Raw genomic sequence first — 55,862 nt, forward strand, 5'->3', positions numbered from 1 at the left:
GCGTACTCGCCCTATTTCAGGCTGGGCGGTGGACGGCGGTGAGCATGGATCGTCCGACGGAAAATCCTGCGGCAGGGACCCCGGAATGGGTCGACGACGTGTTGCTCGCAGGGCCTGCGAACGACATTTGTCTACGACTTCCGGAACCGGTGGAGCGGGGCACGTTGCGGCAATTGGTCGCCGATGCGCAGACCCGTCTCGCCGCCGCCGGACTGCGCCCGGGCGGGGCCGCCGCGCTCCGCCTGCCGCCGTCACTGGCGTACGTGGTGAACCTGCTGGCCACCTGGCGCACCGGGGCGCAGGCCGTCCTGCTCGACCACCGCCTCACCGACCACGAGGTGGACCGGGCGCTGGAGCGGCTCACCCCGCAGGTGGTCGTGGCCCCGGTGCGCGGCGGCGGCGGGGCGCTGCGCGTCTTCGTCGACGTCACCGAGGGCGTCACCCCGTACGCCGACCGCCCCGCGGTCAGCGGGCACGCGGTGATCCAGCTCAGCTCAGGCTCCACCGGACCGTCCAAGGTGATCGGTCGCACCGCCGACGACCTCGTCGCCGAGGTGCACCGCTACACCCGCATCGACGGGGTGGCGCTGCCCGGCGAACGGATCATCCTGCTGCCGTCGATGGTGCACGTGCTCGGCCTGGTCGGCGGCCTGCTCTACGGCCTGCACGCCGGCGTCGAGCTGGTGCCGCCGGAGCGGCTCAGCGGCGACGCCGTGCTGGCCGCCATCGCCGCCGACGACACGCCGGCCACCGTGCTCGGCGTGCCGTTCCACATCGGACTGCTCGCCTCCACCCGGCCCGCCGGGCCGCTGCCGCAGTTCAAGCGGATGACCACCGGCGGCGAGCTGGTCCCGGCCGCCGTCGCCCGCGCCTTCACCGACCGCCACGGCGTGCCGCTGGGCAACATGTACGGGATGACCGAGGTCGGCGTCATCGGCACCGACCTGTACGGGCGGCACCGCCCGTCGATCGCCCCCGCCCCCGGCGTCGAGGTCCGCGAGGTCGCCGGCGAACTCCAGGTCAGCTGCCCCGCGTCGCCGTACGTCGGGCTGAGCGACCCGACCCGCTGGGCCGACGGCTGGCTGCACACCCGCGACGCCGGCACCGTCGACCCCGGCACCGGGCTGGTCACCGTGCGCGGGCGGCTCGACTCGCAGGTCTCCGTCGGCGGCCTGAAGGTCGACCTCACCGAGGTGGAGACGACCGTCGCCGGGCTGCCCGGCGTCGCCGCCGCCGTGGTCGTCTGGGACAACGGCATCACCGCGTACGTGCAGCCGGACGGGCCGCTGTCGGAGGAGGTGCTGGACAAGCTGCTCGCCGAGCGGCTGGCCGGCTACAAGCGACCGCGCACCCTGCACCTGCTGGATCAGCTGCCCCGCACCACGACCGGCAAGCTGGTCCGCTCGGTCGACGCGCTCCGGGCGGCGGCGACGTGACCGGTCCGCCGCGCCGCCCCGACCGTCCCGTCCCCGTCCACCTGGACCTCCACCACCTCGACCGGCGGCGCGTCGGTGCCGACCACCGCGACCGCCACGACGAGGCCCCCGCCGACCGGCGGGTGCCCGACGCGCAGGCCCGCCACGCCGGGCACCGGCCGCAGCTCGCCGCCGCCCACCAGCCGTGCCGTGCCCCCGCGCCGGGGCGCGCCGGCAGCGGTGGGCACCGGCATCCGCCGGCGCAGGCCGCCGTCGCGCAGCCCCACCCCGAGCGCCTTGCCCACCGCCTCCTTCGCGGTCCACAACCGCAGGAAGTCCGCCGCCCGGCCGCCGGCGGGCCGCCCGGCCAGCCACGCCGCCTCGGCCGGGGCGTACCACCGCCGGGCCAGCGCCAGGGCGGGCAGCGGCCGGGACCGCTCCACGTCGACCCCGACCGGGCCGGCCACGCGGGCGGCGACCACGACCACCCGGTCGGCGCGGCTCACGCTGACCGGCAGCACCATCCGTGGGCCCCCGTCGGACGCGCCGACGAACGGCCGCCCGTCCGGGCCGTGGCCCACCACGATCTGCGCCTCCGCGCGGCCGAGCAGCGTGGCACCCGCCCGCCGCAGCAGTCGCCCGGCCGGGATCGGCCGACCGCCGTCCCCCCGGCCGACCCACACGTACACGGTGTCCCGACCGGGCACCGGTAACTGGCTCACGGAGAGAGGTTAACCATGCGAGCCGAGATCCGCGCCTTCGTCGTCGAGCAGCTCGAGGACATGAACTACGACGTCGAGGGCATCGACGACGAGACCACCCTCGGGCCGTCCGGGGTGGACCTGGAGTCGTTGGCCCTCGCCGACCTGGCCGTGCGGGTGGAGGACCGCTACGGCCTGAAGTTCGCCGACGACGAGTCGGAGAAGCTGGCCCTGATGACGGTCGGCGAGTTCACGACGATGGTCGCCGACCGGGTCGCCGGGGCGACGAGCGACAACTCCTGATGGCCGGTCAGCCCGACCTGGGGCGAGCTGACCTGGTGACCATGCTCGCCGAACTCACCGGGAAGCCGGCCGCCGAGGTCGGCGACCGGATCGGCTCGATGGAACTGGCCTGGCTGGTGCACCTCGTCGAGCAGCGCTACGACCGGCGGCTCGACCTCACCGACGACCAGCTCGCCGGCATCCGTACCGTCGACGACGCCCTGGCGGTCTTCCGGACCTCCCTGACCGCCCCCGCCGATGGCTGAACGGGCCGCCGTTCAGCTCACCGGCGTCCACGCGACCAGCGCGCTCGGCAGGGGACCCGACGCGCAGCTCACCGGCGTCCTGGCCGGAACGCCCGCGTTCCGGCCGGTGGAGCGCTTCGACACGGCGTCGCGTCGGGTCGACGCCGCCGCCACCCTGCCCGACGTCGGCGACCTGGCCGACGAGCTGGCCGAGGCGGTCGACGCCGCCTGCCGGGCCGCCGGGCTCGACGCCGGCCGCCGGGCCGGCACGGCGCTGCTGTTGGCCGTGCACGGCGGCGCGGGCGTGCCGGCGCTGACCACCGGCCTGGCCGCGCGGACCGGGCTCACGGGCCCGACCCGGGCGTACACCACCGCCTGCGTCTCGGCCAGCAGTGCGGTGGCCGACGCCGCGGCCCTGATCCGGCGGGGCGACGTCGAGCGGGCGGTGGTCGCGGCCGGCTACCTGGTCGAGCCGGACCAGTACGCGCTCTTCGACGCCGGCCGCGCCCTCGCCACCGACGGCGCGGTGCGCCCGTTCAGCGCCGGCCGCACCGGGCTGCTGCTCGGCGACGGGATCGCCGCGGTGGTGCTGGAGTCGACGGCCGTCGCCCGGGCGTCGGTGGCCGACCTGCTCGGATGGGGCCGGGCCGGGGACGCGTTCCACCCCTGCCAACCGGAGCCGGGCGGGCGCGGCCTGGCCCGCGCGGTCGCCGCGGCGCTGCGCCGCGCCGGGCTGGCGGCGGAGGCGATCGGGTACGTCAACGCCAACGCAACCGGCACCGGCTACAGCGACGCCTCCGAGGCGGCGGCGCTGCGCGTGGCGCTCGGCGCGGCGGCGGCGCGGACCCCGGTCAGCTCCACCAAGGCGCTGCACGGGCACGCCCTGGAGGCCTCCGGCCTGCTGGAACTGGTGGTCACCGTGCTCGCGCTGCGGCACGGGAAGCTGCCTGTCAACGCCGGCTGGCTCGCCCCCGACCCGGCCTGCCCGGTCGACGTCATCCGCGACGCGCCCCGGCCGGCCGCCACCGGGTACGCGCTGAGCCTCAACGCCGCCTTCGGCGGCGCGAACACCGCCCTGCTGGTGGGCGCCGCATGAACGCCGGAAGCGGGCCCGCCGGCACCGACGGCACGCGCCCGGACGACACGCGCTCCGACGGCATGCGCTCGGACGGCGGCCAGGCAGTCGCCACCGGTCGCCTCACCGTGCTGGCCGAGGCGGCCTGGCCCGAGCCGGGCGACGGCGCGCCGCCGCCGCTGCCCGGGTTCGTGCACTCCAGCTTCCCGCCCCTGGTCGCGGCGGTCGCCGAGCGCTGCCTGACCCGGGCGTACGACGGGCGACCCGCGCCCGACGGGGAGCGGACCGCGGTCGTGCTGGCCAGCGCGGCGGGGGACCGGGCCAGCGCGGCGCAGGTGCGCGCCACGGTCGCCGCCGGCGGCCGGCCCGGGCCGCTGTTCTTCTTCCAGTCGGTGCCCAACAGCGTGGCCGGGCACGTGGCCGCCCGCTGGGGGCTGGGCGGGCCCGTGGTCTGCCTCGCGCCGACCGGGGACCCGCGCGACGAGGGGATCGCCGAGGTCGACCTGCTGCTGCACGACGGTGACGCCGACCGGGCGTTGCTGGTCTTGATCGAACAGGCACCGGACGACGGCGGTGCGCGGGGCCCGGGCGGGGAGCCCGGCGCCCGGGCCGTCGCGGTGCTGCTGGGGGGAGGAGACAGCCCATGAGGACCAGGGGACTACGTGGGACGCTGGCCGCGGACGACGGGATCGGCGCCGGCAACGTGCTGGCCCGGGTGCTGGCGCACGGCGCCGACCCGCAGGGGCCGGGGCTCACCTTCGACACCGCCGTGGACGGCCACCCGGCCGAGCTGCCGCTCACGCTGGGCCGGCTCGACGAGCGGGTCGCCGCCCGCGCCGCGTGGCTGCACGAGCGGGGGATCACACCGCGCGACCCGGTGGCCGTCTGGGCCACCACCGCCGCCGACATGGTGCTCAGCTACCTCGCGCTGACCCGGCTCGGCGCGATCCCGGCGATGATGAACGGCAGGCTGCGCCCGGAGATCGCCGCCGAGTACATCCGCCGGCTGCGCGGCGTCGGGGTGCTCGCCGACGGCGCGCACACCGCGCTGCTGGCCGGGCACGACCTCGGCGTGCCGGTGATCGGCACCCCCGCCGAGGCGGGCACGGGCGACCCGGCCGCCGCGCCGGCGCACTACCGGCACCACGCCGACGACCCGGTCGTCATCACCCACACCTCCGGCACCACCGGGGTGCCGAAGGCGGTCCTGCACTCGCACGCGAGCCTCTTCGCCGCCACCCGGCACCTGCTCGCCATGCCGCAGGCGCAGGGCACCAGCCGCATCCTCAACGCGCTGCCCGCCCCGCACACCGCCACCGTGCTCATGGTCAACCAGGCCCTCGGCAACCGGGCGGAGATGTTCCTGCTGTCCGACCAGGGCGGCGAGCGGGTGCTGGACGCGATCCAGCGCTGGCGTCCCGACGGGGTGTTCGGCTTCTCCGTCACGTGGGCGGAACTGGCCCGCTTCGACCTGTCCGCGTACGACCTGGAGTCGGTGTCGCTGTGGTTCAACACCGGCGACTGCTCGCACGAGCCGCACGTGCGTCGGCTGGTCGCGGTCGGCTCCCGGGACGTGGTGACCCGCGACGGGATCACCCGGGTGCCCGGCTCGGTCTTCATCGACGGGCTCGGCTCCAGCGAGATGGGCCACTCGATGTTCCACATCACCCACCGCACCGACACCGACCGGTACGGCCGCTGCATCGGCCGCCCCTACCGGTTCGCCCGGGTCGCCGTGCTCGACGCCGCGGGCGAGCCGGTGCCGACCGGCGAGGTGGGCTGGCTCGGCATCGACTCGCCGTCGCTGTTCCGCGGCTACTGGAACGACTCGGTCACCACCCACCGCTCCCGCCGGCGCGGCTGGTACCTCACCGGCGACCTGGTGTACGCCGACGACGAGGGCCGCTACTACCACATGGACCGGGCCGTCGACTCGGTCGACGTGGGCGACGGCCGGCGGTTCTACACCGCGCTGTCGGAGGAGCGGATCCTCGCCGCCTGCCCAGACGTCACCGACTGCACGGTGGTGATCGTCGCCGAGGCCGGCCGGGTGGTCACCGACGTGCTGCTGGAACTCGCCGCCGGCGCCGACGACGCCGAGGACCGCACCGCGCGGGTCCGGGCGGCCCTCGGGCCGGACGTCGGCGCGACCCTACGCCGGGTGGTGCCGGTGCGGCCCGCCGACATCCCGGTCACCGTCACCGGCAAGGTGCGCAAGGTGGCCCTGCGGGAGCGCTATCTCACCGAGGCGTCGTCATGACCGCCGTCATCACCGGGATGGGACTGTTCACCCCCGTCGGCCGGGGCGTCGCGGCGACGTTCGACGCGCTCCGCACCGGGAGGTCCGGGCTGACCCGGCCGCCGGCCGGGCACCCCGCCGCCGGGTCGCTGGAGGTCGCCGGCCTGCTCCCGGAGATCGATCCGCGCACCGTCGCCTCCGGGCCGGAGACCCGGGTGCTGGACCGGATCGTCGTGCTCGCCCTGCTCGCCGCCGCCGACGCGCTCGCCGACGCCGGCATCGAGGTGGGCCGGGACGTGGACCCGGGCCGGATCGGGGTGATCGTCGGCGGGGTCGGCGGGATGTCCACCCTGGAGGCGCAGGTGCTGGCCCGGGCCGAGCGGGGCCGCGCCGCCGTCAGCCCGTACCTGCTCACCGGAATCCTGCCGAACATGCCGGCGGCGCGGATCGCCATCGCGTACGGCATCCGCGGCTACACCTCCTCGGTCGGCACCGCCTGCGCCTCCGGCGCCCAGTCGGTCGCCGACGCCGTCCGGCTGATCCGCGCCGGGGAGGCCGACGTGGTGCTGTGCGGGGCCAGCGAGGCGCCGCTGTTCCCGACGTTCGCCGACACCTTCGGCAACGCCCGGGCGCTGGCCCGGGGCTGGGCCGACCCGACGGCGGCGAGCCGGCCGTTCGACGCCCGGCGCAACGGGTTCGTCCTCGCCGAGGGCGCGGCCCTGCTGGTGCTGGAACGCGCCGAGCACGCCGCCGCCCGGGGCGTCACCGGCTACGCCGAGGTCGCCGGGTACGGGGCGACCACCGACGCGTACCACCCGACCGCCCCGCGGCCCGACGGCGCCGGCGCGGCGGAGTGCATGCGGCGCGCGCTGGCCAGCGGCGGCGTGCCCGCCGCGCGGGTCGGCTACGTCAACGCGCACGGCACCGGCACGAAGCTCGGCGACATCGCCGAGACCACCGCCCTGGCCGAGGTGTTCGGCGACGGCGGCGTCCCGGTCAGCTCCACCAAGGCGCTCACCGGCCACCTGCTCGGCGCCTCCGGGGTGCTGGAGACGGCGGCCACCGCGCTGGCACTCGGCCGGGGCCTGCTCCCGCCGACGCACAACCTCGACGACCCGGACCCGGCCTGCCCGGCGGACCACATCCGCAAGGAGCCGCGGACGACGGACACCGGGTATGCGCTGACCAACTCCTTCGGCTTCGGCGGCCAGAACGTGAGCCTGCTGCTCGCGCGGGCCGCCCGGCCGAGGGCCTGAGACAGGCTCCACCCCCGGGCGGGGCGCGCCCGGGCGGCAGACCACGGGGGACCCGTGGAAAGGGCTGAGGACATGGACATCCGTGGGATAGACCACATCGAACTCTACGTGGGGGACGCCCGGCAGGCGGCCTTCTACTTCGGCCGGGCGGTCGGCTTCCACCTCTGCGGCCAGGGCGGTCCCGAGACCGGGCTGGCCGACCAGCGGTCGCTGCTGCTGTGCCACGCCGACATCCGGATGGTGCTGACCTCCGGGCTCACCGCCGAGCACCCGGCGTCCCGGTACGTGCAGCGGCACGGCGACGGTATCGCCGTGGTCGCGCTGGAGGTCGACGACGCCGCCGGCGCGTACGCCGAGCTGGTGGGCCGTGGGGCGGCGGGGGTGACGCCGCCGACCACCTGGACCGGGCCGGCCGCCGAGGTGGTGACCGCCGAGGTGGGCGGCTTCGGCGACGTGCTGCACCGCCTGGTGTCGCGGCGCGGCGACCGGACCGAGTTCCTGCCCGGGGCGGTCGAGTCGACGCCCCCGGCCGGCGGCAGCGACGACAAGCTGCTCGCCGAGATCGACCACCTGGCGGTCTGTGTGCCGCCGGGTCGGCTCGACGAGACCGTCCGGCACTACCGGGAGGTGTTCGGGTTCGCGGAGATCTTCGAGGAGCACATCGAGGTCGCCGGGCAGGCGATGAACTCCAAGGTGGTGCAGAGCCCGTCGGGGCGGGTCACCCTGGTGCTGCTGGAGCCGGACCGCAGCCGCCGGCCGGGGCAGATCGACGCCTTCCTCGACCAGCACGCCGGCGCCGGGGTGCAGCACCTCGGGCTGCGCACCGACGACATCGTCACCGCCGTCGGCACCCTCGCCGACCGGGGGGTGCGCTTCGCCGGCACCCCCGGCAGCTACTACGACACCCTCGAGGCGCGGGTCGGCCGGGTGGACGCGCCGCTGGACCGGCTGCGCGACCTCGGTGTGCTGGTCGACCGCGACCACGGCGGGCAGCTGCTGCAGATCTTCACCGAATCCATGCACGTGCGCCGCACGCTCTTCCTGGAGCTGATCGAGCGGCGCGGGGCCCGGACGTTCGGCAGCGGCAACATCAAGGCGCTCTACGAGGCCAAGGAACGGGAACTGGCCGCGGCGGGGGCGACCCCCGCCGTCGCGGCCGTGACACCGCAGGAGGTGCGGGCGTGACCACGACCGAGTTCGAGCCGACACTCACCGCCGAGGAGGAGGCGCTGCTCCCGTCCGACGAGGACGTCGCCTTCTACGCCGAGCACGGCTGGTACCTGTCGAAGAAGCTGTTCACCGACGACGAGGTGGACGCCCTCACGGCGGCCGCCGACCGCTACTACGACGGCGAGCGGGACCGCCGCCTGCCGGTGCGCCCGCCGAAGCTCGCCTACTGGGAGCCGTCGAAGGGCGCGGTGCAGCGGCACAACGACTACGTCCACCACGAGCACGACGGGCTGGGGGCGATCCTGCGCAAGCCGCTCGTCGGCGCGGTCGCCGCCCGGCTCGCGCGGGCCACCGAGATCCGCGTCTTCCAGTCCACGCTGATCTACAAACCGCCGATCTCCGGCGAGCCGTCCAACATCGTGCCCTGGCACTTCGACAAGCACTACTGGGCGTCCTCGTCGTCGGAGAACATGCTCACCGCGTTCATCCCGTTCCACGACTGCGGGGAGGAGATGGGCACCATCACCATGGTCGACGGCTCGCACCGCTGGCAGGAGGTCGGCGCGGACGACACGGTGGTGCGCCACTTCGCCGACCGCGACCGCGACCAGCTGGAGGAGATGCTCGCCGCGAACGCCGCCCACAACGGCGCCGGGATCCGCAAGGTGCCGATGGTGATCCCCAAGGGACACGTGAGCTTCCACCACTGCCGCACCTACCACGGCAGCGGCGCCAACGTCAGCGGCCGCCCGCGTCGGGCGATCTCGCTGCACCTGCAGGACGGCGACAACGCCTGGCGGGAGTATCCGCTCTCCGACGGCACGCTCGCCGCGTACAACCACGACGTGCTGGTCCGCCGCACCCCCGACGGGCGGCCGGACTACGCGGACCCCGAATACTGCCCGGTCATCTGGCGCGACCGCGCCAAGCAAGGAGGCTGACATGTCACGGTACGACTGGGGAAAGACGCACCCGGGCATCGAGCGGCTGGAGAAGGCGGTGACCGACCGCCGCGACGTGGTGGTCCGGCACCCGCTCTACGCCAACCTCGACACCCACGAGGCGCTGGTCACCTTCATGGAGCACCACGTCTTCGCCGTGTGGGACTTCATGTCCCTGCTGAAGTCGTTGCAGCGGCAGCTCACCTGCGTCACCGTGCCGTGGATCCCGACCGGGCCGACCGGCAGCCGCCGCCTGATCAACGACATCGTGATGGTGGAGGAGAGCGACGAGCTGGGCGACGGCTACATCAGCCACTTCGAGCTGTACGTGCAGGGCATGCGGGAGGCCGGCGCCGACACCACGGCCGTGGAGAGGCTGATCGACCTGCTGCGGGCGGGCCGGCCGGTGGCCGAGGCGCTGGTCGACGCCGGCGTGCCCGCGCCGTCCACGGCGTTCGCCGGCACCACCTGGCGGATCATCGAGGACACCCCCGTGCACTGCCAGGCGGCGGCGTTCGCCTTCGGCCGGGAGGACCTCATCCCCGACATGTTCGCCCAGGTCGTCGCCGTCAACGAGCGCAGCCGCAAGCTGCACAAGTTCGTCGACTACCTGGAGCGGCACATCGAGGTCGACGGCGAGCAGCACACCCCGATGGCGATGCAGATGCTCGCCGACCTGTGCGGCGACGACGACACCAAGTGGCAGGAGTGCGCCGACACCGTCAACACCGCGCTCGCCGCCCGGGCGAAGCTCTGGGACGACATCCTCGCCGCCGTCAAGGAGGGGCGCGAGCGGTGACCGACGCCGACCCGGTCCGGCTCTACCGGACGGTACGGCTGATCCGCCGGTTCGAGGAGCGGGCCGTCGAGCTGGTCCGCTCCGGGCACGTCGTCGGCGGCATCCACCCGTACCTCGGGCAGGAGGGGATCGCCGCCGGGGTGTGCGCCGCCCTGGGTGCCGACGACGTCGTCGCCGGCACCCACCGGGGGCACGGGCACGTGCTCGCCAAGGGCGCCGACCCGGCCCGGATGCTCGCCGAGCTGTGCGGCCGGGTCACCGGCCTCAACGCCGGCCGGGGCGGCTCGATGCACGCCGCCGACTTCGGCGTCGGCGTGCTCGGCGCCAACGCCATCGTCGGCGCGTCCGGGGCGATCATCACCGGCGCCGTGTGGGCGCGCCGACGGCGCGGCGACGACGTCGTCGGGGTGAGCTTCTTCGGCGACGGCGCGGTCAACGAGGGGATGCTGCTGGAGGCGTTCAACCTGGCCGCGCTGTGGCGGGTGCCGGTGCTGTTCGTCTGCGAGAACAACGGCTATGCCACCACCATGCCCGTCGCGGGCGCGGTCGCCGGCAGCATCTCCGGCCGCGCCGCCGCGTTCGGCATCCCGGCCGCCGTCGTGGACGGCCAGGACCCCGAGGCGGTACGCGACGCCGCGGCCGCCGCCGTCGACCGGATGCGCGCCGGCGGCGGCCCCGAGCTGATCGAGGCCCGCACCTACCGGTTCGACGCCCACCACACCTTCGAGCACGCGGTACGCCTCGACTACCGCCCGCCCGACGAGGTGGCCCGGGGCCGGGCCCGGGACCCGGTGGACATCCAGGGCGGGCGGCTGCCCGCCGACGCGCGGGCCGAGGTCGACGCCGAGGTCGAAGCGACGCTGGACGCGGCCGTCGAGTTCGCCCTCGCCAGCGGAGAGCCGGACCCGGCCGACGCCCTGGCGCACCTGTACGCCAGCGGGCTGACCGCCCGCACCGGAGGTGGGTAGATGCCCAGGCTGTCCTACCGCAAGGCGCTCACCCGGGCCCTCGCCGACGAGTTGGCCCGCGACGAGTCGGTGTTCCTGCTCGGCGAGGACATCCGGGTGGCCGCCTCGAACGTCACGGCCGGGCTGTTCAAGCGGTTCGGCCCCGAGCGGGTGCTCGACACCCCGCTGTCGGAGCAGGCGTTCACCAGCTTCGCCACGGGGGCGGCCCTGGCCGGGATGCGGCCGGTCGTCGAGTTCCAGATCCCGTCGCTGCTGTTCCTGGTCTTCGAGCAGATCGTCAACCACGCGCACAAGTTCCCGCTGATGACCGGCGGGCAGTGCGCCGCACCGGTCACCTACCTGGTGCCCGGCTCCGGCTCCCGGACGGGCTGGGCGGGCCAGCACTCCGACCACCCGTACAGCCTCTTCGCCCACGTCGGGGTGACCACCGTGGTGCCGGCCACCCCGGCCGACGCGTACGGGCTGCTGGTGTCGGCGGTGCGGTGCGACGACCCGGTGGTGGTCTTCGCCCCGGCCGGGGCGCTCGACGTCCGCGACGACGTGGACCTCGCCGCGCTGGCGCCGGTGCCGCTCGGTCGGGGCCGGGTGCGCCGCTTCGGCGACGACGTGACCGTGGTCGCGGTCGGGCACCTGGTGCACGACGCCCTCGCGGTCGCCGACGAGCTGGCCGACCAGGTGTCGGTGGAGGTGTTCGACCCCCGCACGCTGTACCCGTTCGACTGGGACTCACTCGCCGAGTCGGTGTCGCGCACCGGGCGGCTGGTGGTGGTGGACGACTCCAACCGCTCCTGCGGTATCGCCGGGGAGATCATCGCGACCATGGTCGAGCGGGTGCGCCTGGTCGCCCCGCCGCGCCGGGTCACCCGCCCCGACGGCGCGGTGCTGCCGTTCGCCCCGGCGCTCGACCGGGCCGTGCAGCCCAGCCGCGAGCAACTCCTGGCCGCCATCCAACACGTGATGAAGGACTGATGTATGACCGACGCTGACTACCGCTGGCCCTCCGCCGCGCAGGCGTGGCTCGACCTGCCCGCACCGATCCGCGCCGAGATGGTGGCCGCCGGGGCGGAGTCCTGGCGGGAGATCTTCGACGGCCGGGCCACGTACAACAAGCAGTGGCGGCTGGCCCGGCCGCCGGTGATGGACGAGACCTCGCTCGGCGTGCTCAACGCCGTCTCCGACCGCCTCGCCCAGCTCGTCTTCGAGGCGTGCCGGCGGCGGGCCGGCACGGCGGGGGAGCTGCGCCGGCTGCTGAACGTGCCCGACGGCGAGACCCGGCTGCTCGACGACGACGAGCCGCTGACCGAGGCACTGCTGGACGCGTTCCGGCCGGACGTGCTGCTCTCCGACGGGGTGCCCCGGTTCGTGGAGTACAACATCGACAGCAGCCTCGGCGGGGCGTTCGACGCGGACACCACGGTGCGCCGCTTCGTCGACGTCTACCGGCGGCGCGGCCTCACCGAGCGGGTCCGCCTGACGGCGGCACCCTCGGCGGTGGACCAGCGGTTCGCGGCGATCCGCGCCGGGCTCGGCCTGCCCGAGGGCGCCCGGGTCGCCATGCTGATCGACTTCGACGCCGAGTACCCCGGCCTGGACGACCCGCAGCGGTTCTTCCGGCTGCTGTCGCCGGTCGTCGAGCGGGCCGCCGCGTCCGGCATGGACCTGGTCATCGCGCCGGTCTCCCAGGTGACCCTCGACGACGGGAAACGGCTGGTCGCCGACGGCGCCCCGGTCGACGGGGTGTTCCGCCTCTTCGTGCCCAACCGGGTCACCCCGAGCGCCGGGGTGGACGCCCTGGAGGCGGGGCTGGCGGCCGGAACGGTGCCGATGTGGGTGTCGGCGGCGGCCTGGCTGATCGCCAACAAGCGGGCCTTCGCCTGGCTCTGGGAGGACGCCGACGCGCTGGCGCCGGCGGACCGGGACCTGGTCCAGCGGTACGTGCCGCGGACCTGGTCGCTGACCGCCGACCTGCTCGACCGGGCGGTGGCCGACCGGCCCGGCCTGGTGGCGAAGCCGGCCGACGGCTCCGCCGGGGTGGACGTGCTGATCGGCCGGGAGACCGACGCCGACACGTGGCGGGACGGGCTGAACCGGGCCGTCGAGCGGGGCGGCTTTATCCTCCAGGAGTACGTGAAGGCCGACGACGTCCCGCTGGACTTCGTGCACATCGAGACCGGCGAGACGGTCAGCGCCGAGGTGCCGTACAGCATCGCCCCGTACCTGTTCGGCCGCCGGGCCGCCGGCGCCTGCATCCGCACCGGCTTCCCCGGCTGCGACGGGGTGCTCAACCTGGCCCGGGGCGTTCTCCTCTCCGGCCTTCTGGTGGTCGACTGACGCGCCACATCGGGCGGTGGGACGGCCTGCGCGGGTCGTCCCACCGTGCTCGGTCGCGCGGTGGTCACCGGGCGTCCGCCACGGGCGGTGCCACCGCGCTCGCCCGCGTCCGTCATCGGGCGTCCGCCGCCGGGTCACCGGCGAAACGCGCTTCCCAGCCGGGCAGGACCGGGGCAGCATCACCGGGGTGGGCGGGGTGCGGGCGGGGTTGACGGTCGACCAGTTGCGGGCGGCGTGCGGGCGCGGTCGGGAACCGTGGCGGTGGTGGAGGACGTCCGGGGCGGCACCCTGCAGGACCTGCGCCGGCGCGATCCGCGACGCGCCGGGTCGGTGCTGGCCCAGCTCGCCTGAGCCGTCGTGGCCGCCCGGGTTACGGGCCCGCGACCGGTCTACTCTCTCGGCATGTCCGTCGACCTGGAGGCCACCCTGCCGCGGCCACTCACACTCGCCACTGTGATGGACGCGGCGCAGGGCACGCTCGCCGAGCTTCTCGGGCTGGACGCGGCACCGCGGCTGCGCCTCATCGCTGACCGGCGTTACGAGCAGGGGCGACGCCTCTCCGAGGGCCGGCACGTGGATCGGGCGGAGCTGCGGTCCACCGTCATCGGTGAATCCGTAGACCACGAGGTCGACGGGATGCCGCACTCGGTCCACTACGAGGTCGACGTCGCCGGCGGAAACGACACGGTGTGGATGATGGTCATCCACCACCTGTCTGAGGCCGGCGGCGGAGTCGAAGCCGTCCTCAGCCCCAACCGCACCTGCGTCGGTGTCGTCACGGCGACGGCCCTGGCGTTGGCCGTCGCCCGCAGCGCCGGCGGGGAGTTCGTCGACGAACAGATCGGCATGCTGCGTCCCCGCTCGTCCGATCCCACCCACGTCATCGCCGCGACCCGCCTACCCCCTGGCAACGACGACTTCGTCAGCGCCTGCGAACGGTACCTCCGTCAGTTCTCCCACCTGAACGGCTGGCCCAGGAGCCTGTCGATGCCCTGACCGGTCGCCAGCCTCGATACGAGATCGAGGACCGGCGGGGCGTGGTCAGCGACGGAGGGTGGTGGAAGGCGACTCCCCGAATCGGGACCGGTACTCGCCGGCGAAGCGGCTGAGGTGGGCGAATCCGTGGTCGAGGGCGACGGTCGTGACGGACGTTCCGGGCCCGGCCGCGCGCAGCGCGGCGTGGACCGCGTCGAGCCGGCGGGCGCGCAGGTACGCCATCGGGGTGGTCTGCAGCTCGCGGCGGAAGCAGTCCTGCAGCGTCCGTACGCTCACCCGCAGTGCCTCCGCGACGTCGCCGACCGTCAGTGCCTCGCCGTGGTGCTCCGTCATCAGTGCGCACGCGCGTCGGACGAGGCGCCCGGGTGCCGGGTGCCTCGCCGGCTCGGCGAGCAGGTCGGTGTAGGTGTGGCGGTGGGTCAGCAACAGCTTGCCGATGAGCGCCTGCTCGAAGCGGTTGACGACCTGTGGGTGGTCGAGGAGGGAGGCGCCCTTCGGCTGGGACAGCTCCTCGGCGAGGAAGTCCACCCCGCGGGCCCAGGCCACCGCCGCGGGCGTGCTCATGGTCATGCCGACGTCGAAGTGGACCTGGCCGTCCACCGGTCGGCCCAGCAGTCGTGCGAGTTCCCGGTCGACCGTCTGCCGGTCGGCGTAGAAGATCCGGTGCGGGGACGCCTCCGACCAGTGCATGTCCGAGGCGTCGTAGGGAGAGAGGACGGAGGCGATGTCGGGCGTGGAGGTCACGGTACGTCCGGCGTGCCGGACCTCCGCCTTGCCGCCACGGGGAATCTGCACGAGGTAGAAGGTCTCCAGCGCGCCGGGCTGGATCCGCACCGCCCGCGCGTAGTCGAGGTCGACGACGCCCACGCCGCCCGACCGGCGGGCCGTCATCCGCAGTCGGACGGTGTGGACGCCCGGCTGGGGCGTGAGCCGGTGCGGACAGAAGACGCGACCGACCTCCGTGCGGGCGTGCTCGATGTCGTCCGTCCGGACCGTCGTGGCAGCCATCTGGCACCTCCTGATGGGGCCGGGGCGGCTGTGCATCGCCGGTGACGCGCGCGGAACCATCGGTTCGCCCGGACCGGCGGCCCTGCGCCGAGACGCCCTGCTGTGCCGAGATTAGGACCGGGGGCAGGGTGATCAGCAGAGGCGTGCTCCAAACCCGACACCCGGGTCGCCGGGGCGGGCTTCGCCCCGGTTGCGCGAAGCGGACGCCGCGCGCGTCCAGCGGATAGCAGCCCTGCCGTCGTGCTCGTTAGCGTGCGATCGCCGCCGGCGCCCCGCTGTCGCGGCTTTCGTCAACGGGTCGCGGAGTCTGTGGAGGTTCGCCATGAGGATCGCCGTCGTCGGTGCTGGATTCGCCGGCCTGAGCGCAGCGAAGGTGCTGCGGCAGAGTGGCTTCGAGGTCTCCGTGTTCGAGAAGGCGCCCGACGTCGGAGGCGTCTGGAGCAGCACCCGGAGATACCCCGGTCTCCGTACCCAGAACAACAAGGGCACCTACCACCTCTCCGACCTGCCGATGCCCGCGCACTACCCGCAGTGGCCGTCGGGCGAGCAGGTCCAGCAGTACGTCGAGAGCTACGTGGACCGGTTCGGGCTCCGCCCCGCCCTGCGCCTCGCCACGGAGGTCGTCGCCGCGAAACTCGTGGACGACGAGACCGCGTGGCTGATCGCGTCACGACCGACGGGTGGGCGGGACCCCGCGACCTGGGAGCGGTACGACCACCTCGTCGTCGCCAACGGCATCTTCTCCGAGCCGTTCATCCCGCCCTTCGAGGGGCGTGCGGACTTCGTGGCCGCGGGGGGACGTGTTCTGGCCTGCGGGGAGTTCCACGATCTCGAGGCGGCGCGGGGAAAGAACGTCCTCGTCGTCGGGTACGGCAAGTCGTCCTGCGACGTGGCGGTCCCGCTGAGCGACGTCGCCGCGCGGACCCACGTCGTCGCCCGCCAACTGCTGTGGAAGATGCCCAGGAAGCTCGGCGGAGCGGTCAACTACAAGTACCTTCTGCTCACCCGGATGGGTGAGGCGCTGTTCCGGTACATCCGCGTGAAGGGCCTCGAGCGGTTCCTGCACGGCCCGGGCAACGGTCTGCGGCGCGGCATGCTCGACGGCGTGGGGTCGGTCGCGACCCGGCAGCTCAAGCTGCGCGAGCTGGGTCTCGTGCCGAACGGGACCTTCGAGGACATCGCGCGGAGCACCGTCAGCCTCGCGACGGACGGCTTCTTCGAGCGGGTCGCCGACGGTCGGATCAGCGTCCACCGCGATCGTCAGATCAGCGAACTCCTGGTCGACGAGGGGCGGCCGGCCGCCCGGCTCGCGGACGGCACGGTGCTCCCCGCCGACCTGGTCATCTGCGGCACCGGGTTCCGGCAGCGCGTGCCCTTCTTCGACGCCGCCCTGCACGCCCGGCTCGAAGACGACGAGGGCAACTTCATGCTCCACCGCCAGATCCTGCCGGTCGACGTCCCGCACCTGACCTTCGCCGGCTACAACTCCTCGTTCTTCAGCCCGCTGAGTGCCGAGATGGCAGCGGTCTGGACGGCCGCGCACCTGCGGGGCGGGATCCCGCTGCCGTCCAGGGAGCGGATGCGGGAGCAGGTGCGGACGCGGCTGGCCTGGATGGCGGCGCGGACCAACGGGCAGCACGCCCGCGGCACGAGCATCATCCCGTTCTCGATGCACAACATCGACGAGGTGCTCGACGATCTCGGGCTCAACCTCGGCCCGCTGGCCCGCGCCCGCCAGTGGCTGCTGCCCGTCGACCCGCGCGCCTACCGGAGGGTCACGCCCCGCATGATCCGGCGTACCGCCGCGACGGCGACCCGGGAGTCGGTGAGCCAGCCCGCCTGACAGGGGCGAGGAACAGCAGCCGCGGGGACCCCTTACCGAGCTGCCCCGTCCGCGCTTCTGGCGGTCGTGAGGTGGGCGCCGAGGCGGCGGACGGTCTCGGCGGCGGCGATGGCGTCGCTGCGGGCGCTGCCGTGCCGGCCGTCGCTGCTGTAGATCGACGGGTCGGCGGTGAGCGGGTGGTCGGTGAGCCGCACGTGCAGGGTGCCGAGCCGCTCCGCGAGCGCGCCGGTGTGCGCGGAGAGCCGCCGCATCCGCTCGGCCAGGCCGGCCCGGTGCCGCTCGGGCACCGCCGGGCTGTGCGAGACGTCGAACATGCCGACGGTGATCACGTCGGCCCCCGCCGCCCGCAACGCCTCGATCATCGCCGTCAGCTCCGCGTCGACGGCGTCCGCGTCGTACGCCGGGTGGAAGGCGTCGTTGCCGCCGCACACGACCAGCGCCAGGTCGGGGCGGAACGCCAGCGCCGGGGCGAGCTGGGTGGCGCGCACCTCGTGCGCCCGCAGCCCGCGCAGCCCCAGGTTCAGGTACGCCAGCTCCGGCTGGACGGCCCGCAGCTCGGCGGCGACGCGGTCCGCCCACTGCACCTCGGGATAGCCGTCGACGGGCTCGCAGAGCCCTTCGGCCACGCTGTCGCCGAGCACCGCGAAGCGCCGCCACGGGTGCTCGCGCAGCAGGGCGGCGCTCTCCCCGTCGCGGAGGCACCACGGATCCGTCGATTCGGTCAGCGTCGATGACATGAGCGCACGCTAGTCGACCGGGTCGCCGCCGGCCAGCGGCCGACACGGCACGAGGCACCCCGGTCGACGCCCCGGCGCACCGCGGGCGGACAGCCGGCGAACAACCCCGCGCCACCCCCTTTACGTTGCCGTTGATCGATGTGAATATGTGCACATCGATCGGCAGCGAGCCGGTCCAGCCCTCCCCGGAGGTACGCGTGAGACTCACTCGACGTGGCGTGATGTCCGCCGTCGCCGTCGCCTGCCTCGGCGCCACCATGGCCGTGTCGCCGGCCCACGCCGCGCCCGCCGTCCTGACCGCCGACGGAGCGTCCGGCCTCGCCGCCGGCCTCGGTCCCGACCGCACCGCCGGCTCCTACGTGGACGCCGCCTCGGGGCGTACGGTCGTCGCCGTCACCGACGAGGCCGCCGCCGCCACGGTCCGCGCCGCCGGCGGCGTCGCCCGCCTGGTCACCCACAGCACCCGCGCCCTGGAAGCCGCGCAGACCCGGGTGGACCTGGGCGTCACCGGCACCGCCCTCTGGGTCGACCCGGTCAGCAACCAGGTGGTCGTCGGCGTGGACAGCACGGTCGGCGCCGCCCAGCTGGCCCGCATCCACGCCGCGGTGGCCGCCGCCGGCGGCACGGCCCGCGTCACCCCGCTCGCCGGCACGCTCAGCATGCGGATCTCCGGCGGCGACGCCATCTACGGCGGTGGCTACCGCTGCTCGCTCGGCTTCAACGTGCGCAGCGGCAGCACCTACTACTTCCTCACCGCCGGGCACTGCACCGACGTGGTCTCCGCCTGGTACGCCAACTCGGCCCAGAGCACCAAGCTCGGCGACCGCACCGGCACCAGCTTCCCGGGCAACGACTACGGCATCGTCCGCTACACCAACACCTCGATCGCGATCGACGGCTCGGTGGGCTCGCAGGACATCACCGCCGCCGGGAACGCGTCCGTCGGCCAGCAGGTGACCCGGCGGGGCAGCACCACCGGCACCCACAGCGGCACGGTCACCGGCCTCAACGCCACCGTCCGGTACGCCGAGGGCACCGTGCGGGGCATGATCGCCACCAACGTCTGCGCCGAGCCCGGCGACAGCGGCGGCCCGCTCTACTCCGGCAGCATCGCGCTCGGCCTGACCTCGGGCGGCAGCGGCAACTGCCGCACCGGCGGCACCACCTTCTTCCAGCCCGTCACCGAGGCGCTCAGCAAGTACGGCGTCTCCGTGTTCTGACCCGACCGACCGTGGCGCCCCGGCGGATCCCGCCGGGGCGCCACGTCGCGTCGGGCATCATGGCGGCATGGTGCAGGTGGCGGTGTGCGGGCCGGCGACCGCGTCGGGCGCCGAGCTGGCGTACGCCCGCCGGGTGGGCGAGCTGCTCGCCGAGCGCGGCGCCACCGTGCTCTGCGGGGGCGGTGGCGGGGTGATGTCCGCCGTCGCCGCCGGCGCCCGTTCCCGAGCCGGCCTGGTCGTCGGCGTACGCCCCGACGACGGCACCTCGCCCGGCCCCGTGGCGGACGTGTCGGCCACGGTCGTCACCAACGTGGGCCAGGCGCGCAACGCGATCCTGGTGTGGAGCGCGGACGCGGTGATCGCGGTCGGCGGCTCGTGGGGGACGCTGTCCGAGGTGGCGCTGGGCATGCGGCGCGGCGGCATCCCGGTGGTGGTGCTCGGCGGGTGGCGGATCGTCGACGCCGGCGGCGTGCCCGTCGACGGCCCGCTGCACGTGTCCACCCCGGAGGAGGCGGTCTCGGCGGCGCTGCCGCGGTGACGTCGCCGCGCCCGCTGGCGGCCGGCGCGCCGGGGCGGGTCAGCCGTGCTGCCCGGCCCGGTACGCCGCCGCGAGCCGCTTCGGCGCCCGGTCCTGCCACGCCTCGACGACCAGCTCGGTCAGCTCGTCGGGGTCGATCCGGTCGAGCCGGACCAGGACGACCGGGTAGCCGTCGAAGTGCGGGGTGGCGAAGTAGACGCCGGGGTCGTCGGCGAGCAGCGCCTCCTTCGCCCCCAGGTCCGGCATTCGCACGCCGAGCACCGGGCCGTCGGGCGCCGCCGCCCCGAGGGCGTCGAGGTCGGCGCGGCGCAGCGGGCGCTCCCAGACGAACGCCCGGTCCCGGACCTTCCACGCCGGCGCCCCCTGGTAGGAGGGGTGCTCGCTCGTCTCCGGCAGCCCCAGCGCGATCCGGCGTACGTCGTCCCACGTGGCCATGTCCCGACCCTACGCCTGACCGACGACGCGCGGTTCCCGCTCGGCCGGCGCGGGGGCCGGCCGGGGGCGGAGGCCGGGCAGCAGCGGCAGCAGGGTGACCACCAGGCAGAACGCGGTCATCACCGACAGGGCGGGGCGGAGGCCGAGCGCGGTCACCGACCAGCCGCCCAGCAGCGCGCCCAGCGGCAGGCCCGCGAACGCCAGCGATCCCGCCAGCCCGATCACCCGGGTCTGCAACTCGGGCGGCACCCGCTCGTAGATCGCCACGCCGAGCAGCGGGTTCACCGCCGCGATGCCGATGCCGGACGCGAACGTCACCGCCAGCACCACCGCCAGCTCCTCGCTCAGCGCCAGGACCAGCAGCCGCGGGGCGCCGCTGACCGCCGCCCCGACCACGAAGGTCAGGTACCGGGGCAGCCGCGGGCCGTACGCGGTGAACAGCAGGTTCCCCAGCAGGGCGCCCGCCGAGAACGCGCCCAGCACCAGGCCCAGCCCGGCCGGGCTGCGCAGCACGTCGGCCACCCAGAGCGGGATGTAGACGGCGACGCTGGCGTTGACCACCATGTTCAGCGCCGAGATCACCAGCAGCATGGTCAGCAGCATCCGGTCGCGGCCGAGGTAACGGAACCCGCCCGCCAGCGCGCGCAGGTAGCCCTCCGGCCGCGCCGGCGTCGTCGGGGGCGCCGGCGGTCGGACGAGGAGCCCGACCAGCAGCGCGCAGACGGCGAAGCTGGCGGCGTCGATGAGGATCGCCTGGGTCACGCCGAACCACCAGATGAGCAGCCCGCCCAGCCCCGCGCCGAGGAGGGTGACCACCCGACCGAGCCCGTCGTAGACGGAGGTCAGCCGGATCAGTCGCACCCCGGCGGCCTCGGCGGCCGGGCGGAACATGACGTGCTTGACCCGGTCGCCGACGCCCCGCAGCGTGCCCACGAGGGCGACCAGCGCGACCAGCGCGCCGAAGCCCAGCCACGGGGTGAGGGCCACCGCGACCATCAGCCCCGCGCTGCCCACGTCGGCCAGGATCGAGGTGCGGCGCAGCCCGATCCGGTCCGCCCAGGGGGTGCCCAGCGCGCCGGAGAGCAGGTAGGGCAGCGTCTCGGCGGCGGCCACCGCGCCCATCTTCGCGGGGCTGCCGGTGGTCTCCAGCACCAGCCACGGGATCGCCACCACGGAGACCCGGCTGCCCAGGTTCGAGATCAGGTCGGCGGCGACCAGGGTGGTCAGCTCCCGCCGGGGCGTCACGCCACGCTGCCGATCGACGCCTCCGGGTGCTCCACCGCGCTCGGGTGGGCCTCGGCGTGCCGGGCCCGCAACGCGCGCTTGTCCACCTTGTTCGAGCGGTTGAGCGGCAGCCGGTCGACGAACTCCACCCCGCCCGGCGCCCAGGTGTCGCTGAGCGCGGCGGTGACCAGGTCGATCAACTCCCGCGCGGTCACCGTCGCGTCGGGCGCCGGCACCACGTAGGCGTACGGCAGCTCGCCGGCGACCTCGTCGGGCACGCCGATCACGGCCGCCGCGCGGACCTGCGGGTGCCCGGCCAGGACGTCCTCGATCGGGCGGGAGTAGATCGGCCAGCTGCGCCGCCGGGTGAGGATCCGGTCCTGCAACCGGTCGACGAGGTAGAGGTAGCCGTCGGCGTCGACGTGCCCGATGTCGCGGGTGCGGACCCAGCCGTCGACCAGCGTCTCGGCGGTCAGCTCGGGCCGGCCGTGGTAGCCGGCGAAGCGCAGGTCGGTGTGCACCCACACCTCGCCGTTCTCGCCGGGCGGCAGCACGGTGCCGTCCTCGGCGCGGATCTCGACGCGCACGTCCCCGTACGGCCGACCGCAGGAGCGCAGCCGCTCCGGGTGCTCCGGGTCGTCGGTCAGCCCCGGCAGGGCGGTGATCACCACCGCCTCGCTGAGTCCGTACACGATGCGCAGCACCGGGCCGAAGCGGGCGATGGCCTGGCGCAGGCGGGCGGGTGCGGCGGGCCCGGCGCCCACGTTGAACATGAACATGGCGGAGAAGTCCGCGCCGTCCAGCGCCGGGTGGTCGAGCACCTCGTAGAGCATCGGCGGGGTGACGAAGGTGGAGTTGATCCGCTCCCGCCCCACGGTCTCGATGAACCGCGCCGGGTCCCAGCCGTCGCGGGAGAACAGCACCCCGCCGGTGAACAGGTTGAACAGCGTGGTGATCTGGCCGCTGGCCAGCCACATCGGCGAGTGCGACAGGTGCCGCAGCAGCGGGTACCCGGCCGTGCGGAAGTCGGCGGCCAGGGCGAGGATCTGCGCGTAGAAGCTCTCCCGGTGGTGCACCAGCTTGGGCGTGCCGGTGGTGCCGCTGGTCTGGAGGAAGGACTCCGGCGCGGGCGGCCGCGCCGGCAGGTCGTCCCCCGCCGTGGGGGGCCCGGCGGCGGTCAGGTCCGGGCCCGCGCCGCCCGGACCCAGGCAGAAGACCGGCACGCCGGGCAGCCCGGCGGCCAGCCCCGGACCCAGGCTCGCGGGGTCGCGGGCGTCGTAGACGAAGGCGTCGGGGCGGGCCAGCCGGACGAACTCGTCCACCTCGCGGCGGGAGGTGACCGGCGCGATCCACATCGTCCGGCAGCCCAGCAGGTGCAGGGCGAGCTGCACCAGCGGCCCCTCCACCGGGTTGCCGAGCGCGACCAGCACCCCGTCGCCCGGCCGTACGCCGTGCCCGCGCAGCGTCGCGGCCAGCCGGCGCACCTCGGCGGCGACGTCGGCGTAGCTGAGCCGGCGCCCGCCGCCGACCAGCGCCTCCCGGTCACCGAAGTCGGCGAACAGCTCCAGTGCCCGGTGTGCGTAGCTGTCCCGTCGCTCCGGTCCGTCAGTCATCCCGCAGCCCCCATCGGCGAAAAGGAGTGGCCGTCCGCCGGCCGACCCGGGGACGTGTACACCGCGTCGGCGGGCCAGCTCGCCGGCGCGGCGGGTGGGCGCGCCTCGGCGACCGCACCGCCGCCGTCCGTGAGCGTAGGCACCACCGCCTGTCACGGGACAGAGACCGAACGGCGTTCCGGCCGGACCGGAGGACATTTGATCACGTCGATCAGGTTGATTGACGCCCGTAAAACGGGGCGGCTAGGTTTCTGGACCATCGTCCAGGCGGTGCCGTCAGCGGACGGCCCTGGGCTGCCAACGATGGAGGTTCAATGTCGACCCCGAAGAGATGGCCTGTCATCGCGTCCGCGGCCACGCTGTTGATCGCGGGAACCCCGGCGGTGGTGGCCAGCGCCGGCCCGCCGGACGCCGAGGCGGCCCGCCAGCAGCGGACGGTCTGGGCGGGCAGTTGGGCGGCCGCGGTCACCCGGGGCAACGCGACCGGCCTGACCAACAACGGCCTCAACAACCAGAGCGTCCGGATGGTCGTGCACACCAGCGTGGGCGGACCGCAGTTCCGGGTGCGACTGAGCAACATGTACGGCGAGCAGGCCGTCAAGGTCGGCCGCGCCACCGTGGCGAAGCCGAACACCGCGACCCCCGACGACCTGTCCGACATCGACACCTCGACCCTGCGGGAGCTGACCTTCGACGGGGCCACCTCCGCCACCATGAACCGCGGCGCCGAGCTGCTCAGCGACCCGGTCGCCCTGCCCGTCGGCGACCAGCAGGACCTGGTGGTGACCCTGCACTTCCCGACGCCGACCGGGCCGGTGACCTTCCACGGCCAGTCCCGGCAGACCAACTTCATCGGCGCCACGGACCTCACCTCCGCCGCCGACGGCGCCGGGTTCACCATCCGGCCGAACTGCTGCTGGTTCTTCCTGTCCGGCATCGACGTGCAGCGCCGGCACAGCCCCGGGTCGGTGGTGGTCTTCGGCGACTCGATCGCCGACGGCAACGGCAGCACCGTCAACGCCAACAAGCGCTGGCCGGACCTGCTCGCCGACCGCCTCGTCGACGCCCGCCCCGACGTACGCACCCCGGGCGTGCTCAACCTGAGCCTGGCCGGCAACCGGCTCAACCACGAGGGCACCGAGCCCGGCGCGGGCGGCTTCCCCGGCTATTACGAGCTGGGCCCCAACGCCCTGGCCCGGCTCGACGAGGACGTCTTCGCCCAGACCGACGCCCGGACCGTCATCACCCACCTGGGCATCAACGACATCTGGATGTCGGGCGACTCCGCCGAGAGCATCATCGCCTCGCTGCGGCAGGTCAACCAGCAGGTGAAGGCGCGCGGCCTGCGCAGCCTGGTGTCGACGCTCACCCCGTACGAGGGGCACGGCAACCCGGGGGTGTGGACGCCCGAGAAGGAGGCCACCCGGCAGGCGGTGAACGCGTGGCTGCGCGGCAGCGACGAGTTCGACGGGCTGCTCGACTTCGACCGGGTGCTGCGCGATCCCGCCCAGCCCAGCCGGCTGCTGCCCGCGTACGACTCGGGTGACCACATCCACCCGAACGACGCCGGCAACCAGGCGATGGCCGACGCCGTGCCGCTGCGACTGCTCGGCCTTTGACATCCGGCGCGGGCGGCGGGCAACCCCCGCCGCCCGCGCCACCGTTCCTGGGGGAGACCGATCGACCGTGGACGTCACGCAACTGCTGACCCGTCTCTACAGCGACGAGGGCCGGCAGGACCCGTATCCCTGCTACGCGGGGCTGCACGAGCTGGGGCCGGTCAGCCCGGTTCCGGCGCGCGCCGAGCACCGGTCGGTCGCCGCCGTCGCCGTCGGCTACGACCTGGTCAGTCAGGTGCTGCGCGACCCGGAGTGGTACAAGCAGCCGCCGCCGGGCTGGCAGGAGCAGGAGGTGCTGCGCACCCTCCAGACCTCGATGATGTTCGTCAACCCGCCCGACCACACCCGGATGCGGGCGGTCTTCGCGAAGACCTTCACGCCGCGCCGGCTGGGCGCGCTGGAACCGGCCGTGCACCGGGTCGTGGACGGACTGCTGGACCGGATGGCCGACGCCGGGGAGACCGGGTTCGACTTCGTGGCGGAGTTCGCGTACCCGATGCCGGCCCTGGTGATGGCCGAGTTCATCGGCATCCCCGCCGGTGAGCTGGACTTCTACCGGCAGCGGGTGGAGCGGATCGACGAGTTCCTGGACGTGGCGGGCAAGACCCCGCAGCGGCTCGCCGCCGCCAACACCGCCGCCGCCGAGCTGCGCGACTTCTACGCCGACCTGATCGCCCACCGGCGCCGCCAGCCGGGCGAGGACCTGATCAGCGGGCTGGTGGAGGCGGTCGACTCCGGCGACGTGGGGCTCAGCGCCGACGAGCTGGTCAGCAACCTGATCGTGCTGTTCAACGCCGCCTTCGTCACCACCGTCTACATGTTCAGCAACGGCCTGCCGCTGCTGCTGGCGCACCCCGACGTGGCCGCCGCGCTGCCCGGCGACGACACGCTGGCCCGGGGCGCCGTCGACGAGATCCTGCGGCTGGAGGCCCCGGTGCACTTCCTGGCCCGGGCCGCGCCCCGGGACACCGAGCTGGGCGGGGTGCCGGTCGCGGGGGACGAGAACGTCCTGCTGATCATCGCCGCCGCCAACCGCGACCCGGCCCGGTTCCCCGAGCCGGACCGCTTCGACCCGCGCCGGCCCGGCCCGCCGTCGCTCGCCTTCGGCGTCGGCCTGCACTTCTGCCTCGGCGCGGCGGTGTCCCGGCTGGAGGGTCGGCTCGCGCTGCCGAAGCTGCTGGCCCGCTTCCCCCGGCTCGCGGTCGCCGAGCCGCCCACGTACAGCGGCAGCCTGTTCCTGCGCGGCATCGACAAACTGCTGGTCCACCCCGGAGGGGAGGCCGCGTGAGCGTCCACCCGCAGGTCGCGGCGTACCGGGCCGCCCGCGAGTCGGCCGGCATCCCGCCGCTGTACACGCAGACCCTCGCCGAGGCCCGCGCCGCCGACCTCGCCGCGATCCGCGCCGGCGGCGGCGCGGTCGAGCCGGTGCACGACGTACGCGACACGCACGTGCCCGGCCCGGCCGGCGACCTGCCGGTGCGTATCCACCGGCCGGCGGGGGAGGGTCCCCTGCCCACCCTGGTCTACTTCTTCGGCGGCGGCTGGACGCTGGGCAGCGTCGACACCGCCGACGGCATCTGCCGGCGGCTGGCCAACGCGGTGCCCTGTCAGGTGGTCACCGTCGGCTACCGGCTGGCCCCGGAGCACCCGTTCCCGGCCGCCGTGCACGACTGCCACGCGGCGGCCCGGTGGATCGCCACGCATCCCGAGGAGTTCGGCGTCGACCCGCGGCGGCTGGCGGTCGGCGGGGACAGCGCCGGGGGCAACCTCGCGGCGGCCGTCACCCTGCTGGCCCGCGACGGCGGCGGGCCCGCGCTCGCCGCCCAACTGCTGGTGTACCCGAACACCGACCAGACCGGGGAGCCCGGCGGCGACGGCGAGGACCCGCTGCTGTTCAACCGCCACTCGGTCGCCTGGTACCGCGGCCACTACTTCGCCGACCCCGCCGACGCGCGGCACCCGCTGGCCTCGCCGCTGCTCGCCGAGGACCTGAGCGGCCTGCCACCGGCGCTGGTGGTCACCGCCGAGCACGACCCGCTGCGCGAGGAGGGGGAGCGGTACGCCCACCGGCTGCGCGACGCGGGCGTGCCCACCACCCTCGCCCGGTACGCCGGCATGATCCACGGCTTCTTCGCCATGCCCGGCGCGTTCGACGACGGCCGCCGCGCCCAGGACCGGGCTGCCGCCTTCCTGCGGGAGCGGTTCGGTCTCCCGACCGGCGCTGCCGGCCCGGGAACGGTGGCGGCGGCTGCGGCTTCCCGGCCGGCGGCGGGGACGGGGGCGAACGATGGCTGAGACGGTGCTGCCCCGGCAGGACGTGCCGGCCGGCGAGCCGCCCGCGCCCGCCGGCCTGGCCGACTTCGCCGAGCGGGCCCGGGCGGTGCTCCCGCCCGAGGTGTGGGACTTCGTCGACGGCGGCAGCGGCACGGAGACCACCCTCGCCGCCAACCGGCGCGCCCTCGACCGGGTGGCCGTGCTGCCCCGCGTGCTGCGCGGCGTGGCCGCCCCGCGTACCGACGCGCGGCTGCTCGGCGCCTCCTGCGCCCTGCCGGTGGCGGTGGCGCCGATGGCGTACCAGCGGCTGGTGCACCCCGACGGGGAGACGGCGCTCGCGGCGGCGGCCGGCGCGGCCGGCGTGCCGTACGCGGCCAGCACGCTGAGCAGCGTGCCGATCGAGGAGATCGCGGCGACCGGCGCGGCCGTCTGGTTCCAGCTCTACTGGCTGCGGGACCGGGCCCTCGTCGCGGAGCTGCTGGACCGGGCGCACGCGGCCGGGTGCAGGGCGCTGATGGTCACCGTGGACGTGCCGATCCTGGGCCGACGGCTGCGCGACGTCCGCAACTCCTTCGCCATTCCGCCGCACGTCGTCGCCGCCAACCTGCCGGCCGGGCGGGACGCGCTCGCGCACGCCGCCACCCCGGGCGTCTCGGCCGTCGCGGCGCACACCGGCGAGGTCTTCGCGCCCGCGCTGAGCTGGGCCGACCTGGACTGGCTGCGGGGCCGTACCGCCCTGCCGCTGGTGGTGAAGGGCATCCTGGACCCGCGCGACGCGGAGCTGGCGGCGGCCGCCGGGGCGGACGCGGTGGTGGTCTCCAACCACGGCGGCCGTCAGCTCGACGGCGCACCGGCCACCGCCACCGTGCTGCCCGAGGTGGTGACGGCGGTGGCCGACCGGTGCGAGGTGCTGCTGGACAGCGGTGTGCGCGGCGGCGTTGACGTGCTGCGCGCGCTCGCCCTCGGCGCGCGGGGGGTGCTGGTCGGCCGGCCGTTGCTGTGGGCGCTCGCCGCCGGGGGCCGGTCGGGGGCGGAGACGGCGCTGGAGTTGCTGGCCGGCGAGTTCCGCGACGCGCTGGCGTTGGCCGGCTGTGCCGACCCGGCGGCCGTCCGCGAGTTGCGCGTGCTGAGGGAGGGCTGAGCGGTGGCCGAACCGGTGGACCTGCACGTCGCCGACCTGCATCCGGCGGTCGACGACCCGGCGCTGAACTCGATGAACTTCCTCAACGAGGTGGCCCAGCACTATCCCGACGCGGTGTCGCTGGCGGCCGGCCGGCCGTACGAGGAGTTCTTCGACGTCGCCGCGCCGCACCGGCACCTGGAGACGTTCCGCCGGCACCTGGCCGACGACCTCGGGCAGAGCCCCGAGCAGGTGCACCGGACCCTGTTCCAGTACGGCCGCACCAAGGGCATCGTGCACCACCTCGTCGCCCGCAACCTCGCCGTCGACGAGAACATCACGGTCGACCCGGAGGCGGTCGTGGTGACCGTCGGCTGCCAGGAGGCGATGTTCCTGGTGCTGCGGGCGCTGCGGGCCGACCCCCGCGACGTGCTGCTCGCCGTCGCCCCGACGTACGTCGGGCTGACCGGTGCCGCGCGGCTGCTGGACCTGCCGGTGCGGCCGGTGGCCGGCGGCCCGGCCGGGGTGGACCTGGCCGACCTGCGGGAGAAGGTGCGCCGGGCCAGGGCGGCGGGGCTGCGCCCACGCGCCTGTTACGTGATGCCGGACTTCGCCAACCCGTCGGGCACGAGCATCGGGCTGGCCGACCGGCGGCGGCTGCTCGACCTCGCCGCCGAGGAGGACCTGCTGCTGCTGGAGGACAACCCGTACGGCCTCTTCCCGGCCGGGGACGCGGGGCGGCTGCCGACGCTCAAGGCGCTGGACACCGCGCGGCGGGTGGTCTACCTGGGTTCGTTCGCCAAGACGGTGCTGCCCGGCGCGCGGGTGGGCTACGTGGTCGCCGACCAGCGCGTCGCCGGCTCCGACGGCTCGGTGGGCCTGTTCGCCGACCAGCTTGCCAAGATCAAGAGCATGGTCACGGTGAACACCTCGGCGATCGCCCAGGCGGTGGTCGGCGGCGCGCTGCTGGAGCACGGGTGCAGCCTGGTGGCCGCCACCGCCCGGGAGCGGGCCGCGTACGGCCGGAACCTGGGCCACCTCGTCGACGGCCTGGCCCGGCGCTTCCCGCCGGGCGCGTCGCCGGTGCGCTGGAACGTGCCGGCCGGCGGGTTCTTCGTGGTGGTCACGGTGCCGTTCGCGGTCGACGACGCGTTGCTGCACCGCTCCGCCCGCGAGTACGGGCTGCTCTGGACGCCGATGGCGCACTTCTACGACGACGGCGCCCCGGTCGACGCGCTGCGCCTGTCGGTCAGCGCGGTCACCCCGGAGCAGATCGACCTGGGCCTGGACCGGCTGGCGGCGCTGGTCGCCGACGAGACGACCGAGCGGTCGCGGGCGCTCGCCGTCACCCCGCAACCGGCCCGGTGATCTCGCCGGAGCCGCGCGGGGTCAACCGGCTCGCGACCAGGTGACCGATGGGCGGCGATGCCCGTCGGTGGGTGACGGTGTCCACAGTCGGCGGTAAGGCCCTGCCGTCTCGGCGTTGACACACCGCGTTCACCGCATGGCAAAGCGCGACTGCCGGTGTTCCGCCGTCCTTCGTGGACACCCATAATGGACGTCATGATCGCTTGGGAGTACGCGTTGCTGGTCCGCCGCTATCAGGGGCAGGGCCGCAATTTCCATGTCAGCTTCATCTGGTACGGCCCGGACGGGTCGCGCCGGGACATCACCGCGTACGGCGACACCGCGATCGCGCACCTCAACCGGGCCGGCCGGGAGGGCTGGGAGCTGGTCTCCGCCGCCGAGGACGTGAACAACATCCAGGGCAGCACCGAGGTGCACCGCTACCACCTGAAGCGGCCCATCGCCTGATCCGGGGAGGGACGGACGGTCCGTCCCAGCGGTCCTGGTCCAGGACCGGTTCTCGCTCATCTGTCGGCTCCTCATCCGCGGGGTGACGCGGGTGTGGAGGGGGCGCCGAGACCACGCGTATCGACGCATCGGGATCAACGACTGCGGTAGCGTTGCCTCCCGCCGCCGCTGACCGGCCGCCCCGCCCGGGCGCCGGAGCGGCGCGGCGGGAGGGGGAGCGGTGACGCAGCCGGCAGCCGGTGTACCCCGGCACGTCGTCGTCGGGGTCGACTTCGGCACCCTCTCCGGCCGGGCGGTCGTGGTGGACGTCGCCGACGGCGCCGTGCGCGGCGAGGCCGTGCACGCGTACCGGCACGGGGTGATCACGGAGCGGCTGCCCGACGGGACGCCGCTGCCGCCGGACTGGGCGTTGCAGCACCCCGACGACCACCGCGAGGTGCTCCGGGTCGCGGTGCCCGCCGCGCTGCGGGCCGCCGGCGTACGCGCCGAGGACGTGCGCGGCATCGGCGTCGACGCCACCTCCTGCACGATGCTGCCCACCCGCGCCGACGGCACCCCGCTCTGCGAGCTGCCCGAGCTGGCGGGCCGGCCGCACGCGTACCCGAAGCTGTGGCGGCACCACGCGGCCCAGCGGCAGGCCGCCCGGATCAACGACGTCGCCGCCGCGCGCGGCGAGACCTGGCTGCCCCGCTACGGCGGCCGGGTCTCCGCCGAGTGGCAGCTCGCCAAGGCGCTGGAGGTGCTGGAGGAGGATCCGGCGGTCTTCGACCGCGCGGAGCGTTTCATCGAGGCCGCGGACTGGCTGGTCTGGCAGCTCTGCGGCCGGGAGACCCGCAACGTCTCCGCCGCCGGCTTCAAGGGGCTGCGGCAGGACGGGCGGTACCCGTCGGCGGAGTTCCTGCGCGCCGTGCACCCCCGCCTCGACGGGCTGCTGCCCCGGATCGACGGCCCGCTGGCGCCGCTGGGCGCCCGGGCGGGCGGGCTGACCGCCGAGGCGGCCCGGTGGACCGGGCTGCCGGTGGGCACGGCCGTCGCGGTCGGATCCATCGACGCGCACGTCACCGCCGCGGCGGCCCGCGCGGTCGAGCCGGGCCGGATGCTCGCCGTCCTCGGCACCTCCACCTGCCTGATCATGAACGCGGCGGCGTACCACGAGGTGCCCGGGGTCTGCGGCGTGGTCGACGGCGGCGTCACCACCGGTTCCTGGGGCTACGAGGCGGGGCAGAGCGGCGTCGGGGACATCTTCGCCTGGTACGTCCGCACCGGCCTGCCGGCCGACTACGCGGACGAGGCGCGCCGCCGCGGGCTGAGCCCGTACGAGCTGCTGGACGCCCTCGCCGCCGAGCAGCCGGTGGGCGGGCACGGGCTGCTGGCGCTGGACTGGCACAGCGGCAACCGGTCGGTGCTCATGGACCACGAGCTGAGCGGGGTGCTGGTGGGGCTGACCCTGGCCACCCGGCCGGAGGAGATCTGGCGGGCGCTGCTGGAGGCCACCGCGTTCGGCGCCCGGACGGTGGTCGACGCGTTCACCGCCGCCGGGGTGGCCGTCGACGAGCTGACCGTGGCCGGCGGGCTGACCCGCAACCGGCTGCTGCTGCGGATCTACGCCGACGTCATCGGCCGGCCGCTGCACGTGGTCGACTCCGCGCACCCGGCGGCGCTGGGCGCGGCGATCCACGCGGCGGTCGCCGCCGGGGCGTACCCGGACGTGCCGGCCGCCTCGGCGGCGATGGGCGCCGCCCGCCGCGAGACCTGGCACCCCGACCCGGCCCGGGCAGCCGCCTACGGCGAGCTGTACGCGGACTACCGCGCGCTGCACGACCACTTCGGCCGGGGCGGCACCGATGTCCTGCACCGCCTCCGCGCCCGCCGCCACCGCACCCACCGCCCCTGACGAGCCCACCCCGCGCCGCTGGACGGGGGCGGGACGGGGACGCCCCCGCGCGGCCGGGCCGGGCGGGGGCGTCGGGGCGGATGCCCGGGTCAGCCGAGGTCGACGGCCGGGTAGAGCGGGAAGCCCGTGAGCAGGTCGCTGGCCTGCTTGCCGACCCGGTCGGCGACGGCCGGGTCGAGGACGTACTTGGCCTTCGACGGGGTGCCGTCCGGGTTCGCGCCCGGCCGGGTCTGGCTGAGCACGGTGTGGATCAGCTCGGCCGTCTCGTCCATCTGCGCCGGGCCCAGCCCCCGGGTGGTCAGCGCCGGGGTGCCGACGCGGATGCCGGAGGTGTACCAGGCGCCGTTCGGGTCCTGCGGGACGGAGTTGCGGTTGGTGACGATGCCCGAGTCGAGCAGGGCCTGCTCGGCCTGCCGGCCGGTCAGCCCGTAGCCGGTGACGTCGATGAGCACCAGGTGGTTGTCGGTGCCGCCGGTGACCAGCTTGCCGCCCCGGCGCAGCAGCCCCTCGGCGAGGGCCTGGGCGTTGGCGACGATCCGCTGGGCGTAGTCGGCGAAGTCGGGGCGGCGGGCCTCGGCCAGGGCGACGGCCTTGGCGGCCATCACGTGCGGCAGCGGGCCGCCGAGCACCATCGGGCAGCCCCGGTCGACCTGGTCGGCCAGCTCGGGCTGGCAGAGCACCATGCCGCCGCGCGGGCCGCGCAGCGACTTGTGCGTGGTGGTGGTGACGATGTGCGCGTGCGGCACCGGGTCGAAGTCGCCGGTGAAGACCTTGCCGGCGACCAGGCCGGCGAAGTGCGCCATGTCGACCATGAAGGTGGCGCCGACCGAGTCGGCGATCTCCCGCATGATCCGGAAGTTGACCTTCCGGGGGTACGCCGAGTAGCCGGCGACCAGGATCAGCGGCTTGAACTCGCGGGCCGCCTCGGCGACCTTGTCGTAGTCGACCAGCCCGGTGGCCGGGTCGGTGCCGTAGCTGCGCTGGTCGAACATCTTGCCGGAGATGTTCGGGCGGAAACCGTGGGTGAGGTGGCCGCCGGCGTCCAGGGACATGCCGAGCATCCGCTGGTTGCCCAGCTCCCGGCGCAGCGCGAACCAGTCCGCCTCGGTGAGGTCGTTGACGTGGCGTGCCTGGGCCTTCTTCAGCGCCGGGGACTCCACCCGGTCGGCCAGGATCGCCCAGAACGCGACCAGGTTGGCGTCGATGCCGGAGTGCGGCTGCACGTACGCGTGGGCCGCGCCGAACAGCTCCCGGGCGTGCTCGGCGGCGAGCGCCTCGACGGTGTCCACGTTCTGGCAGCCGGCGTAGAAGCGGCGGCCGACGGTGCCCTCGGCGTACTTGTCGCTGAACCAGTTGCCCATGGCCAGCAGGGTGGCCGGGGAGGCGTAGTTCTCGCTGGCGATGAGCTTGAGCGACTCGCGCTGGTCGGCGAGCTCGGCGCCGATGGCGTCGGCCACCCGAGGCTCGACGGCGCGGATCACCTCGAGGGCGCTGCGGAAGGCGGTGGATTCGGCGTTCGGCGACGACATGCGACCTCCAGTGACGTGCGGAAGGCCCAGGCGCTCGGCATGCGTCCTCATGACGGGACCGCTTCCCGATGGTTCTCCATCCCCACGCGCCAGTCACGGCCCACCGCCGATCCTACCGGGTCGGCCGGGCGCGCCCCGGCCCACCTGGGGACCGCCGCACCCGCGGTGTGGTGCATCGACGGGCCCGCGCCCCGCGCGGTTCGCGGTCGTCCCCGGCCGCGCATAGGATCGCGGTCATGGCAGGGGAGGACGGCGGGGGTGGCAGCCTGCTCGCCATCAGCGACCTGCACGTGGGGCACCCGGGCAACCGGGCGGTGGTGGAGGGGCTGCGCCCGGGGTCGCCGGACGACTGGCTGATCGTCGCCGGGGACGTCGGCGACACCGTGGCCGACGTCGAGTGGGCCCTCGGGCTGCTCGGCGACCGCTTCGCGCGGGTGGTCTGGGCGCCGGGCAACCACGAGCTGTGGACCCCGCCGGCCGACCCGGTGGCGCTGCGCGGGGTGGCGCGCTACCAGCACCTCGTCGACCTGTGCCGGCGCCTCGGCGTGCTGACCCCCGAGGATCCGTACCCGGTGTGGCGGGGGTCGGGCGGGCCGGTGCTGGTGGCGCCGCTGTTCCTGCTCTACGACCACAGCTGGCGCCCGGAGGGGTTCGACAGCCCGGAGGCGGCGCTGGCCGAGGCGTACCGGACGGGGATCGTCTGCACCGACGAGTTCCTGCTGCACCCCGACCCGTACCCGAGCCGGTCGGCGTGGTCCGCCGCCCGGGTCGCCGAGACCGCCCGCCGGCTCGCCGCGCGGGAGCCGGGGCTGCCGACCGTGCTGGTCAACCACTGGCCGCTGCTGCGCGAGCCGACCCGGATCCTGCGCTATCCGATCTTCGCCCAGTGGTGCGGCACCGAGGCCACCGCCGACTGGCACCTGCGCTTCGACGCCGCCGCGGTGGTCTACGGCCACCTGCACATCCCCCGCACCACCTGGCACGACGGGGTGCGGTTCGAGGAGGTGTCGGTGGGCTACCCGAGGGAGTGGCGGTCCCGGGCCGTACCGCCGGCGCTGCGGCGGATCCTGCCCGCGCCCCCGGCGTGACGGCGGGCCCCGGCGCACCGGGGCCCGCCGGAGTCGGTCGGCTCAGGCCGTCACGGCGTCCAGCGACTTCTTGATCGCCTTCGGGTCGGTCGGCCTGCGCGGCGCGTCCGCGCGCAGCTCGATCATCCGCTCGCCGATCTCCTGGAGCTGCTTACGGCCGAGCGCCTCGCGCACCTTCGGGAACCACTCCTGCTCCTCTTCCTCGACGTGGTGCAGGACGCTCTCGATCAGCACCGTGGTCTTGGCGTTGAAGCGCTCGTCGTCGGCGTCCATGGCGAACAGTTCGGCGCAGAGCACGTCGGCGACGTGGTGCTCCTCGTACGACTCGAGGATGTCGTCCTCCAGGTCGGGCAGGAGCTTGCGGACCTCCGGGTACATCACCTCGTTCTCCAGGTAGGTGTGCACCGTGAGGGCCTCCAGGATCTGGCTCACCAGCTTCTGCCGCCGCGCGGCCGGTCCATCCTCGGCATCCTGGAACGCCTTGAACAGGCGGCGCATCTCCTTGTGGTCCTCTTTCAATAGGACGATGGCATCGGTGGACACCGTTGACCTCCTCGGCTCGTCGGACGCCTCCTCCCGTACCCCGGCCGTGAGCAGCGAAAACGGGTGGGGCCCGGCGGATCACCGCCGGGCCCCACCACGGGTCGTGCCGTGCTGCTACTTCACCACGTTGTACGCGTTGACCATGCCGGCGCCGTAGAAGCCGTTGCGCTGCCCGCCGGAGCAGGTGGCGTCGTAGGCGTTCGGGCCGGCCGCCATCAGCGGCACCGGGTTGTAGACACCGGCGGGGCAGGAGATCGCCTCGGCGGTGTTGCCCAGGAAGGCCGACAGCTGGCCGGGGGTCATGCCCGGGTGCGCCGACAGGGCCAGGGCGGCCACGCCGGTCGCGTGCGGCGAGGACATCGAGGTGCCCTGCTTGTAACCCCAGCCGTTGGTCTTCGTGGTGGTGTTGTAGGTGGTGGACAGGATGCCGTCGGCGGGGGTCGAGCGGACACCCTGGGTACGGAAGCGGGTGTCGCCACCCGGCGCCGTCACGTCGACCGTGCCCTGGCCGTACGAGGAGTAGTAGCTCTTCTCCCCGGTCGGGCCGACCGCCGACACCGTCACCACGCCCGGCGCCTCGGCCGGCAGGTCGAGGCAGGCGTTGGTGAGGTCCTCGCGGACCTCCGGCGTCCCGTTGTTCGGGCTGCCCTCGTCGGTGATCTTGTGGGCGAGGTCGAAGTTCGAGTTACCCGCGGACGCCACGTGCAGCACGCCCTTGCTCTGCGAGTAACGGATCGCCCGCTGGACGGCCTTCCACACCGGACGCTGGCGCGCGTCGTTGCGGCAGTTGAGCTCCCACGGGTCGATGTAGTAGCTGTTGTTGGTCAGCTGCATGCCCTGCTCGGCGGCCCACATGAATCCGCAGACCGCAGCCTCCGGGAGGATGTAGCCGTCGTTGTTGACCACCTTGACGGCGGCCACCTTGACGCCCGGGGCGACGCCGGTCACCCCCTTGCCGTTGACGGCGGCGGCGATGGTGCCGGCCACGTGGGTGCCGTGGTCGGAGTTGGTCGGGTTCCAGGCGGATTCGGTGGTGTCGGAGACCCCACCGATGCAGGACGTGCTCTTGTCCTTCGCGATCTGGTCCTTCAGGTCATCGTGGCTGGAGGAGATGCCGCTGTCCAGCACGCCCACCACCACGCTGGCGCTGCCGGCGTTGACGGCGTGGGCCTGCGGGACGTCGATCATCGGCATGTCCCACTGCTGACCGAACATGGGTTCCTTGGTCGGGTCGGCGGTGGTGTTCGCCACCTCGGCGGCGGAGACCTCGATGGTCTCGCCCTCGTCGAGGGCGGTGCCCAGGCCGGCGGTGGACGCCACCGAGTCGACGCCCGCGCCCGCCACGTCCGTGACGAAGTCGGGGTTGGTCGACCGGACGACGAGCACGCCGATCTGGTCGTAGCTGGCCACCACGGTGCCCTTGGCGGCGGCCACGCGGGCAGCCGCCTTGTCGGTCTTCGCGCCCTGCGGGGCGAGCACCAGGAACGTGGTGTCCGGGCCGGCGGCCGACGCCGCCGGGGCCACCCCGCCGGCGACGGCGAGGCCGACACCGAGCGTCACGGCGGACGCGGCAGCCAGTGTCTTGCGACGGAGGTTCTTCACACAGACTCCCAGGGGATGTTTCCAGCCGGGCACGCCCCCTGGCAGGGAGCGGCCGGCGGGAGGCGGGCGGGGGTGCCCTCCTCCGACCCACAGCGTAGGAGCCGGATGTGGCGTTACACACAGCCGTTCGGTCAGACAAGGAAGTGTCAGACGGTGGCGAGGGTGTGGGGAATCTCGTCGAGCAGCTCCCGGGCGAGGAACCCGATCCGGCCGAACCGCGGCACCAGCCGCTGGCCGCTCACCGCGTGGGCGAACGCCGCCCAGCACGCGGCCTGCGCCGGCTCGGCGCCCCGGGACAGCAGCCCGGCCAGCAGTCCGGCGCGGACGTCCCCGCTGCCGGACGTGCCGAGCCCCGCGTCGCCGCTCTCCTCCCGCCAGCTCCGCCCGTCGGGTGTGGAGACATGGCCGTAGAGCGAGACCACGGCGTCGTACCGGCCGGCCAGCTCGATGGCCTCGGCGTCCAGGTCGTCGCCGGGGTCCCGGCCCAGCAGGTGCCGCGCCTCGGTGAGGTTGGGGGTGAGCACCACCGGCCGTCCGGACCCGACCAGCGGGTCCGGGGCGTGGCTGAGCGCACCCAGGGCGTACGCGTCGAGCACCAGCGCCGTCTCCCGGGCGGCCGCGTCGAGCACCAGGCGCAGCAGCGCCGCCGTCTCGTCGATGTCCTTCAGGCCGGGGCCGAGGGCGACCACGTCCGCCTCGGCCACCAGGTCGCCCAGCAGCTCGCCGGGCCCGCCCGCCACCGCGCCGTCGGCGGTCTCGGGCAGGCCCACCACCAGCGCCTCGGGCACCTGGATGCTCAGCGCGGCGGCGGTGGACTCGGCGGCGGCGAGTTGGAGCACCCCGGCCCCGGCCCGCAGCGCGGCCACGCCGGCGAGCAGCACCGCCCCGGGGGTGAACCGGGAGCCGCCGACCACCAGCACCGTGCCCCGGGCCTCCTTGCCCCCGGTCGGCATCGGCAGCGCCCAGTCCCGTAGCAGCCTGGGGGTGATCACCAGGGTCTCAGACCGGTTCGGCATGGACCTCGTCCTCCCTGGTCGGCCGGGCGCCCTGGGCCCGCAGGTGGCCGACGTCGTTGAACACGTCCGGGCTCAGCCGGCCGTGAGCCCCGGCGGACCAGCCGGTGATCGAGCAGTTGGCGATGACGTGCTCCCGGGTCAGCGCCATCAGCTCCGCCTCGGTGAGCCCCTCCACCAGGTACCGGGTCAGGAAGACCAGGGCGTCGTGGCCGAACAGCAGCGCCCGCCGGCCCTCGTGGTCGCGGCGCAGGTCGCCGAGGAGGGCGCGCAGGCGCAGCGCCACGTCCGTCCAGGACTCGCCGCCCGGCGGCCGGTAGTAGAACTTGCCGAGCCGGTCCCGGCGCGCCGCCTCCTCCGGGTGGCGCCGGCGCGCCCCGTACCCGGTCAGCCCGTCCAGGATGCCGAGTTCCCGGTCGCGCAGCCGCTCGTCGCGGGTGAGCGGGATCCCGGTGCCGGCCAGGGCCAACTCGGCGGTCTGCACGGCCCGCAGGTACGGCGACACCACCGCGACGTCGGGCCGGCGGGCCTCGGGCAGCCCGGCCAACCAGCGCGCGGTGGCTCGGGCCTGCTCCTCCCCGGTCGGGCTCAGCGGCACGTCCGCGTCCCGGTGGGTCAGGTCGATCAGCTCGGCGCCGGACGCCTCGGCCGCGGTGGCTGCCACGTTCGCCGTGCTCTCGCCGTGCCGGACGATCCAGAGCGCTGCCAGTTCCGCCATGCGGCACCCCCTACCCGAGGCCCGCCCCGGATAACCGCCCCCCGCCGCCCGCCGTGGCGGCGGGCGGCGGGACGTTCAGGCCGCTGGGCAGCGGGAGAAGAGGGTGGTGAAGCCCGACTCGACGCGCTCGATGCCGAGCACCAGGCCCGCGCCCTCCCCGGCGAGCGTCAGCTCCAGCTCCTCGTCCACCTTGATCGACTCGAAGGTCGCCCAGTCGAGCACGACGTGGTCGCGCCGGGCCTGGAACATGTCGCCGCGGTCCACGAAGACGCGCCACCGGCCGGCGCCGTGCCGCGGCACCGCGCCCGCGTGCTCGGTCTCCCGCCGGTAGCCCGGCACGAAGTCCTCGTCGTGCAAGACCTCGTCGATCAGCGAGGCGGAGACGTCGGTGACGGTGAACCCGCCGGCCGCATCGAGGGTGAGCACGTCCCGTTCCGGGCCGCACCAGACACCGGTGACGTCGGCGGCGGCGGCGGTGGGCGGTGGCTCGCCCCCGCAGCCGGCGGCGACGAGCACCAGCGCCAGCACCAGCGACGCGTACCCCGTCCGTCCGCGCACGAACGCCCCCCTCCGCCCGGCATCGTAGCCCCGCCGCCGGGCGTGAACGGGACCAGGCCGGGTAAGCGCTGCTGCCACCGAACAGCGAGAGCGAGATGGGGAGGTACGTCCGTGGCGACCATGACCAAGGAAATGATCAGCCCGGTCAAGGACCAGAACTACGACCTGATCCACGTCCTGCAGATGTCGTTGCAGCACATCTGGAAACTGGACACCTACATCGCCGACGCGGATTCGCGGGGCGACACGGAACTGGCCACCTGGTTCCGGAAGATGCAGGAGAACAACCGCAAGGCGGGTGAGCAGGGCAAGAAGATGCTCATGTCACGCCTCCAGGAGGAGATGAGCTGAGTTCGGCCCGAGGTGGCCGGGCGGCCGGAGACGGGCCGCCCGGCCACCTCGCGTACGCCCGGCGCACGGGGCAGCGCGGACGGCCGCCGACCGGCAGAATGTCCATCCGGGTCGCACGGGATGGAGCCGCGATGACGGTTGTCAGGGGTCTGCGGGAAGCACTGGTGCTGTTCGTGATCGCGCTCGTCGTGGTCGCGGCCGCCGCCGGGGTCTGGGTCGCCCTGGGCGGCGGCGACTTCGTCTACCGCTTCGGCATCGCCCTCGTGGTGGTCGGTGGGCTGCTCGGGATCACCGGCGACCTCACCCTGAGCCGGATCGGCATGATGGGGGCGCGCGCCACCTTCGGCGTGGCGCCCGAGCGCGAGGCCGCCGGCGAGGGGCGGGTGCTCACCGGGATCGGGATCTTCCTGTTCGTCGGTCTGCCGCTCATGGCCGTGGGCATCATGCTGATCGCCTGAGACCGGGCCCGACGGCCGCCGGCCGTGTCGGAGGCGCTTCGCCGGGGGCCGCGACGGGCCGTGCCGACCGGCCCGCCGGGTTACGGTGTGGGGCGTGGCGACGCCGGCCGAGGAGATCAAGGTGGGGGAGCGGCTGGTCCGCGTCTCCAGCCCCGACAAGCCGTACTTCCCCGAGCTGGGGCTGACCAAGCTGGACGTGGTGCGGTATTTCCTGGCCGTCGGCGACGGCGTTCTGCGCGCCCTGCGGGACCGGCCGACCATGTTGGAGCGGTGGCCGCGCGGCGTCTTCCCGGGGGCGAAGATCGCCACCCGGCAGGACAACCGGGGCGACGCCTTCTACCAGAAGCGGCTCCCGGCGGGGGCGCCCGAGTGGGTGCGCACCGCCCACATCACCTTCCCGAGCGGGCGTACGGCCGACGAGGTCGCGCCGAGCGAGCTGGCCGTGGTGATCTGGGCGGCGAACCTCGGCACGCTGCGGTTCCACCCGTGGCCGGTCTCCGCCGCCGACGTCGAGCGGCCCGACCAGCTCCGCATCGACCTCGACCCGATGCCGGGGGTGGGCTTCGACCAGGTGGTGCCGGTGGCCCACGAGGTGCGCGCGTTCCTCGACGAGTTGGGGCTGACGGGCTATCCGAAGACCACCGGCGGGCGGGGCCTGCACGTCTACCTGTCGATCGAGCCCCGGTGGAGCTTCGGCGAGTGCCGGCGGGCGGTGCTGGCGCTGGGCCGGGAGATGCAGCGCCGGCTGCCGGAGCTGGTCACCACCACCTGGTGGCGGGAGCAGCGGGACCGCCCGGTCTTCGTCGACTACAACCAGATGTCCCGGGACCACACGATGGCCTCGGCGTACTCCATCCGCCCCACCCCGCAGGCGCTGGTCTCCGCGCCCCTGGACTGGTCGGAGCTGGACGACGCGCGGCCGGAGGACTTCGACGTCACCACGATGCCGGCCCGGTTCGCCGAGCGTGGCGACCCGCACGCGGGCCTCGACGACCGGCGCTTCTCGCTCGAACCGCTGCTGGAGTTGGCCGACCGGGAGGGGCTGGAGGCCCCGCCGGAGCGCTGAGCCCGCCGGCCACGGCGGACCGCGGCCGGAGTGCCGGGCCTGCGGGCCGCCGCGGGCCCGGCCGGCGGGCCCCGGAGCGGTGCGCCTGCCGGCCGCCCCGGCGCGGCTCACTCCCACGGGCTGCGGTCGCCGTCGAACTCGTCGAAGACCAGCCAGGTGCGGGTGGACAGCACCCCGGCGATGCTCTGCACCCGGCCCAGCACCACGTCCCGCAGCGTGGCGTTGTCCGGCGCCCGGACCAGGGCCAGCACGTCGTGGTCGCCACCGAGCAGCGCGGCGTGCTCGATGTAGCGCACCCGGGCCAGCTCCGCCGACACCTCCCGCCAGGTGTTCTGCTCGATCTTGAGCGCGACGTACGCCGAGGTGCCCAGCCCCGCCGCCTCGGGCGCGACCTGGGCCCGGAAACCGGTGATCACCCCGTCGCGCAGCAGCCGCTCCACCCGCGCGTACGCGTTGGTGCGGGAGATGTGGATCCGCTCGGCGAGGGTGCGCACGGAGGTGCGGCCGTCGCGGACCAGTTCGTCGAGGATCCGCCGGTCGACCTCGTCCAGGGGCCGGGCCGAACGTCCCGTTCCGGCGGCCCACTCCGCACTCGGCCCGGACTCCTGGCTCATGTTGATGCCTCCCGTATGCCATCCGTCCCGCGTTTGTCATGGATCTTGAGTCAATCATCCGACGGCAGGAGCATAGGCCCACCACACGTCCCAGGAGGTCCCGCCGTGACGACCACACCCGAGGCGGTCCGCAGGGCATCCCCGCGCAGGCGTCGGGCGGCCACCCCGCCCGACCCGGCCAAGCCGCTGCTGCCGGCCACCGAGCCGGTCCGTCTGCTCGATCCCGCCGGCACGCCGCTGCCCGCCCACGCCGACTACCCCGAGCCGCCCGTCGAGGCGCTCGCCGACATGTACCGGCGGATGGTCATCGGCCGCCGCTTCGACATCCAGGCCACCGCCCTGACCAAGCAGGGCCGGCTGGCGGTCTACCCGTCCTCGCGCGGCCAGGAGGCCTGCCAGGTCGGCGCGATCCTCGCCCTGCGCGAGGACGACTGGGTCTTCCCGACCTACCGCGAGTCGATGGCGCTGGTCTCCCGGGGCATCGACCCGGTCGAGGTGCTGACCCTGCTGCGCGGCGACTGGCACTGCGGGTACGACCCCGCCGCCCGCCGTACCGCCCCGCAGTGCACCCCGCTGGCGACCCAGTGCGTGCACGCCGCCGGGCTGGCCTACGGCGAGGCGTACCAGGGGCGGGACACCGTCGCGCTGGCCTTCATCGGCGACGGGGCCACCAGCGAGGGCGACTTCCACGAGGGCGTGAACTTCGCCGCCGTGTTCAAGGCGCCGGTCGTCTACTTCGTGCAGAACAACAAGTACGCCATCAGCGTCCCGCTGTCCCGGCAGACCGCCGCCCCGTCGCTGGCGTACAAGGGCGTCGGCTACGGCGTGCCCAGCGAGCAGGTCGACGGCAACGACCCGGTGGCCGTCCTCGCGGTGCTCACCCGCGCGGTCGCGCACGCCCGCTCCGGCAAGGGGCCGTTCCTCGTCGAGGCGCACACCTACCGGATGGAGCCGCACACCAACGCCGACGACGCCACCCGCTACCGCGACGGCGCCGAGGTCGACGCCTGGCGGGACCGGGACCCGGTCGCCCGCCTGGAGACGTACCTGCGGGCGCGGGACGTGCTCGACGACGCGCGCGTCGCCGCGATCGCCGAGGAGGCCGAGGCGTACGCCGCCGACCTGCGCACCCGGATGAACGCGCAGCCGACGGTCGACCCGATGAGCCTCTTCGCGCACGTCTACGCCGAGCCCACCCCGCAGTTGGTCGAGCAGCGCGAGCAGGTCCGCGCCGAGCTGGCCGCCGCCGCAGACGAGGAGGGTGAGCGCTGATGGCCACCCTGACCATGGCGAAGGCGCTCAACGCCGCGCTCGCCGACGCGATGCTCGACGACGACCGGGTGGTCGTCTTCGGCGAGGACGTCGGCGCGCTCGGCGGCGTCTTCCGGATCACCGACGGCCTCCAGGCCCGGTTCGGCGACAAGCGCTGCTTCGACACCCCGCTCGCCGAGGCCGGCATCGTCGGCTTCGCCGTCGGGCTGGCCATGTCCGGGCTGCGCCCGGTGGTCGAGATGCAGTTCGACGCGTTCGCGTACCCGGCGTTCGAGCAGATCGCCTCGCACGTGGCGAAGCTGCGCAACCGCACCCGTGGCGCGCTCAGCGTGCCGATCGTCATCCGGGTGCCGTACGCCGGAGGCATCGGCGGGGTCGAGCACCACTGCGACTCCAGCGAGGCGTACTACGCCCACACCCCCGGCCTGAAGGTGGTCACCCCGGCGACGGTCGAGGACGCGTACTCGTTGCTGCGTCAGGCGATCGACGACCCCGACCCGGTCGTGTTCATGGAGCCGAAGAAGCTCTACTTCTCCAGCGCCGACGCGGAGCTACCCGCGACCACCGCGCCGATCGGCCGCGCGGTCGTGCGCCGCCCGGGCCGCGACGCCACCCTCGTCGCGTACGGGCCGGCGGTGCCGGTCGCGCTGGAGGCCGCCGAGGCCGCCCGCGAGGAGGGCTGGGACCTGGAGGTGGTGGACGTGCGCAGCATCGTGCCGTTCGACGACGAGACCGTCACCGCCTCGGTCCGCCGCACCGGCCGGTGCGTGGTGATCCAGGAGGCGCAGGGCTTCGCCGGGGTCGGCGCCGAGATCGCCGCCCGGGTGCAGGAACGCTGCTTCCACGCCCTGCACGCTCCGGTGCTGCGGGTGTCCGGCCTGGACATCCCGTACCCGGCGCCGATGCTGGAGCACACCCACCTGCCGTCGGTGGACCGGATCCTCGACACGGTGGCCCGACTCCAGTGGGACGACCAGCCGGACGGGCGCTGGCTGACCCGGGGGAGCGCGGCGTGACCACCGTGGACGGGGCGCAGGTCTTCCTCCTGCCCGACCTGGGGGAGGGGCTGAGCGAGGCCGAGATCGTCGAGTGGCGGGTCGCCGTGGGCGACGTGGTCACGGTGGACCAGACCGTCGTCGAGGTGGAGACCGCCAAGGCCGTCGTCGACGTGCCCTGCCCGTACGCCGGGCGGGTCGTCGCGCTGCACGGCGCGGCGGGTGAGGTCCGCCCGGTCGGCCAGCCGCTGGTCACCATCGCGCCGGTGGACGGCGACGGCGGGGCCGGCGACGAGCCCGCCGGGCACGCCACCTACCGCGAGGAGGAGCGCGCCGGCTCCGGCAACGTCCTGATCGGGTACGGCACCGGCCACGGCGGCTCGGGGCGGCGGCGTCGCCGGCCCCGCCCCGCGGTCGCCCCCGACCACCGCCCGGCCGAGCCGCTGGCGGCGCCCGCCGCCCCGGCGGTGGCGGCGGACCGCCCACGCGACGCGGCGCCCCTGGTCATCTCGCCGATCGTGCGCCGGCTGGCCCGCGAGCACGGCCTCGACCTGGCCGCGCTGCGCGGCACCGGCCCCGGCGGGGTGGTGCGCCGCGCCGACGTGGAGGCCGCCGTGGCCGAGGCCGCCTCGCCGGCCGCCCGGCTCGCCGCGGTGCCGGACCAGCCGGACGCGCCGGACGCGGCGGACGTGGTCGTCCCGCTGACCGGCATCCGCAAGGCGATCGCCGACAAGCTCTCCCGCAGCCGGCGGGAGATCCCCGAGGTGACCATCTGGGTGGACGTCGACGCCACCGGGCTCCTGGCGACCCGGGCCGCGATCAACGCGGCGACCCCGGACGCGCCGGTGAGCATCCTGGCCCTGCTCGCCCGGATCTGCCTGTCCGGGCTGCGCCGGTTCCCGCAGCTCAACGCCCGCGTCGACACCGAGGGCCAGCGCATCGTCCAGTCCGCCGGGGTGCACCTGGGCATCGCCGCCCAGACCGACCGGGGGCTGGTCGTGCCGGTGCTGCGGGACGCGCAGCGGCTCACCACCGCCGAGCTGGCCGCCGAGCTGACCGCGACCACCGCGGCGGCCCGGGCCGGCACGCTGCCCCCGGCCCGGCTCACCGGCGGCACGTTCACGCTGAACAACTACGGCGTCTTCGGCGTCGACGGCTCCACGCCGATCATCAACCACCCCGAGGCGGCGCTGCTCGGGGTGGGGCGGATCGTGGACAAGCCGTGGGTGGTGGACGGGCAGCTCGCGGTGCGGAAGGTGACCCAGCTCAGCCTGACCTTCGACCACCGGGTCTGCGACGGCGGGGTGGCGGGGGGTTTCCTGCGGCACGTCGCCGACTGCGTCGAGCAGCCGGCGCTGCTGATCGCCAACGTCTGACCCGCCGCGACGGCCCCGGTTCCGCCTCCGGCGGTGCCGGGGCCGTCGCCGTCGCGGCGGGCGTTTCCCCGAAAGCGGGCCGGGAATACGGGCCTGGCTGTCCCGCCGAGGGGAGGACGAGGTGGCGTACCCGGACATGTCCTCCGCCGGCGGCGTGCGCCGCTACGCGGTCGCCGGCGCCCCGCTGCTCTGCGACGCCCGGGAGCACGGCCTGGTGGGCGACGGCGCGACCAACGACCAGCCGGCCCTGGCGGCGCTGGTGGACCGCCTCGGCGACGCGCACGCCGCCGACGGCCGGGTCCGGATCATCTACTGCCCGCCCGGGGTGTACTCGATGCGGGACTCGGGCACGGTCTGGCGCTCCGGGGTGTCGCTGATCGGCGCCGGCCCGGGGGCGACCCGCTTCGTGCTCAGCAACGCCGGCAACCGGGCCGACCCGGCCCCGCTGGCCTTCCACACCGTGCAGCAGCACGGGGCCGGCCCTGACCGCCACCTGGCCGACTGCACCTTCGCCGACTTCGAGATCGACGGCTCGGGCGTGGCGTCGGCGGACTACAACCCGCTGGCCAAGGGTCTCGGCCTGCAGTACGTCGTCCGGGGTGTGTTCCGCAACCTGTACATCCACCACACCGCCGCCACGGGCCTGGGCTGCGACTTCCTCCAGGACTGCCTGATCGACGGGGTGCTGGTGGTCGGCTGCGGGCGGCTGGACAACGGCACCCAGATGGGCGGCGCGGGCGTCGGCGTCGGCATCGGCGGCTGGGGCAGCGTCGAACGGTTCAACATCGTCAACTGCAGCGCGGTGGACAACGCGACCAACGGGATCTTCCTGGAGTTGCAGGAGGCGAGCCACCTGCGCCCGCGCGGGGTGCGGATCATCGGCTGCCACGCCCAGGGCAACCGGTTCGGCATCTCTGACTGGGGCGCGAACGGCCTGATCGTCTCCGCCTGCACGATGACCGGCAACCTGGAGGCGGGCTTCCACGTCTCGGCGAAGGGCACCACGCACACCGCCGGGCGGGCCGGCATCCTCACGGACTGCGTGATCGACGGCAACCTGGGCGACGGGGTCAGCATCGGCAACACCCCCGGGCCGTACACGATCCGCGGCAACCGGATCAGCGGCAACGGCCGGTACGGCTACCACCAGCGCAACCTCGGCGGCGCGGAGGAGCAGATCGCCGAGGAGATCGTCATCGAGAGCAACGACTTCTACGGCAACAGTGCCGACGCCATCCGCATCGACCGCCCGCTCCGCGACATGATCGTGGTGGGCAACCGGATCCGCAACAACGGGCGGCAGTGCGCGCCGGCGATGAGTGGGCGCGGCGACTCGGTGCGCTACAGCGAGCGGAAGGTGGTGGACCGGCGGGCGACCTGGCCGAACGACGGTCACCGGGGCAAGGTGGTGCGCGTCGGCGACGGGATCGCCACGGTTGCCGCCAACGACGACAACGAGCTGACGCTCGCGCCGATCCGCCCCGACGCCTCCAGCGGGTGGAGCGGGGGCACGCCGCTGCCGGGAACGCCGTACGAGCTGCCGGCCGGCCCGCCGGTGCGGGCCGGCATCACGATCAACGCGGCGGTCGACTCGGCCACCATCCGGGGCAACCGGATCTGGGACAACAAGAACCCGAGCACCCAGAACCACGGCCTCTGGATCACCGACGAGGGCAGTTGCGTGGACTGCCGGGTGGAGGACAACGACCTCGCCGGCAACGCCGACTCCGCCATCCGCATGGATACCCCGCCCGTCGGCGGCCGGTGGGAACGCAACCACGGCGACGACGACTGGACCTGAGCCGGCGCCACGCGGGTGGCCGGGGCCCGCCCGGCCGTTGCCGTCGCCGCCGCCACGAGGCCGGGGCGGGGCACCGGGGGCGGGTCGGGCGGGAACGGCGCGGGGCGGCGCAACCGGGACACGGCGGCATGGCCGGGCTCCGGCGGTGCCGGTCCGGGCGATCCCGGACGGACCCGGAAACGGGGGCACCCGGACCCATTCCGCGCAGTCCGGCAAATGCGCCCCATAATTGCTTTTCCCTTTTCGTCGAAAATTGCGCGCCCGTCCGGGCGGTATGGAGAGAATGTGGCGGAGGACGCCAATTAACGGGGGGACGCATCATGAAGTTGAGGCGGCGACTGACGGTTCTGGCCGTGACCATCGCGGCCACGCCGTTGGCCCTCGGCGGGTGCACCGCCGACCGCAAGCCGGGTGCCGGGTCGGCCGAGGGCCGGGCGACGGCCCCGGAGCTGGCCGTGACGCCCGCCGACCGCGCCCGCGAGGTGCCGGTCAGCGCCGAGGTGGGGACCGTCGTCAAGGGTGGACGGGTCACGTCGGTCCGGATCACCGACGACAAGGGCGCGGAGATCAAGGCGGAGCCCCGGGAGGACGGCTCGGGCTGGGTGCCGAGCAAGCCGTTGCAGCCGCGGCGCACCTACACCGCGGAGGTGACCGCCACGGGTGACTCGGGGAAGACCACCACCCGGAAGACCACCTTCACCACGATGCCGAAATCGTCGAAGCCGGAAATCACCAGCACGTTGTATTTCGCCGGCAACCGGACGTACGGCACCGCCATGCCGGTGACCGTCGCCTTCGACCCGCCCATTCCGAAAGAGGCCAGGGCGGACGTGCAGCGCCGATTGTTCGTGAAGACCGACCCGCCGCAGCCGGGCACCTGGTCGTGGGTGTCCGACGGCAGCCAGGTCTATTACCGGGCCCCCGATTTCTGGCGCCCGGGCACCACGATCAGCGTCCGGGCCGGTCTGGAGGGTCTGCCGATCGGCAAGGACCGGGTCGGCGACTCCGACCGGACCGCCACCTCCAAGATCGGCCGGCAGGTGGCTCTGGAGATCGACAACGCGACCAAGCAGATGTCCGTGGTGCGCGACGGCAAGGTCGTCCGCAAGATCCCGGTCAGCATGGGCAAGCCGAGCACGCCGACCTCCAGCGGCAAGATGGTGATCATGGAGAAGCACGAGAACACGACGTTCGACACCCGGGGTTCGGCCGACCCCTACGTGGTCGACGTCGAGGACGCCCAGCGCCTCACCTGGGGCGGTGAGTTCATCCACGCGGCGCCGTGGTCGGTGGGGGACCAGGGCAACACCAACGTCTCGCACGGCTGCACCAACGTCTCCAACGAGGCCGCGGACTGGCTGATGGGCGTCACGCAGGTCGGCGACCTGGTCACCATCAAGGGCACCGAGGTCGGGTTGAACGAGGGCAACGGCTGGACCGCGTGGAACGTCGGCTGGGACGAGTTCGCCAAGGGCAGCGCGCTGCCGGTGCCGGCCGGGCTCCGGCCGGCCCCGTCGCAGGCCCCGCACCCGGGCGCCGTGGCCGGGGGCTCGCCGGTGCCGGCGCCGTCCGTCCGCGGCGGCTGACCCGGCCGTACGCACACGGGGGACCGGTCCGCCGCCAGGCGGGCCGGTCCCACGACCTGCCGGTCTCGGCGAGCGGCCGGGGCCGGGTGCCCGGCGGCGCGTCCACCGGCCACCACCAGAGCCGGCCGTCCTCGGTCCCGCTGACCACCCGCCCGGACGGGTCGACGACCACGTCCTCCGGGCCGGCGACGCCGTCGGGCCGGGGCAGCAGTTCGGCGGCGTCGAGCCGGCGGTCGGTGGGGGACCACGGCCCGTCGAGCGGGGGCGGGAGGGTGGCGGGCTCACGGACGGGACGGATCAGCCACGGCGCGCGGGGACGCGGAGGAGCGACCATCGGCCCGTTCCCGCCCGCCGGTGTGGTACCCGCCGGCTCTCGACGCCGGGCGGCGCGGGTGGGCTGGGGATCATCGCGGTGGCGCGGTCCTCCTCCCTGAGGAGGATCAGGGAGTCCCTCGGGGGTGACCCTGGGTGGACCCGGATCCCGTCCCTGGGCAGGGCGGAAATGTCGGTGGTGGGGGCTAGATTCGTCGGCATGGGGCAGCGTGAGGACAGGTTCCACGTCGAGGTCAGCGTGGACGATTACGCGGTGGACGTGCGGGCGATCGGCGAGGTCGACATCGCCACGGTCGCCGCGTTCCGCTCCGCGCTCTGGGCGGCCCCCGCCCGGCCGGTGCTCCGGCTGGATCTTTCGGGCGTCCGCGTGCTCTCCGCCGCGGGGGTGCGGGCGCTCGTTGCCGCGCACCTGCGCATCCGCGCCCGGGGCGGTGAGTTGGTGCTGCTGCACCCCGACCCGGTGGTCGCGCGGGTGTTGCGGGCCACCGGCCTGCACCGGGTCATCCCGATCGTCGACTCGTGCGCCGACCGGGAGCTCGTCGCCTGCTGACCACCCCCGACCGATCGGGTGCGTGTGCGCCCGGGGGCCGACCGCGCGTGGGCGGGTCGACACCCGGGCCCGTGCTCAACGGCTCAGCGGACGCCGACCAGGTCGACGACGAAGACCAGGGTCTCGCCCGGCTTGATGACGCCACCGGCGCCCCGGTTGCCGTAGCCCAGGTGCGGCGGGATGGTCAGCCGGCGCCGGCCGCCGACCCGCATGCCCACCACGCCCTGGTCCCAGCCGGCGATGACCTGCCCGGCGCCGAGCCCGAACTGGAACGTCTCGCCCCGGTTCCAGGAGGAGTCGAACTCGCGGCCGGTGGAGTGCGCCACCCCCACGTAGTGGACGTCGGCCAGCTGCCCTGGCTGGGCCTCCGGCCCCTCGCCGACGGTGATGTCCTCGATGACGAGATCGGCGGGCGGCGCGCCCTCGATCGGGCCCACCTCGGGCTTGCCGGAGCGGGCACCTGCTGCCTGGTTCATACGGGAGTCTCCTGCCGTTTCGGTCCTGATGTCCCGGTCACCATCCTGCCGGATGGCGGCCGGTCGGCGCGCGGCGGTCCCGGGAGCGGCTCGCGTGCGTCGACGTGTCGGCGATGTGCGAGCCCTCGGCGCCGTCGGGCGGGAGAGCCGGGTCCGGCCAGGCGCGACGAGTTGGGCGTACGCACGGACCGGCGGGCGTCACCGGTGGTGACGCCCGCTGGGGGTGAGGTGCCGGACCAGGTCAGCGGAGCCAGGGGAGCCGCCGGACGAGGGGGAGCTTCGCCCAGGCCGCGCCCAGGCCCAGGGTGGCGCCGGCGTTGACGAGCGCGAGACCGACCAGCAGGGCCGCGTTGAGCAGGTGGTCGTCGAGGAAGGGGTTGTTCTCGGGGGGCAGGACGACCGTCCACATCATCACGTAGAGCACCACGCCGGCGACGGCGGCGACGCGCATTCCGATGCCGAGCAGCAGCGCCACGCCGATCGCGGCCAGGCCGGTCATGAAGAGCACGTCCGCCCAGGCGGCCCCGGCGATGCCGTTGTAGAAGCCCTTGAAGGGGCCGGCCGCGCCGAAGGTCAGGAAGCCCTTGGTGGGGCTGCCGCCGTTGATCCAGGCGTTCTTCGCCTCGGTCGCGTGCCCCAGGCCGAAGACCTTGTCCAGGAACGCCCAGAGGAAGGTCCAGCCGAGGGCGATGCGGATGCCGGCGAAGACGTACCGGGCGGCACGCTCCCGGGTGGTCTCGGCGAGGTGCCGGGGCTGCGCCGCTGGGGCGATGGTCCTGGCGGTGATCTGCTCGGTCGCGGTCATTGTCTCCACGTCCCTTCGTGTACCTCGCACCGCGCTTCCCGGTGGCATCTCCATTGGACATCCGCCGACGCCCGCCGGGCAGGGCCTACCGGGCCCCGCCGGACCGGGACCTTGGACCCCTTCCACACCGGTCCACCCGGCCGTGCCGACCCGGTCCCGCGACCCTGACCCGGCGGGCGGTCGCGGCCATACCGTCGCAGGTGCCAACGGCAGGGAGGTCGTGATGAGGACGTGGCAGGTGGGCGACGTGATGACGCGGGACGTCGCGACGGTGGGGGAGGAGACCCCCTACCGCGAGATCGTCGACGCGCTGGTCCGGCGGGGCATCAGCGGCGTGCCCGTGGTGGACGGGTTCCGCCGGGTGCTCGGCGTGGTGTCCGAGTCGGATCTGCTGCACAAGGTGGAGCGGGCCGGGCACCCGGACGAGCGGCGGATCTTCGAGGGGCGGCGGCGCCGCAGCGCCCGGGAGAAGGCAGACGCGCTGCTGGCCCGCGAACTGATGACCGCGCCGCCGGTGACCACCTGGCCGGAGGCGACCATCTCCGCCGCCGCGCGGCAACTGGACCGGGAGTCGGTGAAGCGGCTGCCGGTGCTCGACGATCTGGGCCGGCTCGTCGGCATCGTCACCCGGGGCGACCTGCTGCGGGTGCACCTGCGTACGGACGCGGAGATCCGCGAGGACGTGGTGCAGGAGGTGCTGCGCCGGGTGCTCGCGGTGCGGGACGGCCTGGTCACCGTCAAGGTGCGCGACGGTGAGGTGACGCTCGACGGCCGGCTGGACCGGCGCAGCGCGGTCGAGCTGGCGGGGCGGCTGGCCGGGCAGGTCAGCGGCGTGGTCCGGGTGACCAGCACCATCGCGTACGACGTCGACGACCGCACGCTCGTCGAGCGGGACGCCGGCCCGGTCACCCCGGTGGCCTGACCGGCGACGCCCGGGCCCCGCCGTCCGGGCGGGGCCCGTCGGCGTGCCGCCCGCCCGGGCCCGCGCTCCCCTCCGGCCGACGGCAGCCGGCACCTGAGGCCCGGGAGCCGCCAGGCAGCGGCGACCGGGCCCGGCCGGCACCCGCCGACTTGCCCGGACGGCCGTCGGCCGGTCGGCGGCTCGCCTAGGCTCGGGGGCGGGCGCGGTGCGGCTCTGCCGCCGAGCCCCGCCGCGGGGACCGCGCCCGCGCCGGAGCCGCCGGGCATGCGGCGCGCGAGGAGCGGAGCCGCCCTGTCCCGTCGTGGATGCGGAGGGCGCCGGGTGGACGAGGCGACGTTCGCGGCGCCGCTGTGGGCCTGGGCGGCGGTGGGCGCGGTCATCACCGTCATGCTGGCCGTGGACCTGCTCTCCCACCGCGACAACCACGTGATCGAGCTGCGCGAGGCGCTGGTGTGGAGCGGCGTCTGGATCACCGCCGGGCTCACCTTCGGCCTGCTGGTCTGGCTCTGGCGGGGCGGCGATCCGGCCGTGGCGTACTTCTCCGGCTACCTGCTGGAGAAGGCGCTCTCGGTCGACAACGTCTTCGTCTTCGCGCTGCTGTTCGGCTACTTCCGGGTGCCCGCCGGTTACCAGCACAAGGTGCTCTTCTGGGGGGTCGTCGGGGCCCTCGCGTTCCGGCTGGCCTTCATCTTCGCCGGTGCCGCGCTGCTGGAGCGGCTGGCCTGGGCCGGGGTCGTGCTCGGCGCCTTCCTGGTCTGGACCGGGTGGCGGCTCGCGGTGCGCGGCGAGCCGGACGTCGAACCGGACCGCAACGTCGCGGTCCGGTTGTTCCGGCGGCTGGTCCCCACCGAGCCGCGCTACCACGGCGGCCGGTTCACCGTCCGGGTCGACGGCCGGCGCAGGGCCACCCTGCTGCTGGTCGCCCTGATCGCGATCGAGGCCACCGACGTGGTCTTCGCGATCGACTCGGTGGCGGCGATCCTGGCCATCACCACCGACACGTTCCTGGTCTGGACGGCGACGGCGTTCGCCGTGCTCGGGCTGCGCAGTCTCTACTTCTGCCTGGCCGGGCTGCTGCGGCACTTCAGCTACCTGCGGTACGGGCTGGCCGTCCTGCTGGCCTTCGCCGGGGCGAAGCTGATCCTGTCCGAGACGCCGGTGGGGAAGCTGCCGGTCTGGCTCACCCTCGCGGTGGTGGTGCTGACCCTGTCGGTCGCGATCGGCTGGAGCGTGCTCGCCGCCCGTCGGGAGCGCCGGCACGCGGGCTCCTGACCCGACCGGCGCGTCGACCGGCCGGGCGACGTGCCCGGGCAGTCAGCCCGGCCGGACGACCGGGTCGGCGAGCTGGGCGGACAGCAGGGCGGGCGCCTCGGCCAGGGACGGGCCGTACCAGGTCAGGTGCCGCCCGGAGAGCAGCGCGCACGGGACGCCGGGAAACGCCTCCGGCCCGTCGTCGGCGGTGAACCGGTACGGCTCGTCCGGCAGCACCACCAGCTCCGGCTCGCGGGCGCGCAGCTCGTCGAGACTCGGTCGGGGATAACGTTCGGCGTCGTCGGCGTACAGGTTGGTGACGCCGAGTCGGCGCAGCACGTCCCCGGCGAACGTGTCGGCGCCCAGCACCACCCACGGGCGACGCCAGACCGGCACCACCGCCCGGCGGGGCGGCCCGACCGCCGGCGCGGCGGCCCACGCCCGGCGGGCCGCCGCCAGCCACTCCGGCTCCGCCGGCGCGCCCAGCTCGCGGAGCAGGTCGCCCAGCTCGGTCAGCGCCTCGTCGACGGTCCGCGGGTAGGTGACCCGCACCGGCACGCCGGCCGCGGCCAGGGCCTCGGCGTCGACGCGGCGGTTCTCCTCGACGTTGAGCAGCACCACGTCCGGCCGTAGCGCGAGCACCCGGTCCAGGTCGGGGTACTTGCTGCCACCGACCCGCGCCACGTCCAGCCCCGCCGGGTGGGTGCACCAGTCGGTGGCCCCGACCAGCAGGTGGGGCAGGGTCAGCGCCACCGCCTCGGTCAGCGACGGCACCAGCGACACGACCCGCACGCGCACCCCCGCTCCGCCTGTCGACAACCGCCACGCTCGATCATGCCCCAGCGGCGGGCGCCAGCCACTCCTGCCGGGTCAGCGCGTACTCGACCTCGCCGTGCTCCGCCCCGTCGATCATCTCCGGCCAGTCCCCGACGTACGTGCGCACGAAGCGCAGCCCGGACTTCTCCATCACCCGGCGGGAGGCCGCGTTGACGGTCATCGTGTTCGCGGTGACCCGTTCCACGCCCAGCTCGGTGAAGCCCTTGTCGACCAGCGCCCGGCAGCCCTCGGTGGCGAGGCCGCCGCCCCAGGCCGCCCGGCGCAGGCGGTAGCCCAGCTCCACCTCGCGGGCGTCGCCGTCGCGGGTCGGGCGGAACTCGAACCAGCCCAGGAACTCGCCCGACCCCCGGCCCACGGCCGCCCACCAGCCCAGCCCCGGCGGCCGCCGGTAGTGGGCGAGGATCCGGGGCAGGGTGCGCTCCCGGACCACCTCCGGCGGGGTGGGACGCCCGCCGGTGAGGTATCGCATCACCTCGGGGTCGCCGTCCAGCTCGACGAGGAGTTCCGCGTCGTCGGGGGTGAACTCGCGCAGCACCAGCCGGTCGGTGCTCAGGAAGGGCGTCACCGGCCCATCCCACCGGGCGGCCCCGGCCGGCTCAACCGAATTCCCCGCCCGTGCCGCCCCCGCCGCACCACCCCGGCTCCGTCCATGATCGACGGCCTAGACTCGCCCCCGGGCCGACGAGTCGGCCCGGGGGCGACGGCAGGACGGATCACACGGATGACGAGCACCGGTGGCGGGGACGGTTCCTGGCTGCGCGCGGTGACCGGGGACGGCGGTCGCGGCCCGCTGCTCACCCGGGCCGGCCAGCTCGTGTACGGCGCCCGTCGCCTCGGCGAACTCACACACCGGCGGCCGAGCGGCATCACCGGCCACCAGTGGAGCACGGCCACCCGGGAGGGCTACGACTTCGTCGTCTGCGCCGCCGACACGGCCCGGCCGGTCTTCGCCGTCGAGGTCGGCCCGGTCGCGCCCGCCGGCTCCGCCGGGCAGCGCGCCGAGCGGATGAAGAACGTGGTCGCCGAGGCGGTCGGCCTGGCGGTGCTGCGGATCGGGTCGCCCACGCTGCGCGCCGACGAGCACGGGCGGCGGATCGTGACGTACGTGATCGACGCCCGCGCCTACGCGGCGCTCGGTGCGGGGGAGCCGGAGGCGGGGGACGTGCCCCCGCTCGGGTTCCGCGACATCTTCGGCCGGCTGCCCGACGGGCGGACGGGCCACGTCAACGACCTCGGCGCGCTGGCCCGGGCCGCGGCGGTCGACGCGTACGTGTCGCGGGGGCTGGTGGACCCGATCGTCCGGGGGCTGCACCTGAGCTGGCGGGGCGGGCCGGCCGAGGGGTGGAGCTGGGTCGAGGTGCGTCCCGGCGCCTGCCTCGTGGAGCGGGTGACGGTGCACGAGCAGCGGGTCTCCGCCGGCGTGGACCCGGCCCGCCTGGCCGAGGACCTGGCGGCGATGGCCGTCGGCCAGCGGCTGCGCGAGCTGGAGACGGCCGAGCCGGTCCTGACGCCCCGCGAGGAACTGCTCGCCGACATCCGGCGGCTCGAATCGCGGCGCGACGAGATGGCACACGGGTTCGCCTTCGCGCACCTCTGCGCGGACTGACCCGCCCCGGCGCCGCACGGGCGTACCCCGGCGGCCCCGGCCGTCGTCAGGCCAGCGCTGCCGCCGTCCGGCCGGGGGCGGCGGTCGGGGTGGCATCGGCCCGCAGGGCCTCGATCCGCCTGGCCCGGGGGCGGACCGCGAGGAGGTTGCCGGCGGCCACCAGCAGGGCCAGACCGAACAGGCCCAGCCAGAGGGCGTCGGTGGAGAACCGGGCGGCGACCAGCCCGCCGAGGGTCGGCCCGGCGAAGCTGGCGAAGGCGTAGCCGAGCGAGTAGACCCCCTGGTAGCGGCCGCGCTGCGCCGCTGGCGACAGGTCCGCCGTCAGCGCCGAGTTCGCGGGGGTCATCAGCATCTCGCCGAGTGTCCAGACGGCGACCGTGAACGCGTAGAACCACACCGCGTCGGCCAGCGCGGTCAGCGCGAAGCCGGCGCCGACCACCACGACGGCGACGGCGATGGTGCGGGACCGGTCGAAGCGGCCGACCAGCCGGGGCACGAAGAGTTGCCCCAGCACGATCATCAGCCCGTTGACCGCGATGACCGGCCCGTACGCCGACGCCGGCAGGCCGTCGGCCTGCAACGCGACGGGGAGCATCACGCTGCCCTGGATGCAGAGCCAGGCCAGCCCGGTGAGGGCGGTGAAGGTCAGGAAGACCCGGTCGCGCAGCACGGTGCCGAGCCCGCCGGAGTCGGCGCGGGTGAACTGCCCGACGGTGACCGGGGCGGGGCGCGACTCGGGCACCTTCAACCCGAT

At 74.6% G+C, this 55,862-nt stretch carries 55 protein-coding genes, 1 pseudogene and 1 riboswitch (1 of these 57 cut by a window edge); of the genes and pseudogenes, 37 read left to right on the forward strand and 19 right to left on the reverse strand.

The features are described 5' to 3' along the window. The first annotated feature begins 44 nt into the window (after positions 1-44). Positions 45-1,436, forward strand: a complete 1,392-nt coding sequence (locus ABT006_RS17470) for a class I adenylate-forming enzyme family protein (RefSeq protein ID WP_350707663.1) — start codon at positions 45-47, stop codon at positions 1,434-1,436. Here ABT006_RS17470 and ABT006_RS17475 read toward each other — a convergent pair. Further along, on the reverse strand, positions 1,367-2,137 hold the full coding sequence (locus tag ABT006_RS17475; RefSeq protein WP_350707495.1) for a 4'-phosphopantetheinyl transferase family protein: 771 nt from the start codon (positions 2,135-2,137) through the stop codon (positions 1,367-1,369). The genes ABT006_RS17470 and ABT006_RS17475 overlap by 70 nt on opposite strands. Before the next feature lie 15 nt (positions 2,138-2,152). Between ABT006_RS17475 and ABT006_RS17480 the strand changes: the two genes are divergently transcribed. The 13 genes from ABT006_RS17480 to ABT006_RS17540 all read left to right on the forward strand — a co-directional run bounded on the left by ABT006_RS17480 (position 2,153) and on the right by ABT006_RS17540 (position 14,418). Next, positions 2,153-2,419 carry an acyl carrier protein gene (locus ABT006_RS17480; RefSeq protein WP_350685991.1) on the forward strand — a complete coding sequence of 89 codons (267 nt, stop codon included), beginning with the start codon at positions 2,153-2,155 and terminating at the stop codon, positions 2,417-2,419. Beyond that, a complete protein-coding gene (locus ABT006_RS17485) occupies positions 2,419-2,664 on the forward strand; it encodes an acyl carrier protein (protein WP_350707497.1) in 246 nt (81 codons plus the stop codon). Before ABT006_RS17480 ends, ABT006_RS17485 begins: the two co-directional genes overlap by 1 nt. Continuing rightward, positions 2,657-3,739 (forward strand): beta-ketoacyl synthase N-terminal-like domain-containing protein, encoded by a 1,083-nt coding sequence (locus ABT006_RS17490; RefSeq protein WP_350707499.1) that lies wholly within the window; start codon positions 2,657-2,659, stop codon positions 3,737-3,739. The genes ABT006_RS17485 and ABT006_RS17490 overlap by 8 nt, the downstream gene beginning before the upstream one ends. Before the next feature lie 62 nt (positions 3,740-3,801). After that, positions 3,802-4,365, forward strand: coding sequence for a beta-ketoacyl synthase chain length factor (locus ABT006_RS17495; protein ID WP_350707665.1), 564 nt, complete (start codon positions 3,802-3,804; stop codon positions 4,363-4,365). Further along, on the forward strand, positions 4,362-5,978 hold the full coding sequence (locus ABT006_RS17500; protein ID WP_350707501.1) for a class I adenylate-forming enzyme family protein: 1,617 nt from the start codon (positions 4,362-4,364) through the stop codon (positions 5,976-5,978). Before ABT006_RS17495 ends, ABT006_RS17500 begins: the two co-directional genes overlap by 4 nt. Then, positions 5,975-7,213: a beta-ketoacyl-[acyl-carrier-protein] synthase family protein gene (locus ABT006_RS17505; RefSeq protein ID WP_350707502.1), complete on the forward strand. Its 1,239-nt coding sequence runs from the start codon at positions 5,975-5,977 to the stop codon at positions 7,211-7,213. Before ABT006_RS17500 ends, ABT006_RS17505 begins: the two co-directional genes overlap by 4 nt. A gap of 72 nt (positions 7,214-7,285) precedes the next feature. Beyond that, the gene (gene hppD, locus ABT006_RS17510) at positions 7,286-8,398 is read left to right on the forward strand and encodes a 4-hydroxyphenylpyruvate dioxygenase (protein ID WP_350707504.1); all 1,113 of its coding nucleotides are present in this window, start codon (positions 7,286-7,288) and stop codon (positions 8,396-8,398) included. Continuing rightward, positions 8,395-9,324 carry a phytanoyl-CoA dioxygenase family protein gene (locus ABT006_RS17515; RefSeq protein WP_350707506.1) on the forward strand — a complete coding sequence of 310 codons (930 nt, stop codon included), beginning with the start codon at positions 8,395-8,397 and terminating at the stop codon, positions 9,322-9,324. Before hppD ends, ABT006_RS17515 begins: the two co-directional genes overlap by 4 nt. A gap of 1 nt (position 9,325) precedes the next feature. Continuing rightward, the gene (locus tag ABT006_RS17520; RefSeq protein ID WP_350707508.1) at positions 9,326-10,123 is read left to right on the forward strand and encodes a DUF3050 domain-containing protein; all 798 of its coding nucleotides are present in this window, start codon (positions 9,326-9,328) and stop codon (positions 10,121-10,123) included. Continuing rightward, a complete protein-coding gene (locus tag ABT006_RS17525; RefSeq protein WP_350707510.1) occupies positions 10,120-11,091 on the forward strand; it encodes a thiamine pyrophosphate-dependent dehydrogenase E1 component subunit alpha in 972 nt (323 codons plus the stop codon). Before ABT006_RS17520 ends, ABT006_RS17525 begins: the two co-directional genes overlap by 4 nt. Then, complete coding sequence (locus ABT006_RS17530) at positions 11,092-12,060, forward strand: alpha-ketoacid dehydrogenase subunit beta (protein WP_350707511.1); 969 nt, start codon at positions 11,092-11,094, stop codon at positions 12,058-12,060. Positions 12,061-12,063: 3 nt separating this feature from the next. Then, the gene (locus tag ABT006_RS17535; protein ID WP_350707513.1) at positions 12,064-13,422 is read left to right on the forward strand and encodes an ATP-grasp domain-containing protein; all 1,359 of its coding nucleotides are present in this window, start codon (positions 12,064-12,066) and stop codon (positions 13,420-13,422) included. Between the two features lie 402 nt (positions 13,423-13,824). Continuing rightward, entirely contained in the window at positions 13,825-14,418 is a 594-nt protein-coding gene (locus ABT006_RS17540; RefSeq protein WP_350707515.1) for a hypothetical protein, read from the forward strand. 45 nt (positions 14,419-14,463) lie between these two features. On the opposite strand, the gene ABT006_RS17545 is transcribed toward ABT006_RS17540, so the two are convergent. Next, on the reverse strand, positions 14,464-15,426 hold the full coding sequence (locus ABT006_RS17545) for an AraC family transcriptional regulator (protein ID WP_350707517.1): 963 nt from the start codon (positions 15,424-15,426) through the stop codon (positions 14,464-14,466). Positions 15,427-15,748: 322 nt separating this feature from the next. Between ABT006_RS17545 and ABT006_RS17550 the strand changes: the two genes are divergently transcribed. Beyond that, positions 15,749-17,269, forward strand: coding sequence for a flavin-containing monooxygenase (locus ABT006_RS17550; protein WP_350707519.1), 1,521 nt, complete (start codon positions 15,749-15,751; stop codon positions 17,267-17,269). Positions 17,270-17,301: 32 nt separating this feature from the next. Here the strand turns inward: ABT006_RS17550 and ABT006_RS17555 are convergent, their stop codons facing one another. Further along, the gene (locus ABT006_RS17555) at positions 17,302-18,006 is read right to left on the reverse strand and encodes an SGNH/GDSL hydrolase family protein (RefSeq protein ID WP_350707521.1); all 705 of its coding nucleotides are present in this window, start codon (positions 18,004-18,006) and stop codon (positions 17,302-17,304) included. Positions 18,007-18,203: 197 nt separating this feature from the next. On the opposite strand from ABT006_RS17555, the gene ABT006_RS17560 reads away from it, so the two are divergent. Together ABT006_RS17560 and ABT006_RS17565 are read left to right on the forward strand one after the other, a co-directional pair. Continuing rightward, a complete protein-coding gene (locus tag ABT006_RS17560) occupies positions 18,204-19,226 on the forward strand; it encodes a S1 family peptidase (RefSeq protein WP_502890992.1) in 1,023 nt (340 codons plus the stop codon). A 67-nt stretch (positions 19,227-19,293) separates the two neighbouring features. Beyond that, positions 19,294-19,764, forward strand: a complete 471-nt coding sequence (locus ABT006_RS17565; protein ID WP_350707525.1) for an SLOG cluster 4 domain-containing protein — start codon at positions 19,294-19,296, stop codon at positions 19,762-19,764. Positions 19,765-19,803: 39 nt separating this feature from the next. Here ABT006_RS17565 and ABT006_RS17570 read toward each other — a convergent pair whose 3' ends face one another. The 3 genes from ABT006_RS17570 to ABT006_RS17580 are packed head-to-tail and all read right to left on the reverse strand — an operon-like array spanning position 19,804 to position 23,036. Further along, positions 19,804-20,199, reverse strand: a complete 396-nt coding sequence (locus ABT006_RS17570) for an MmcQ/YjbR family DNA-binding protein (RefSeq protein ID WP_350707526.1) — start codon at positions 20,197-20,199, stop codon at positions 19,804-19,806. A 9-nt stretch (positions 20,200-20,208) separates the two neighbouring features. Next, positions 20,209-21,444: an MFS transporter gene (locus ABT006_RS17575; protein ID WP_350707528.1), complete on the reverse strand. Its 1,236-nt coding sequence runs from the start codon at positions 21,442-21,444 to the stop codon at positions 20,209-20,211. Then, positions 21,441-23,036, reverse strand: coding sequence for a class I adenylate-forming enzyme family protein (locus tag ABT006_RS17580; RefSeq protein WP_350707530.1), 1,596 nt, complete (start codon positions 23,034-23,036; stop codon positions 21,441-21,443). The genes ABT006_RS17575 and ABT006_RS17580 overlap by 4 nt, the downstream gene beginning before the upstream one ends. 341 nt (positions 23,037-23,377) lie before the next feature. On the opposite strand from ABT006_RS17580, the gene ABT006_RS17585 reads away from it, so the two are divergent. The 7 genes from ABT006_RS17585 (at position 23,378) to araB (ending at position 31,758) form a co-directional block, all read left to right on the forward strand. Continuing rightward, positions 23,378-24,655: an SGNH/GDSL hydrolase family protein gene (locus ABT006_RS17585; RefSeq protein ID WP_350707666.1), complete on the forward strand. Its 1,278-nt coding sequence runs from the start codon at positions 23,378-23,380 to the stop codon at positions 24,653-24,655. Between the two features lie 67 nt (positions 24,656-24,722). After that, positions 24,723-25,943, forward strand: coding sequence for a cytochrome P450 (locus ABT006_RS17590; RefSeq protein ID WP_350707532.1), 1,221 nt, complete (start codon positions 24,723-24,725; stop codon positions 25,941-25,943). Then, positions 25,940-26,950, forward strand: coding sequence for a LipP1 family hormone-sensitive lipase (lipP1, locus tag ABT006_RS17595; protein WP_350707533.1), 1,011 nt, complete (start codon positions 25,940-25,942; stop codon positions 26,948-26,950). The genes ABT006_RS17590 and lipP1 overlap by 4 nt, the downstream gene beginning before the upstream one ends. After that, on the forward strand, positions 26,943-28,070 hold the full coding sequence (locus ABT006_RS17600) for an alpha-hydroxy acid oxidase (protein ID WP_350707535.1): 1,128 nt from the start codon (positions 26,943-26,945) through the stop codon (positions 28,068-28,070). Before lipP1 ends, ABT006_RS17600 begins: the two co-directional genes overlap by 8 nt. Before the next feature lie 3 nt (positions 28,071-28,073). Next, the gene (locus ABT006_RS17605; protein WP_350707537.1) at positions 28,074-29,417 is read left to right on the forward strand and encodes an aminotransferase-like domain-containing protein; all 1,344 of its coding nucleotides are present in this window, start codon (positions 28,074-28,076) and stop codon (positions 29,415-29,417) included. A gap of 186 nt (positions 29,418-29,603) precedes the next feature. Next, on the forward strand, positions 29,604-29,864 hold the full coding sequence (locus ABT006_RS17610) for a hypothetical protein (RefSeq protein ID WP_350707539.1): 261 nt from the start codon (positions 29,604-29,606) through the stop codon (positions 29,862-29,864). A gap of 220 nt (positions 29,865-30,084) precedes the next feature. Next, positions 30,085-31,758: a ribulokinase gene (gene araB, locus ABT006_RS17615; RefSeq protein WP_350707541.1), complete on the forward strand. Its 1,674-nt coding sequence runs from the start codon at positions 30,085-30,087 to the stop codon at positions 31,756-31,758. An 89-nt stretch (positions 31,759-31,847) separates the two neighbouring features. Here the strand turns inward: araB and ABT006_RS17620 are convergent, their stop codons facing one another. Next, positions 31,848-33,287, reverse strand: a complete 1,440-nt coding sequence (locus ABT006_RS17620) for a glycine hydroxymethyltransferase (protein WP_350707543.1) — start codon at positions 33,285-33,287, stop codon at positions 31,848-31,850. A gap of 17 nt (positions 33,288-33,304) precedes the next feature. Next, positions 33,305-33,394, reverse strand: a riboswitch (ZMP/ZTP riboswitch). A 129-nt stretch (positions 33,395-33,523) separates the two neighbouring features. On the opposite strand from ABT006_RS17620, the gene ABT006_RS17625 reads away from it, so the two are divergent. Then, positions 33,524-34,375, forward strand: a complete 852-nt coding sequence (locus tag ABT006_RS17625) for a metallophosphoesterase family protein (protein ID WP_350707545.1) — start codon at positions 33,524-33,526, stop codon at positions 34,373-34,375. A gap of 42 nt (positions 34,376-34,417) precedes the next feature. Here ABT006_RS17625 and ABT006_RS17630 read toward each other — a convergent pair whose 3' ends face one another. The 5 genes from ABT006_RS17630 to ABT006_RS17650 all read right to left on the reverse strand — a co-directional run bounded on the left by ABT006_RS17630 (position 34,418) and on the right by ABT006_RS17650 (position 38,809). Beyond that, on the reverse strand, positions 34,418-34,918 hold the full coding sequence (locus ABT006_RS17630; RefSeq protein ID WP_350707547.1) for a hemerythrin domain-containing protein: 501 nt from the start codon (positions 34,916-34,918) through the stop codon (positions 34,418-34,420). A 114-nt stretch (positions 34,919-35,032) separates the two neighbouring features. Next, on the reverse strand, positions 35,033-36,520 hold the full coding sequence (locus ABT006_RS17635; RefSeq protein WP_350707549.1) for a S8 family peptidase: 1,488 nt from the start codon (positions 36,518-36,520) through the stop codon (positions 35,033-35,035). A gap of 146 nt (positions 36,521-36,666) precedes the next feature. Then, the gene (locus tag ABT006_RS17640; RefSeq protein WP_350707551.1) at positions 36,667-37,536 is read right to left on the reverse strand and encodes an NAD(P)H-hydrate dehydratase; all 870 of its coding nucleotides are present in this window, start codon (positions 37,534-37,536) and stop codon (positions 36,667-36,669) included. After that, on the reverse strand, positions 37,520-38,251 hold the full coding sequence (locus tag ABT006_RS17645) for a histidine phosphatase family protein (protein ID WP_350707553.1): 732 nt from the start codon (positions 38,249-38,251) through the stop codon (positions 37,520-37,522). The genes ABT006_RS17640 and ABT006_RS17645 overlap by 17 nt, the downstream gene beginning before the upstream one ends. 75 nt (positions 38,252-38,326) lie before the next feature. Beyond that, the gene (locus ABT006_RS17650; protein ID WP_350707554.1) at positions 38,327-38,809 is read right to left on the reverse strand and encodes a hypothetical protein; all 483 of its coding nucleotides are present in this window, start codon (positions 38,807-38,809) and stop codon (positions 38,327-38,329) included. Positions 38,810-38,929: 120 nt separating this feature from the next. On the opposite strand from ABT006_RS17650, the gene ABT006_RS17655 reads away from it, so the two are divergent. From ABT006_RS17655 to ABT006_RS17665, 3 genes are all read left to right on the forward strand, one after another. Further along, a complete protein-coding gene (locus ABT006_RS17655) occupies positions 38,930-39,160 on the forward strand; it encodes a hypothetical protein (protein WP_350707668.1) in 231 nt (76 codons plus the stop codon). 131 nt (positions 39,161-39,291) lie between these two features. Then, positions 39,292-39,618 carry a hypothetical protein gene (locus ABT006_RS17660; protein ID WP_350707556.1) on the forward strand — a complete coding sequence of 109 codons (327 nt, stop codon included), beginning with the start codon at positions 39,292-39,294 and terminating at the stop codon, positions 39,616-39,618. 94 nt (positions 39,619-39,712) lie between these two features. Further along, on the forward strand, positions 39,713-40,684 hold the full coding sequence (locus tag ABT006_RS17665) for a DNA polymerase domain-containing protein (protein WP_350707558.1): 972 nt from the start codon (positions 39,713-39,715) through the stop codon (positions 40,682-40,684). A 107-nt stretch (positions 40,685-40,791) separates the two neighbouring features. Here the strand turns inward: ABT006_RS17665 and ABT006_RS17670 are convergent, their stop codons facing one another. Next, positions 40,792-41,298, reverse strand: a complete 507-nt coding sequence (locus ABT006_RS17670; RefSeq protein WP_350707560.1) for an Lrp/AsnC family transcriptional regulator — start codon at positions 41,296-41,298, stop codon at positions 40,792-40,794. A gap of 105 nt (positions 41,299-41,403) precedes the next feature. Here ABT006_RS17670 and pdhA point away from each other — a divergent pair, with 105 nt between their 5' ends. From pdhA to ABT006_RS17695, 5 genes are all read left to right on the forward strand, one after another. Then, the gene (pdhA, locus tag ABT006_RS17675) at positions 41,404-42,570 is read left to right on the forward strand and encodes a pyruvate dehydrogenase (acetyl-transferring) E1 component subunit alpha (protein ID WP_350707562.1); all 1,167 of its coding nucleotides are present in this window, start codon (positions 41,404-41,406) and stop codon (positions 42,568-42,570) included. Next, positions 42,570-43,586: an alpha-ketoacid dehydrogenase subunit beta gene (locus tag ABT006_RS17680; protein ID WP_350707564.1), complete on the forward strand. Its 1,017-nt coding sequence runs from the start codon at positions 42,570-42,572 to the stop codon at positions 43,584-43,586. Before pdhA ends, ABT006_RS17680 begins: the two co-directional genes overlap by 1 nt. Further along, positions 43,583-44,941 (forward strand): dihydrolipoamide acetyltransferase family protein, encoded by a 1,359-nt coding sequence (locus ABT006_RS17685; protein WP_350707566.1) that lies wholly within the window; start codon positions 43,583-43,585, stop codon positions 44,939-44,941. The genes ABT006_RS17680 and ABT006_RS17685 overlap by 4 nt, the downstream gene beginning before the upstream one ends. A gap of 136 nt (positions 44,942-45,077) precedes the next feature. After that, positions 45,078-46,742: a right-handed parallel beta-helix repeat-containing protein gene (locus tag ABT006_RS17690; protein ID WP_466024082.1), complete on the forward strand. Its 1,665-nt coding sequence runs from the start codon at positions 45,078-45,080 to the stop codon at positions 46,740-46,742. Between the two features lie 320 nt (positions 46,743-47,062). Further along, on the forward strand, positions 47,063-48,328 hold the full coding sequence (locus tag ABT006_RS17695; protein WP_350707570.1) for a L,D-transpeptidase: 1,266 nt from the start codon (positions 47,063-47,065) through the stop codon (positions 48,326-48,328). A 127-nt stretch (positions 48,329-48,455) separates the two neighbouring features. On the opposite strand, the pseudogene ABT006_RS17700 reads toward ABT006_RS17695, so the two are convergent. Further along, positions 48,456-48,662 (reverse strand): annotated as a pseudogene (locus tag ABT006_RS17700) (SMP-30/gluconolactonase/LRE family protein); the annotation flags it as partial. Positions 48,663-48,860: 198 nt separating this feature from the next. Here ABT006_RS17700 and ABT006_RS17705 point away from each other — a divergent pair. Then, a complete protein-coding gene (locus ABT006_RS17705) occupies positions 48,861-49,211 on the forward strand; it encodes an STAS domain-containing protein (protein ID WP_350707571.1) in 351 nt (116 codons plus the stop codon). An 83-nt stretch (positions 49,212-49,294) separates the two neighbouring features. Here the strand turns inward: ABT006_RS17705 and ABT006_RS17710 are convergent, their stop codons facing one another. After that, positions 49,295-49,687, reverse strand: a complete 393-nt coding sequence (locus ABT006_RS17710; RefSeq protein ID WP_350707573.1) for an FKBP-type peptidyl-prolyl cis-trans isomerase — start codon at positions 49,685-49,687, stop codon at positions 49,295-49,297. Positions 49,688-49,928: 241 nt separating this feature from the next. Then, positions 49,929-50,501 carry a hypothetical protein gene (locus tag ABT006_RS17715; protein WP_350707575.1) on the reverse strand — a complete coding sequence of 191 codons (573 nt, stop codon included), beginning with the start codon at positions 50,499-50,501 and terminating at the stop codon, positions 49,929-49,931. Positions 50,502-50,715: 214 nt separating this feature from the next. Between ABT006_RS17715 and ABT006_RS17720 the strand changes: the two genes are divergently transcribed. After that, complete coding sequence (locus ABT006_RS17720) at positions 50,716-51,414, forward strand: CBS domain-containing protein (protein WP_350707577.1); 699 nt, start codon at positions 50,716-50,718, stop codon at positions 51,412-51,414. 387 nt (positions 51,415-51,801) lie between these two features. After that, positions 51,802-52,686, forward strand: a complete 885-nt coding sequence (locus tag ABT006_RS17725; RefSeq protein WP_502890997.1) for a TerC family protein — start codon at positions 51,802-51,804, stop codon at positions 52,684-52,686. Positions 52,687-52,728: 42 nt separating this feature from the next. Here the strand turns inward: ABT006_RS17725 and ABT006_RS17730 are convergent, their stop codons facing one another. After that, entirely contained in the window at positions 52,729-53,457 is a 729-nt protein-coding gene (locus tag ABT006_RS17730) for a helical backbone metal receptor (RefSeq protein WP_350707672.1), read from the reverse strand. Positions 53,458-53,497: 40 nt separating this feature from the next. Further along, positions 53,498-54,067, reverse strand: a complete 570-nt coding sequence (locus tag ABT006_RS17735; RefSeq protein WP_350707578.1) for a GNAT family N-acetyltransferase — start codon at positions 54,065-54,067, stop codon at positions 53,498-53,500. A 156-nt stretch (positions 54,068-54,223) separates the two neighbouring features. Here ABT006_RS17735 and ABT006_RS17740 point away from each other — a divergent pair, with 156 nt between their 5' ends. Further along, entirely contained in the window at positions 54,224-55,108 is an 885-nt protein-coding gene (locus ABT006_RS17740; RefSeq protein ID WP_350707580.1) for a PDDEXK family nuclease, read from the forward strand. A gap of 46 nt (positions 55,109-55,154) precedes the next feature. Here ABT006_RS17740 and ABT006_RS17745 read toward each other — a convergent pair whose 3' ends face one another. Beyond that, positions 55,155-55,862 carry the 3' portion of an MDR family MFS transporter gene (locus tag ABT006_RS17745; protein WP_350707582.1) on the reverse strand. The gene runs 549 nt beyond the window's last position, so the window shows 708 of its 1,257 coding nt (coding positions 550-1,257); its start codon lies off the right edge, out of view; its stop codon occupies positions 55,155-55,157.

This window comes from Micromonospora sp. NPDC002717 (assembly GCF_040295705.1).
Taxonomy (GTDB): Bacteria; Actinomycetota; Actinomycetes; order Mycobacteriales; family Micromonosporaceae; genus Micromonospora.

Excerpts from the sequence above, each read along its gene's own strand:
- ABT006_RS17470 (WP_350707663.1), top strand. The coding sequence starts at position 45 with ATGGATCGTCCGACGGAAAATCCTGCGGCAGGGACCCCGGAATGGGTC.
- ABT006_RS17480 (WP_350685991.1), top strand. The coding sequence starts at position 2,153 with ATGCGAGCCGAGATCCGCGCCTTCGTCGTCGAGCAGCTCGAGGACATG.
- ABT006_RS17485 (WP_350707497.1), top strand. The coding sequence starts at position 2,419 with ATGGCCGGTCAGCCCGACCTGGGGCGAGCTGACCTGGTGACCATGCTC.
- ABT006_RS17490 (WP_350707499.1), top strand. The coding sequence starts at position 2,657 with ATGGCTGAACGGGCCGCCGTTCAGCTCACCGGCGTCCACGCGACCAGC.
- ABT006_RS17495 (WP_350707665.1), top strand. The coding sequence starts at position 3,802 with ATGCGCTCGGACGGCGGCCAGGCAGTCGCCACCGGTCGCCTCACCGTG.
- ABT006_RS17500 (WP_350707501.1), top strand. The coding sequence starts at position 4,362 with ATGAGGACCAGGGGACTACGTGGGACGCTGGCCGCGGACGACGGGATC.
- ABT006_RS17505 (WP_350707502.1), top strand. The coding sequence starts at position 5,975 with ATGACCGCCGTCATCACCGGGATGGGACTGTTCACCCCCGTCGGCCGG.
- hppD (WP_350707504.1), top strand. The coding sequence starts at position 7,286 with ATGGACATCCGTGGGATAGACCACATCGAACTCTACGTGGGGGACGCC.
- ABT006_RS17520 (WP_350707508.1), top strand. The coding sequence starts at position 9,326 with ATGTCACGGTACGACTGGGGAAAGACGCACCCGGGCATCGAGCGGCTG.
- ABT006_RS17530 (WP_350707511.1), top strand. The coding sequence starts at position 11,092 with ATGCCCAGGCTGTCCTACCGCAAGGCGCTCACCCGGGCCCTCGCCGAC.
- ABT006_RS17535 (WP_350707513.1), top strand. The coding sequence starts at position 12,064 with ATGACCGACGCTGACTACCGCTGGCCCTCCGCCGCGCAGGCGTGGCTC.
- ABT006_RS17540 (WP_350707515.1), top strand. The coding sequence starts at position 13,825 with ATGTCCGTCGACCTGGAGGCCACCCTGCCGCGGCCACTCACACTCGCC.
- ABT006_RS17545 (WP_350707517.1), bottom strand. The coding sequence starts at position 15,426 with ATGGCTGCCACGACGGTCCGGACGGACGACATCGAGCACGCCCGCACG.
- ABT006_RS17550 (WP_350707519.1), top strand. The coding sequence starts at position 15,749 with ATGAGGATCGCCGTCGTCGGTGCTGGATTCGCCGGCCTGAGCGCAGCG.
- ABT006_RS17555 (WP_350707521.1), bottom strand. The coding sequence starts at position 18,006 with ATGTCATCGACGCTGACCGAATCGACGGATCCGTGGTGCCTCCGCGAC.
- ABT006_RS17565 (WP_350707525.1), top strand. The coding sequence starts at position 19,294 with ATGGTGCAGGTGGCGGTGTGCGGGCCGGCGACCGCGTCGGGCGCCGAG.
- ABT006_RS17570 (WP_350707526.1), bottom strand. The coding sequence starts at position 20,199 with ATGGCCACGTGGGACGACGTACGCCGGATCGCGCTGGGGCTGCCGGAG.
- ABT006_RS17580 (WP_350707530.1), bottom strand. The coding sequence starts at position 23,036 with ATGACTGACGGACCGGAGCGACGGGACAGCTACGCACACCGGGCACTG.
- ABT006_RS17600 (WP_350707535.1), top strand. The coding sequence starts at position 26,943 with ATGGCTGAGACGGTGCTGCCCCGGCAGGACGTGCCGGCCGGCGAGCCG.
- ABT006_RS17610 (WP_350707539.1), top strand. The coding sequence starts at position 29,604 with ATGGACGTCATGATCGCTTGGGAGTACGCGTTGCTGGTCCGCCGCTAT.
- ABT006_RS17620 (WP_350707543.1), bottom strand. The coding sequence starts at position 33,287 with ATGTCGTCGCCGAACGCCGAATCCACCGCCTTCCGCAGCGCCCTCGAG.
- ABT006_RS17625 (WP_350707545.1), top strand. The coding sequence starts at position 33,524 with ATGGCAGGGGAGGACGGCGGGGGTGGCAGCCTGCTCGCCATCAGCGAC.
- ABT006_RS17640 (WP_350707551.1), bottom strand. The coding sequence starts at position 37,536 with ATGCCGAACCGGTCTGAGACCCTGGTGATCACCCCCAGGCTGCTACGG.
- ABT006_RS17645 (WP_350707553.1), bottom strand. The coding sequence starts at position 38,251 with ATGGCGGAACTGGCAGCGCTCTGGATCGTCCGGCACGGCGAGAGCACG.
- ABT006_RS17655 (WP_350707668.1), top strand. The coding sequence starts at position 38,930 with ATGACCAAGGAAATGATCAGCCCGGTCAAGGACCAGAACTACGACCTG.
- ABT006_RS17660 (WP_350707556.1), top strand. The coding sequence starts at position 39,292 with ATGACGGTTGTCAGGGGTCTGCGGGAAGCACTGGTGCTGTTCGTGATC.
- ABT006_RS17670 (WP_350707560.1), bottom strand. The coding sequence starts at position 41,298 with ATGAGCCAGGAGTCCGGGCCGAGTGCGGAGTGGGCCGCCGGAACGGGA.
- ABT006_RS17680 (WP_350707564.1), top strand. The coding sequence starts at position 42,570 with ATGGCCACCCTGACCATGGCGAAGGCGCTCAACGCCGCGCTCGCCGAC.
- ABT006_RS17690 (WP_466024082.1), top strand. The coding sequence starts at position 45,078 with ATGTCCTCCGCCGGCGGCGTGCGCCGCTACGCGGTCGCCGGCGCCCCG.
- ABT006_RS17695 (WP_350707570.1), top strand. The coding sequence starts at position 47,063 with ATGAAGTTGAGGCGGCGACTGACGGTTCTGGCCGTGACCATCGCGGCC.
- ABT006_RS17705 (WP_350707571.1), top strand. The coding sequence starts at position 48,861 with ATGGGGCAGCGTGAGGACAGGTTCCACGTCGAGGTCAGCGTGGACGAT.
- ABT006_RS17710 (WP_350707573.1), bottom strand. The coding sequence starts at position 49,687 with ATGAACCAGGCAGCAGGTGCCCGCTCCGGCAAGCCCGAGGTGGGCCCG.
- ABT006_RS17720 (WP_350707577.1), top strand. The coding sequence starts at position 50,716 with ATGAGGACGTGGCAGGTGGGCGACGTGATGACGCGGGACGTCGCGACG.
- ABT006_RS17725 (WP_502890997.1), top strand. The coding sequence starts at position 51,802 with ATGCTGGCCGTGGACCTGCTCTCCCACCGCGACAACCACGTGATCGAG.
- ABT006_RS17740 (WP_350707580.1), top strand. The coding sequence starts at position 54,224 with ATGACGAGCACCGGTGGCGGGGACGGTTCCTGGCTGCGCGCGGTGACC.